The organism is Euzebya sp., assembly GCF_964222135.1.
GTDB lineage: Bacteria > Actinomycetota > Nitriliruptoria > Euzebyales > Euzebyaceae > Euzebya.
In genome coordinates this window covers 1-55,296 of the sequence record NZ_CAXQBR010000021.1, presented here as the reverse complement: position 1 = coordinate 55,296, position 55,296 = coordinate 1, and the positions used below count along the sequence as shown (strand labels likewise).

At 73.4% G+C, this 55,296-nt stretch carries 55 protein-coding genes, 1 tRNA gene and 2 pseudogenes (1 of these 58 only partly in view); 34 read left to right on the top strand and 24 right to left on the bottom strand.

Translation table 11 applies throughout. The annotated features are described in order from the left end of the window. Both ACEQ2X_RS05490 and ACEQ2X_RS05485 read right to left on the bottom strand, forming a co-directional pair. Window positions 1-661 carry the 5' portion of a LuxR C-terminal-related transcriptional regulator gene (locus ACEQ2X_RS05490; RefSeq protein ID WP_370324780.1) on the bottom strand. It extends 620 nt beyond the left edge of the window, so only the first 661 of its 1,281 coding nucleotides appear in the window; the start codon lies at window positions 659-661; its stop codon lies beyond the left edge, outside the window. Continuing rightward, window positions 549-2,294 (bottom strand): AAA family ATPase, encoded by a 1,746-nt coding sequence (locus ACEQ2X_RS05485; protein WP_370324779.1) that lies wholly within the window; start codon window positions 2,292-2,294, stop codon window positions 549-551. Before ACEQ2X_RS05485 ends, ACEQ2X_RS05490 begins: the two co-directional genes overlap by 113 nt. Before the next feature lie 62 nt (window positions 2,295-2,356). Between ACEQ2X_RS05485 and dop the strand changes: the two genes are divergently transcribed. Genes dop through ACEQ2X_RS05470 form a run of 3 tightly spaced genes read left to right on the top strand, consistent with a single transcriptional unit; the run spans window position 2,357 to window position 4,532 of the window. Next, window positions 2,357-3,856, top strand: coding sequence for a depupylase/deamidase Dop (gene dop, locus ACEQ2X_RS05480; RefSeq protein ID WP_370324778.1), 1,500 nt, complete (start codon window positions 2,357-2,359; stop codon window positions 3,854-3,856). Continuing rightward, on the top strand, window positions 3,853-4,308 hold the full coding sequence (locus ACEQ2X_RS05475) for a septal ring lytic transglycosylase RlpA family protein (RefSeq protein WP_370324777.1): 456 nt from the start codon (window positions 3,853-3,855) through the stop codon (window positions 4,306-4,308). Before dop ends, ACEQ2X_RS05475 begins: the two co-directional genes overlap by 4 nt. 35 nt (window positions 4,309-4,343) lie before the next feature. Beyond that, window positions 4,344-4,532 (top strand): ubiquitin-like protein Pup, encoded by a 189-nt coding sequence (locus tag ACEQ2X_RS05470; protein WP_370324776.1) that lies wholly within the window; start codon window positions 4,344-4,346, stop codon window positions 4,530-4,532. Window positions 4,533-4,739: 207 nt separating this feature from the next. Here ACEQ2X_RS05470 and ACEQ2X_RS05465 read toward each other — a convergent pair whose 3' ends face one another. Both ACEQ2X_RS05465 and ACEQ2X_RS05460 read right to left on the bottom strand, forming a co-directional pair. Then, window positions 4,740-5,366: a response regulator gene (locus tag ACEQ2X_RS05465; protein WP_370324775.1), complete on the bottom strand. Its 627-nt coding sequence runs from the start codon at window positions 5,364-5,366 to the stop codon at window positions 4,740-4,742. After that, window positions 5,363-5,689, bottom strand: coding sequence for a sensor histidine kinase (locus ACEQ2X_RS05460; RefSeq protein WP_370324774.1), 327 nt, complete (start codon window positions 5,687-5,689; stop codon window positions 5,363-5,365). The genes ACEQ2X_RS05465 and ACEQ2X_RS05460 overlap by 4 nt, the downstream gene beginning before the upstream one ends. Window positions 5,690-5,830: 141 nt before the next feature. Between ACEQ2X_RS05460 and ACEQ2X_RS05455 the strand changes: the two genes are divergently transcribed. From ACEQ2X_RS05455 to ACEQ2X_RS05445, 3 genes are all read left to right on the top strand, one after another. After that, on the top strand, window positions 5,831-6,886 hold the full coding sequence (locus ACEQ2X_RS05455) for an ABC transporter permease (RefSeq protein WP_370324773.1): 1,056 nt from the start codon (window positions 5,831-5,833) through the stop codon (window positions 6,884-6,886). Further along, window positions 6,883-7,569 (top strand): ABC transporter ATP-binding protein, encoded by a 687-nt coding sequence (locus tag ACEQ2X_RS05450; RefSeq protein ID WP_370324772.1) that lies wholly within the window; start codon window positions 6,883-6,885, stop codon window positions 7,567-7,569. Before ACEQ2X_RS05455 ends, ACEQ2X_RS05450 begins: the two co-directional genes overlap by 4 nt. A 248-nt stretch (window positions 7,570-7,817) precedes the next feature. After that, window positions 7,818-9,317, top strand: coding sequence for a catalase (locus tag ACEQ2X_RS05445; RefSeq protein WP_370324771.1), 1,500 nt, complete (start codon window positions 7,818-7,820; stop codon window positions 9,315-9,317). Between the two features lie 36 nt (window positions 9,318-9,353). Here the strand turns inward: ACEQ2X_RS05445 and ACEQ2X_RS05440 are convergent. The 6 genes and pseudogenes from ACEQ2X_RS05440 to ACEQ2X_RS05415 all read right to left on the bottom strand — a co-directional run. Next, window positions 9,354-10,478 (bottom strand): annotated as a pseudogene (locus ACEQ2X_RS05440) (amidohydrolase family protein); the annotation flags it as partial. Further along, window positions 10,475-10,903, bottom strand: coding sequence for an MFS transporter (locus tag ACEQ2X_RS05435; protein ID WP_370324770.1), 429 nt, complete (start codon window positions 10,901-10,903; stop codon window positions 10,475-10,477). The gene ACEQ2X_RS05435 and the pseudogene ACEQ2X_RS05440, both read right to left, overlap by 4 nt. Continuing rightward, window positions 10,900-11,061 (bottom strand): hypothetical protein, encoded by a 162-nt coding sequence (locus ACEQ2X_RS05430; protein ID WP_370324769.1) that lies wholly within the window; start codon window positions 11,059-11,061, stop codon window positions 10,900-10,902. The genes ACEQ2X_RS05435 and ACEQ2X_RS05430 overlap by 4 nt, the downstream gene beginning before the upstream one ends. Before the next feature lie 150 nt (window positions 11,062-11,211). After that, complete coding sequence (locus tag ACEQ2X_RS05425) at window positions 11,212-11,691, bottom strand: MFS transporter (RefSeq protein ID WP_370324768.1); 480 nt, start codon at window positions 11,689-11,691, stop codon at window positions 11,212-11,214. Window positions 11,692-11,781: 90 nt separating this feature from the next. Continuing rightward, window positions 11,782-12,279 (bottom strand): DUF488 family protein, encoded by a 498-nt coding sequence (locus tag ACEQ2X_RS05420; RefSeq protein ID WP_370324823.1) that lies wholly within the window; start codon window positions 12,277-12,279, stop codon window positions 11,782-11,784. A gap of 136 nt (window positions 12,280-12,415) precedes the next feature. After that, window positions 12,416-13,260: pseudogene (locus ACEQ2X_RS05415) on the bottom strand (SMP-30/gluconolactonase/LRE family protein). A 152-nt stretch (window positions 13,261-13,412) separates the two neighbouring features. Here ACEQ2X_RS05415 and ACEQ2X_RS05410 point away from each other — a divergent pair. From ACEQ2X_RS05410 to ACEQ2X_RS05385, 6 genes are read left to right on the top strand one after another with little or no spacing between them, the layout of a single operon-like run. Next, window positions 13,413-13,538 (top strand): hypothetical protein, encoded by a 126-nt coding sequence (locus tag ACEQ2X_RS05410; RefSeq protein ID WP_370324766.1) that lies wholly within the window; start codon window positions 13,413-13,415, stop codon window positions 13,536-13,538. Then, entirely contained in the window at window positions 13,538-15,028 is a 1,491-nt protein-coding gene (locus ACEQ2X_RS05405; RefSeq protein ID WP_370324765.1) for a gluconokinase, read from the top strand. The genes ACEQ2X_RS05410 and ACEQ2X_RS05405 overlap by 1 nt, the downstream gene beginning before the upstream one ends. 31 nt (window positions 15,029-15,059) lie before the next feature. Next, entirely contained in the window at window positions 15,060-15,464 is a 405-nt protein-coding gene (locus ACEQ2X_RS05400) for a molybdopterin-binding protein (RefSeq protein ID WP_370324764.1), read from the top strand. A gap of 26 nt (window positions 15,465-15,490) precedes the next feature. Further along, complete coding sequence (gene modA / locus ACEQ2X_RS05395) at window positions 15,491-16,291, top strand: molybdate ABC transporter substrate-binding protein (RefSeq protein ID WP_370324763.1); 801 nt, start codon at window positions 15,491-15,493, stop codon at window positions 16,289-16,291. Further along, on the top strand, window positions 16,288-17,088 hold the full coding sequence (modB, locus tag ACEQ2X_RS05390) for a molybdate ABC transporter permease subunit (RefSeq protein WP_370324762.1): 801 nt from the start codon (window positions 16,288-16,290) through the stop codon (window positions 17,086-17,088). Before modA ends, modB begins: the two co-directional genes overlap by 4 nt. After that, window positions 17,085-18,143, top strand: a complete 1,059-nt coding sequence (locus ACEQ2X_RS05385) for an ABC transporter ATP-binding protein (protein WP_370324761.1) — start codon at window positions 17,085-17,087, stop codon at window positions 18,141-18,143. The genes modB and ACEQ2X_RS05385 overlap by 4 nt, the downstream gene beginning before the upstream one ends. Here ACEQ2X_RS05385 and ACEQ2X_RS05380 read toward each other — a convergent pair. After that, a complete protein-coding gene (locus ACEQ2X_RS05380; protein ID WP_370324760.1) occupies window positions 18,131-18,700 on the bottom strand; it encodes a DUF421 domain-containing protein in 570 nt (189 codons plus the stop codon). The two genes, ACEQ2X_RS05385 and ACEQ2X_RS05380, sit on opposite strands and share 13 nt — an antisense overlap. A gap of 80 nt (window positions 18,701-18,780) precedes the next feature. Between ACEQ2X_RS05380 and prcB the strand changes: the two genes are divergently transcribed. The 4 genes from prcB (at window position 18,781) to pafA (ending at window position 23,739) form a co-directional block, all read left to right on the top strand. Next, window positions 18,781-19,641 (top strand): proteasome subunit beta, encoded by an 861-nt coding sequence (gene prcB / locus ACEQ2X_RS05375; protein ID WP_370324759.1) that lies wholly within the window; start codon window positions 18,781-18,783, stop codon window positions 19,639-19,641. Window positions 19,642-19,680: 39 nt separating this feature from the next. Next, entirely contained in the window at window positions 19,681-20,361 is a 681-nt protein-coding gene (gene prcA / locus ACEQ2X_RS05370; RefSeq protein WP_370324758.1) for a proteasome subunit alpha, read from the top strand. A 75-nt stretch (window positions 20,362-20,436) separates the two neighbouring features. Continuing rightward, window positions 20,437-22,293 (top strand): serine/threonine-protein kinase, encoded by a 1,857-nt coding sequence (locus tag ACEQ2X_RS05365; RefSeq protein ID WP_370324757.1) that lies wholly within the window; start codon window positions 20,437-20,439, stop codon window positions 22,291-22,293. 90 nt (window positions 22,294-22,383) lie between these two features. Next, complete coding sequence (pafA, locus tag ACEQ2X_RS05360) at window positions 22,384-23,739, top strand: Pup--protein ligase (protein ID WP_370324755.1); 1,356 nt, start codon at window positions 22,384-22,386, stop codon at window positions 23,737-23,739. Here pafA and ACEQ2X_RS05355 read toward each other — a convergent pair. From ACEQ2X_RS05355 to ACEQ2X_RS05345, 3 genes are read right to left on the bottom strand one after another with little or no spacing between them, the layout of a single operon-like run. Continuing rightward, window positions 23,723-24,190: an SRPBCC domain-containing protein gene (locus ACEQ2X_RS05355; protein ID WP_370324754.1), complete on the bottom strand. Its 468-nt coding sequence runs from the start codon at window positions 24,188-24,190 to the stop codon at window positions 23,723-23,725. The genes pafA and ACEQ2X_RS05355 overlap by 17 nt on opposite strands. Next, window positions 24,187-24,630 (bottom strand): VOC family protein, encoded by a 444-nt coding sequence (locus tag ACEQ2X_RS05350; protein WP_370324753.1) that lies wholly within the window; start codon window positions 24,628-24,630, stop codon window positions 24,187-24,189. Before ACEQ2X_RS05350 ends, ACEQ2X_RS05355 begins: the two co-directional genes overlap by 4 nt. A 7-nt stretch (window positions 24,631-24,637) precedes the next feature. Further along, a complete protein-coding gene (locus ACEQ2X_RS05345; RefSeq protein ID WP_370324752.1) occupies window positions 24,638-25,492 on the bottom strand; it encodes a helix-turn-helix domain-containing protein in 855 nt (284 codons plus the stop codon). A gap of 272 nt (window positions 25,493-25,764) precedes the next feature. On the opposite strand from ACEQ2X_RS05345, the gene ACEQ2X_RS05340 reads away from it, so the two are divergent. After that, window positions 25,765-26,619, top strand: coding sequence for a hypothetical protein (locus ACEQ2X_RS05340; RefSeq protein ID WP_370324751.1), 855 nt, complete (start codon window positions 25,765-25,767; stop codon window positions 26,617-26,619). Window positions 26,620-26,648: 29 nt separating this feature from the next. Here ACEQ2X_RS05340 and ACEQ2X_RS05335 read toward each other — a convergent pair whose 3' ends face one another. Continuing rightward, on the bottom strand, window positions 26,649-27,380 hold the full coding sequence (locus tag ACEQ2X_RS05335; protein WP_370324750.1) for a polyprenol monophosphomannose synthase: 732 nt from the start codon (window positions 27,378-27,380) through the stop codon (window positions 26,649-26,651). A gap of 3 nt (window positions 27,381-27,383) precedes the next feature. Continuing rightward, window positions 27,384-29,879: a penicillin-binding protein gene (locus ACEQ2X_RS05330; RefSeq protein WP_370324749.1), complete on the bottom strand. Its 2,496-nt coding sequence runs from the start codon at window positions 29,877-29,879 to the stop codon at window positions 27,384-27,386. A gap of 157 nt (window positions 29,880-30,036) precedes the next feature. Here ACEQ2X_RS05330 and ACEQ2X_RS05325 point away from each other — a divergent pair, with 157 nt between their 5' ends. The 8 genes from ACEQ2X_RS05325 to ACEQ2X_RS05290 all read left to right on the top strand — a co-directional run bounded on the left by ACEQ2X_RS05325 (window position 30,037) and on the right by ACEQ2X_RS05290 (window position 38,516). Then, window positions 30,037-31,014 carry a helix-turn-helix transcriptional regulator gene (locus ACEQ2X_RS05325; protein ID WP_370324748.1) on the top strand — a complete coding sequence of 326 codons (978 nt, stop codon included), beginning with the start codon at window positions 30,037-30,039 and terminating at the stop codon, window positions 31,012-31,014. Beyond that, complete coding sequence (locus tag ACEQ2X_RS05320; RefSeq protein ID WP_370324747.1) at window positions 31,011-31,964, top strand: helix-turn-helix transcriptional regulator; 954 nt, start codon at window positions 31,011-31,013, stop codon at window positions 31,962-31,964. The genes ACEQ2X_RS05325 and ACEQ2X_RS05320 overlap by 4 nt, the downstream gene beginning before the upstream one ends. A 155-nt stretch (window positions 31,965-32,119) precedes the next feature. Continuing rightward, window positions 32,120-32,458, top strand: a complete 339-nt coding sequence (locus ACEQ2X_RS05315; RefSeq protein WP_370324746.1) for a hypothetical protein — start codon at window positions 32,120-32,122, stop codon at window positions 32,456-32,458. Between the two features lie 174 nt (window positions 32,459-32,632). After that, on the top strand, window positions 32,633-32,860 hold the full coding sequence (locus tag ACEQ2X_RS05310; RefSeq protein ID WP_370324745.1) for a twin-arginine translocase TatA/TatE family subunit: 228 nt from the start codon (window positions 32,633-32,635) through the stop codon (window positions 32,858-32,860). 72 nt (window positions 32,861-32,932) lie between these two features. Beyond that, on the top strand, window positions 32,933-33,748 hold the full coding sequence (tatC, locus tag ACEQ2X_RS05305) for a twin-arginine translocase subunit TatC (protein ID WP_370324744.1): 816 nt from the start codon (window positions 32,933-32,935) through the stop codon (window positions 33,746-33,748). Beyond that, the gene (locus ACEQ2X_RS05300; protein ID WP_370324743.1) at window positions 33,745-36,546 is read left to right on the top strand and encodes a DEAD/DEAH box helicase; all 2,802 of its coding nucleotides are present in this window, start codon (window positions 33,745-33,747) and stop codon (window positions 36,544-36,546) included. Before tatC ends, ACEQ2X_RS05300 begins: the two co-directional genes overlap by 4 nt. A 60-nt stretch (window positions 36,547-36,606) precedes the next feature. After that, complete coding sequence (locus ACEQ2X_RS05295; protein WP_370324742.1) at window positions 36,607-37,533, top strand: diacylglycerol kinase family protein; 927 nt, start codon at window positions 36,607-36,609, stop codon at window positions 37,531-37,533. Further along, window positions 37,533-38,516, top strand: a complete 984-nt coding sequence (locus ACEQ2X_RS05290) for a cobalamin biosynthesis protein (protein WP_370324741.1) — start codon at window positions 37,533-37,535, stop codon at window positions 38,514-38,516. Before ACEQ2X_RS05295 ends, ACEQ2X_RS05290 begins: the two co-directional genes overlap by 1 nt. Here the strand turns inward: ACEQ2X_RS05290 and ACEQ2X_RS05285 are convergent. After that, the gene (locus ACEQ2X_RS05285) at window positions 38,513-40,009 is read right to left on the bottom strand and encodes a PLP-dependent aminotransferase family protein (protein ID WP_370324740.1); all 1,497 of its coding nucleotides are present in this window, start codon (window positions 40,007-40,009) and stop codon (window positions 38,513-38,515) included. The genes ACEQ2X_RS05290 and ACEQ2X_RS05285 overlap by 4 nt on opposite strands. A 119-nt stretch (window positions 40,010-40,128) precedes the next feature. Between ACEQ2X_RS05285 and ACEQ2X_RS05280 the strand changes: the two genes are divergently transcribed. Further along, on the top strand, window positions 40,129-41,694 hold the full coding sequence (locus ACEQ2X_RS05280) for a bifunctional adenosylcobinamide kinase/adenosylcobinamide-phosphate guanylyltransferase (protein ID WP_370324739.1): 1,566 nt from the start codon (window positions 40,129-40,131) through the stop codon (window positions 41,692-41,694). Window positions 41,695-41,742: 48 nt separating this feature from the next. Here ACEQ2X_RS05280 and ACEQ2X_RS05275 read toward each other — a convergent pair whose 3' ends face one another. From ACEQ2X_RS05275 to rpsN, 3 genes are all read right to left on the bottom strand, one after another. Further along, window positions 41,743-45,084, bottom strand: a complete 3,342-nt coding sequence (locus ACEQ2X_RS05275) for a S41 family peptidase (RefSeq protein WP_370324738.1) — start codon at window positions 45,082-45,084, stop codon at window positions 41,743-41,745. A 59-nt stretch (window positions 45,085-45,143) separates the two neighbouring features. Beyond that, window positions 45,144-45,986, bottom strand: a complete 843-nt coding sequence (locus ACEQ2X_RS05270; protein WP_370324737.1) for an SDR family NAD(P)-dependent oxidoreductase — start codon at window positions 45,984-45,986, stop codon at window positions 45,144-45,146. Window positions 45,987-46,137: 151 nt separating this feature from the next. Next, window positions 46,138-46,443 (bottom strand): 30S ribosomal protein S14, encoded by a 306-nt coding sequence (rpsN, locus tag ACEQ2X_RS05265; RefSeq protein ID WP_370324736.1) that lies wholly within the window; start codon window positions 46,441-46,443, stop codon window positions 46,138-46,140. Window positions 46,444-46,608: 165 nt separating this feature from the next. Between rpsN and ACEQ2X_RS05260 the strand changes: the two genes are divergently transcribed. The 7 genes from ACEQ2X_RS05260 (at window position 46,609) to lnt (ending at window position 53,402) form a co-directional block, all read left to right on the top strand. Beyond that, on the top strand, window positions 46,609-47,706 hold the full coding sequence (locus ACEQ2X_RS05260; protein WP_370324735.1) for a M24 family metallopeptidase: 1,098 nt from the start codon (window positions 46,609-46,611) through the stop codon (window positions 47,704-47,706). After that, entirely contained in the window at window positions 47,703-48,077 is a 375-nt protein-coding gene (locus ACEQ2X_RS05255; protein WP_370324734.1) for a hypothetical protein, read from the top strand. Before ACEQ2X_RS05260 ends, ACEQ2X_RS05255 begins: the two co-directional genes overlap by 4 nt. Continuing rightward, window positions 48,074-48,712, top strand: coding sequence for a ribonuclease H (locus tag ACEQ2X_RS05250; protein WP_370324733.1), 639 nt, complete (start codon window positions 48,074-48,076; stop codon window positions 48,710-48,712). Before ACEQ2X_RS05255 ends, ACEQ2X_RS05250 begins: the two co-directional genes overlap by 4 nt. Before the next feature lie 83 nt (window positions 48,713-48,795). Continuing rightward, window positions 48,796-50,334, top strand: a complete 1,539-nt coding sequence (locus ACEQ2X_RS05245) for an amidohydrolase (RefSeq protein ID WP_370324732.1) — start codon at window positions 48,796-48,798, stop codon at window positions 50,332-50,334. Between the two features lie 3 nt (window positions 50,335-50,337). Continuing rightward, window positions 50,338-50,778, top strand: a complete 441-nt coding sequence (locus ACEQ2X_RS05240) for a hypothetical protein (protein ID WP_370324731.1) — start codon at window positions 50,338-50,340, stop codon at window positions 50,776-50,778. 570 nt (window positions 50,779-51,348) lie between these two features. Beyond that, window positions 51,349-51,822, top strand: coding sequence for a hypothetical protein (locus ACEQ2X_RS05235; protein ID WP_370324730.1), 474 nt, complete (start codon window positions 51,349-51,351; stop codon window positions 51,820-51,822). A 20-nt stretch (window positions 51,823-51,842) separates the two neighbouring features. Then, window positions 51,843-53,402 (top strand): apolipoprotein N-acyltransferase, encoded by a 1,560-nt coding sequence (gene lnt, locus ACEQ2X_RS05230; protein WP_370324729.1) that lies wholly within the window; start codon window positions 51,843-51,845, stop codon window positions 53,400-53,402. Here lnt and ACEQ2X_RS05225 read toward each other — a convergent pair. The 4 genes from ACEQ2X_RS05225 to ACEQ2X_RS05210 all read right to left on the bottom strand — a co-directional run bounded on the left by ACEQ2X_RS05225 (window position 53,399) and on the right by ACEQ2X_RS05210 (window position 54,713). After that, window positions 53,399-53,653 (bottom strand): type B 50S ribosomal protein L31, encoded by a 255-nt coding sequence (locus ACEQ2X_RS05225; protein WP_370324728.1) that lies wholly within the window; start codon window positions 53,651-53,653, stop codon window positions 53,399-53,401. The genes lnt and ACEQ2X_RS05225 overlap by 4 nt on opposite strands. Before the next feature lie 4 nt (window positions 53,654-53,657). Continuing rightward, window positions 53,658-53,822 carry a 50S ribosomal protein L33 gene (gene rpmG, locus ACEQ2X_RS05220; protein ID WP_370324727.1) on the bottom strand — a complete coding sequence of 55 codons (165 nt, stop codon included), beginning with the start codon at window positions 53,820-53,822 and terminating at the stop codon, window positions 53,658-53,660. Next, window positions 53,822-54,058 (bottom strand): 50S ribosomal protein L28, encoded by a 237-nt coding sequence (rpmB, locus tag ACEQ2X_RS05215; protein ID WP_370324726.1) that lies wholly within the window; start codon window positions 54,056-54,058, stop codon window positions 53,822-53,824. Before rpmB ends, rpmG begins: the two co-directional genes overlap by 1 nt. Window positions 54,059-54,221: 163 nt before the next feature. Then, a complete protein-coding gene (locus tag ACEQ2X_RS05210; protein ID WP_370324725.1) occupies window positions 54,222-54,713 on the bottom strand; it encodes a DUF4112 domain-containing protein in 492 nt (163 codons plus the stop codon). A gap of 94 nt (window positions 54,714-54,807) precedes the next feature. Here ACEQ2X_RS05210 and ACEQ2X_RS05205 point away from each other — a divergent pair. After that, a tRNA-Glu gene (locus ACEQ2X_RS05205) sits at window positions 54,808-54,881 on the top strand. The last annotated feature ends 415 nt before the right edge of the window (window positions 54,882-55,296 follow it).

Sequence of the window (55,296 nt, the reverse complement as noted above, 5' to 3'; positions counted from 1 at the left end):
TGTGGACGGCGGCGGCGGCGGTGTAGGCCTCGACGGCCTCGTCGACCCGCCCACCGGCGAGGGCCAGCCGGCCCACGGATTCGAGGTAGGAGCCGAGGAACGGGGTCCGCACGTCGGTCACGGCGGGGTCGGGCAGGCTGGTCGCCGCCGCGGCCGCAGCCAGGTCCCCCCGCTCGAGCGCCGCCTCCGCCAGCACGTGGTGGGCCGCGACGAGCGCCGGTCGCGGCACGGACGGGAGCTCGTCCGCGAGCTCGACGGCCCAGGCCGCATCAGCCACCGCGTCCGCGATGCGCCCGGCGAAGAGCAGCAGGAAGCCGCGGAGGGGGAGCAGCCCGACGTGGGCGGCGAGGGCACCCCGCACCCGCACCTCTGCCATGGCGTGGTCCAGGAGCTCGAGCGCGTCGACGTAGCGGTCGCCGCACAGCAGGGCCCCGACCAGCGGTTGCAGCACGACCATCCCGAGCGCCCGGAGGTCGTCGTCGCCGCCCCGTGCCGCCGTCGCGAGCGCGAGGATGCGTTCGACGTGGAGGTCCCCCGCGAGCGCGCGATCACCCGCCGCGATGGCGAGGAGCATGCGGTCCGCGAGGTCCGGCGCGGGTGGCGGTGAGCCGACCAGCCCCGCCAGCCGCGCCTCGGCGTGCGCCGCGGGCTCGCCGGCCATGCGCGCCGCGATCAGGTGCCCGGCCACGAGCCTCGCCTCGACCTCCGGCACGGCAGGGGCGTCCGCCACCAGGCGTGCCACCCCTGCGGCGTACGCGCGCGTCGCGCGCCGGTACCACCCGGCGGCGTAGAGGACCTCGCCCAGGGAGACGGCGTCTGGGAGATCCCCGACCCCGTCCACGGCGGCGGCCAGGCGGGCGGTCGGCGACGAGGAGGTCGACGGCGGCGTCGGCCGTCGCCTCCACCCGGGGGTCGCCCACCGCCGCCTCGGCAGCGGCGAGGGTCGTCAGGAGCGCGCCGCGGGTGGTCCGGTCGGAGGCGGCGGCGAGGGCGCACCGGAGCAGCTCGACCGCCCGGTCGGGTGCGCTGCGCAGCAGGTCGCGGTCGGCGGCCCTGCGGAGGGCCTCGACCGCCCACGGCTCGGTGACCGGGTCGGCGGCGAGCAGGTGGGAGGCGACGTCCTCGTCCGGTGCGCCGGCAGCCTGGGCCCAGGCCGCTGCCCGCCCGTGGAGCCAGCGGCGCCGGGCCGTCCCGACGTCGTCGAGCACGACCTCGCGGATGATCGGGTGGGCGAAGCCGAGGGCGGGTCCGGCGTCGAGCAGGTCGGCGCTGGCCAGGTCGTCGATGAGCTCGGTCACCCGCTCCGACGACAGGCCGGTGAGCGCCGCGACCGAGGGGACCGAGGCCTGCGGACCCAGCACCGCGACGGCGGCGGCGACGTCCGCGGCGCCTGGACCGCTCTGGCCGAGCCGGACCAGCATCGACGTGCGGATCCCGTCCGGGCGCAGGTCGCCGATCCGTGACGCGGCTGCCTCGTCGGGCACGATGTGGGCGGTGCGGACCGCCGTGGTCACCTCGTGGCACAGGAAGGGGTTGCCCGCGACCGCCCCCGCGACGGCGCTGCAGAACCTGTCGTGCGCGTCGGGCAGGACGTGGCGCACCACCGCCCGGATCGCCCCGTCGCTCAGCGCCGGGACGTCGACCCGCGCGATCGAGGGGTGCACGTGCAGGTGGTGGAGCAGCTGCTGGTGCTCGGTCGGCACCGGTTGGCCGGTGCGGGCGGCCAGCGCCATCCCGACCCGGTGGCCCTCCAGGCGGGAGGCGAGGAAGGCCAGCAGCCGCAGGCTCGCCGCGTCAGCCCAGTGGACGTCGTCGACGACCAGCAGGAGGGGCGTGCGCTCCGCCGCGTTCGCGACCGCCCAGTGGAGGGCGTGGAGCAGGGCGAGGGGATCAGCCGCACCGCCCGGCGTGCCGTCGGGCACCTCCGGCGTGGCGTGGAGCAGGAGGGGGCCGGCCAGCGTCGCGGCGCCGTGGAACGTCGCCGCCGCGTCCACCCGGCGGGCGAGCGGCCCGAGCAGCTGGATCGCGACGCCCCACGGGTGGGCCTGCTCGAGGGCGTCACCGCGCGCGGACAGCACGGCCAGGCCCTCGCCGGCGTGCGCGGTCGCGTGCTGGAGCAGCGTCGTCTTCCCCACCCCCGCGGGGCCGACCAGGAGGACCGTGGCCCCGCGGCCGAGGTCGGCACCGTCCACCGCCTCTCCCAGCGCCGCCAGCTGGTCGGCGCGCTCGAGCAGCGGGGTGCGGGGGTCTCCGCCGGCCCCCGACCCGCTCGGCGCGTGACCGCTGGCGCCCATGCCCGCGGAGGCTACTCCACGCGGGTTCGAGGGGGTGTGGCCGCGGTTAGGCTGGGACGGTCATGGCCATCACCAAGTACATGGGCACCGAGACCGAGTTCGGGATCGCCGTCATCGGCCGCCCTGACTTCAACCCGGTGCTGGCGTCCTCCCTGGTCGTGAACGCCTACGCGTCCGATGGCCGGAACCGCGCCCGCTGGGACTACGAGGACGAGGACCCCCTGCGGGACGCCCGCGGGTACACCCAGCCGGGCGCCCACGAACCGGCCCCGGAGGACGACATCGGGCTGGCGAACTCGATCCTCACCAACGGGGCCCGGTTCTACGTCGACCACGCCCACCCCGAGTACTCCTCCCCGGAGGTGTCGAACCCGCTCGACGCGGTGGTGTGGGACAAGGCGGGGGAGCGGATCCTCGAGGTCGCCGCGCGGAAGGCGGCGCCGCTGGTCCCGGGCCACGAGGACGGCAACCCCGGCCGGATCCTGATCACCAAGAACAACACCGACGGCAAGGGCGCCGCCTACGGGATGCACGAGAACTACATCGTCGACCGGGCGACCCCCTTCGGCGAGATCGTGCGGCAGCTGACCCCGTTCTTCATCACCCGCCAGTCGATGGTGGGTGCCGGACGGGTCGGCACGGAGTTCCCGTCCGCCGAGGTCGACTACCAGGTCAGCCAGCGGGCGGACTTCTTCGAGGTCGAGGTCGGGCTCGAGACCACGCTCAAGCGCCCGATCATCAACACACGCGACGAACCGCACGCGGACCCCGACCGGTTCCGCCGCCTCCACGTCATAATCGGCGACGCGAACATGAGCGAGGTCTGCACGTACCTCAAGCTGGGCTCGACGGCGTTGGTGCTGTCGATGGTGGAGGACGGGTTCCTGCCGGCGGCGCCCACGGTCGCGAACCCCGTGAAGACCCTCCACCGGGTCAGCCACGACCTGACCTGCGCACGCCCCATCGAGCTGAGGGACGGTCGGCGCGTGCGACCGACCGAGCTCCAGTGGCACTACCTCGAGTGGGCCCAGAAGTGGGTCGAGACCCGGGATGCCCCGGACTGGGCTCCGGCCCTGCTGCGGACCTGGGAGCGGATCCTGACCACGCTCGAGGACGACCCGATGTCCCTCGACGGCGTGGTCGACTGGGTCACCAAGTACCGGATCATGCAGCGCTACGTCGAGCGGGACGGCCTGTCCTGGGACGACGGGAAGCTGAAGCTGATCGACATCCAGTACCACGACGTGCGGCGGGACAAGGGGCTGTACAACCGCCTCGTCGCGACCGGCCGCTGCGAGACCCTGGTCGCCGAGGACGAGGTGCGCGCGGCGGTCACCACCCCGCCGGAGGACACCCGGGCCTGGTTCCGCGGCCGCTGCCTCGAGAAGTTCCGGGACGCGGTGACCGCCGCCGGATGGGACTCGATGATCTTCGACGTGGGCGGGGAGACCCTCCAGCGGGTGCCGATGATGGATCCCGGCCGGGGGACCAGGGCGATGACCGGTGCGCTGATCGACGGCGCCGACACCGCCCGCCAGCTGCTCGACCAGCTGCAGGGGTGACCCGGACCCGGCTGACGGCGCGCGGGCGGTTCGTGGTCGCGTTGCTCGCCGCGTTCCTGCTGGTCGGGGCCGCCCGCGTGGTGGGCGGTGGCGATCCAGCGCGGACCCTGGTGCGGGCCGGGGTGGGGGAGAAGGCTGTCGTCGTCCAGACGCTCCAGGGCGAGGCCACCTGGTACGGGCCGGGCCTGCCCGCGGACGCGGTGACCGCGTCGGGGTCGCCGTTCGACCCGACCGCGCTGTCCGCGGCGCACGGCAGCCTCGAGTTCGGGACCCAGGTGCGGGTCACCCGCCCGGAGACCGGCGCGTCGGTCGTGGTGACGGTCGACGACCGCCTCCCCGACGGCGGGCCGGGGAGGATCGACCTGACCCGCGCGGCGGGGGAGCGGCTGGGCATCATCGAGGCCGGCCGCGCCCCGGTGACCCTGGAGGTGCTGGCACCGGCGGGCCAGTAGACTCCCGGTGACGTCAGACCCCCCAGGAGGCTGCGATGAGCGACGGCGGACAGGTCCGCAAGCAGAAGGGCAAGCAGACCGAGGAGCAGGAGTCCACGGTCGAGCAGGACGCCCCCGAGGTCGACACCTCCGACGTGGACGACCTGCTGGACGAGATCGACGGCGTCCTCGAGGAGAACGCCGAGGAGTTCGTCAAGAACTACGTCCAGAAGGGCGGCCAGTAGCGCAACCGGCCGGCCCGGAGATGTCGCCGGGTCGCCGTCGCGGGATCGACGTACCGTCGAAGACCGGGCTTATCGAGGCCCCAGGTGAGGGCAGAGGACCCACCAGGCTCCGTGTGCTCCTCGTGGACCCGTAGACGTGCCACGTGGTGGGGTTCATCCATGACGCGACCGCGGCGTCCGCGGCCTGTCGTCACGGTGGTGCGGTGGTCAGCGCAGTCTGATCAGCCCTCGGTCGACCGCGGCTGCGACGGCGGCGGTGCGGGTGTCGACGTCGAGCTTGGCGAAGATGTGGACCAGGTGGGTCTTGACGGTGGCTTCGCTGATGTGCAGCCGGCGGGCGATCGCCCGGTTGCCGAGCCCCTCGGCGACCGCGTCGAGCACCTCGAGCTCCCGGGTGCTCAACGCGTCGCGTGGGGGCTGGCGGACGCGGTCCACCAGCCGCGACGCGACGGTCGATGCCAGCACGGTCTCTCCCGCCGCCGCCGAGCGGATCGCGTCGAACAGCTCCTCGGGCGGGGCGTCCTTCAGCCGGTAGCCGACGGCGCCTGCCTCTAGCCCGGACAGGATGTCAGCGTCGGTGTCGTAGGTCGTGAGGATGATGACCCGTGGCGACGCGTCGAGCTCGGTGAGCCGTCGGGTGGCGGCTGCGCCGCCGATGCCCGGCATCTGCAGATCCATCAGCACCACGTCGGGCAAGTCGAGCACCGCCCGTCCGACGGCCTGCTCGCCCGTGGCGGCCTCACCGACCACCGCGAGGTCGGGCTGGCTGTCGATCACGGCCCGCAGTCCGCTGCGGACGACGGGATGGTCATCGACGATCAGGATCCGGATCACTCGGGCCTCCGGGGGATCGCAGCCATCACCGCCGTGCCCTCGCCGCGGGCGCTCTCCACGACGAGCGTTCCCCCGACGTCGCGGAGCCGCTCGCGCATGACCTGCAAGCCGAACCCCGACCCGTCGGCGCGGGCCCGGACGGCGTCGGGGTCGAACCCGACGCCGTCGTCGACCACGTCGAGCGCGGTGCAGTCGTCGAGGTAGGACAACGTCACCCGCACGTCGTGGGGGCGCCCGTGGGTCGTCGCGTTCGCCAACGCCGACTGCGCGACACGGAGCAGCGCGAGCTCGTGGGCGACCGGCAGGCGCTGGGGCTGGCCCACCACACGGAAGTCGACGTCGACGCCGCGGGCGGCCGCGGTCCTCCGGTCGAACCATCGTTGCCGACGACCCCATCCGACGATGGATGGCGCCGCTCACGACGGCGTCGAGCATCGGTGCGGAAGCGTCGGAGGAGGCAGATGATGTTCGTCGGCTTGCGCGATCTGTGGTTCGCCCGAGGTCGGTTCGCGTTGATGACCACGGTCGTGGCGCTGGTCGCCCTGCTCGTCGTCATGCTGTCGGGCCTGACCGCCGGGCTCGGTGCGGAGAACACCTCCGCCATCGCGGGCCTTGACGCCACCCACATCGTGTTGCAGGACACCAGCGACGGGCCCTCGTTCGAGCAGAGCCGATTCGGCGCTGCAGCGGTGGACGCCTGGGCATCGCGACCACGGGTGGCCGCGGCTGCACCGCTCGGCATCAGCCGCGCCAACCTGACGACTGGCGACACCGACATCGGCGTGGTCCTGTTCGGCGTCGATCCGGCCGACGCCGCGGCACCCGCGAGCTTGGACCACGACACCACGGTCGTGGTGCCACGCAGCCTCGCCGACGACCACGACCTCGCCGTCGGCGACCACGTCGCGATCGGTGACACGGCCCTGACCGTGGCGGGCACGACCGACGACGCGTCGTTCTCCCACTCGCCCGTGGTGTGGGTCGACCTGTCGGACTGGAACCGGCTCGCCGGCGCCCACGGTGCCGTCACCGCGATCGCCCTCGACGCACCCGACGGCCTGGACGGGGTCGCCCCGGTCGCCGGGACCACGGTCCAGTCCGTGGGCGACAGCTTCTCCGCGATCGGCAGCTACGCGGAGGAGAACGGGTCGCTGCAGATGATCCGCGGGTTCCTCCTGGTCATCTCGGCTCTCGTGATCGGTGCCTTCTTCACCGTGTGGACGATGCAGCGACGCCACGACATCGCGATCCTCAAGGCGATGGGCGCCTCGACGCGGTACCTGCTCGGCGACGCCCTCGGCCAGGCCGTCATCGTGCTGACCACCGCTGCCGTGGTCGGGGGTGGCATCGGGTACGGCATCGGCCGTCTGGTCTCGAGCACCGTCCCGTTCGTCTCCACGGCCACCACCACCGTGGCACCGCTGCTCGCCCTCGTGGTGATCGGCCTGCTCGGCGCGGTCGTGGCCGTGCGCTCCATCACCACCGTCGACCCGCTGACCGCCCTGGGGGCCAACCGATGACGCTGACGATGACCGACATCACCCTCACCTACGAGGACGGCGACGCCACCCTGACCGCTCTCGACGGCATCGACCTCTCGGTGGACGCCGGCGAGTTCGCCGCCGTGGCCGGCCCGTCCGGTTCGGGCAAGTCGAGCCTGCTGGCCGTCGCCGGCACCTTGCTGCGCCCGCAGTCCGGCACCGTCACGATCGCCGGGACCGACGTGACCGCTCTCGACGACGCGACGCGCACCGCGGTCCGCGCGGACCGCATCGGGTTCGTGTTCCAGGGCGTCAACCTGTTGGTCTCGCTGACCGCCGTCGATCAGCTGCTCGTCGGCGTCCACCTGCGCGGAGGGAACCCCCGCGCTCGACGCGCCGACGCGGTCGAGCTGCTCACCGAACTCGGTCTGGCCTCCAAGATCGACCGGAGACCCCACCAGCTGTCCGGCGGCGAACGCCAACGCGTCGGCATCGCCCGCGCGCTGATCAACCGCCCCCACGTGCTGCTGGTCGACGAACCCACCTCGGCGCTCGACCACGACCGCGGCAGCCAGATCGTGAACCTGCTCTCCCGGCTGACCCACCGCCACGGCGTCGCCACCCTCATGGTCACCCACGACCGCAGCCAGCTCGATCACGTCGACACCGTCCACCACCTCGTCGACGGCCACCTGCAGGCCGTCGCATCGGCTGTTCCGTGACCGACGCCGTGGCGTCCGCACCCGACGCGTGGCGTCGCGGGTCGCGACGGGCACGCGGCACGTCGAGATGTGATCGACCGGTGGCGGCGGGCGGTCATCGCGGTGGCGCGCACGGGAGTGGCGCCGCTTGCTACTGTCGGGTCGGGTACAGGACACCGCGGCCAGACCGTTGCGAGCCACCCCGGTCAGGGGCCATGACCCGTGTGCGGGCGATGTGAGGGTGGCCGGTCACCCACAGGAGGAGAGCGATGTCCGGCTCTGAGGTTCGTCCCGATGGTCGGTCCACCACTGGTTCGGGGGCGCCGGCCCCCAGCGACCGCAACTCGCTGACGGTCGGCACCGACGGCCCACTGCTCCTGCACGACGTGCACTTCCTCGAGCAGATGGCGCACTTCAACCGCGAGAAGGTGCCCGAGCGCCAGCCCCACGCCAAGGGTGCCGGCGCCTTCGGCACGTTCGAGGTCACCGAGGACGTCTCGCAGTTCACGCGGGCCGCCCTGTTCCAGCCGGGCGCCTCCACCGACATGCTGATCCGCTTCTCCACCGTGGCGGGCGAGATGGGGAGCCCCGACACCTGGCGCGACGTGCGCGGCTTCTCGATCAAGTTCTACACCTCCGAGGGCAACTACGACCTGGTCGGCAACAACACGCCGATCTTCTTCGTCCGCGACCCGATGAAGTTCCCCCACTTCATCCGCAGCCAGAAGCGCCTCCCCGACTCCGGCCTGCGCGACAACCACATGCAGTGGGACTTCTGGACCCTCAACCCCGAGTCGGCGCACCAGGTCACCTACCTGATGGGTGACCGCGGCCTGCCGCGCACCTGGCGGCACATGGACGGCTTCGGCTCCCACACCTTCATGTGGGTGAACGCCGGCGGCGAGCGGTTCTGGGTGAAGTACCACTTCAAGACCGACCAGGGCTGGCAGACCCTCACCAACCAGGAGGCCGCCGACCTGGCCGGGTCCGACGCCGACTTCCACCGGCGCGACCTGTTCGAGTCGATCGCGCGGGGCGACCTGCCCTCGTGGACGCTCAAGGTCCAGGTGATGCCGTACGAGGACGCCAAGGACTACCGGTTCAACCCCTTCGACCTCACCAAGATCTGGCCCCAGGGCGACTACCCCCTCATCCCGGTCGGGACGATGCGGTTGAACCGGAACCCGGAGAACTTCTTCGCCGAGATCGAGCAGGCGGCGTTCTCACCGGGGAACGTGGTCCCGGGCATCGGCCTGTCGCCGGACAAGATGCTCCTCGGCCGGGCGTTCGCCTACAACGACGCCCAGCGCAACCGGATCGGCACGAACTTCCACCAGCTGCCGGTCAACCGCCCCCGCGTCGAGGTCAACTCCTACCTCTTCGACGGGCAGATGGCATACGAGCACTCGGGCAGCCAGCCCGTCTACGCCCCGAACTCCGCAGGCCGTGCGTGGGCCGACGGCGACGCCACGCCCGAGGAGTCGTGGGCGGTCGACGGCGACATGGTGCGCGCCGCCTACACCCTGCGTCGCGACGACGACGACTTCTCCCAGCCGGGGACGTTGGTGCGCGAGGTGTTCGACGACGGCGCCCGGGACCGGCTCGTCGAGCAGGTGAGCGGTTCCCTGCTGGGTGGCGTGCGCGGCGAGGTGCTGGATCGCGCCGTCGGCTACTGGACGAGCATCGACAGCGAGGTCGGCAAGCGCATCGAGGAGGTCGTGCGCCGCGACGCCGCCCCCGAGCCCGTCCCCGGCATGGGCGAGGGCTGATCCGGGAGCGGCCCGTCGCTCTGTCGTCGCCCTGAAGAGGTCGAGCTCGATCTCGTAGGACGGCTCGGGACGCTTGAACAGGTACTCGCCGTTGCGGATCGACGCCAGCACGCTCGCGCGCTGGCGGACGGCTTCGAACGGCGAGTCCGCGTCCAGCACCAGGAAGTTGGCGGGCTTGCCCTCCTCGATGCCGTACTGGTCCTCGACGTTCAGCGTCTTCGCGCCGTTGTAGGTGATCAGGTCCAAGCACCGGTCCAGCTCGTCGAAACGACATGGTCTGGGCCAGGTGGATGCCGTTGTCGAGGATGTTCATCATGTTGCCGTTGCCCGCCGGGTACCACGCATCGTTGATCGAGTCCTGCCCGAAGCAGACGTTGATGCCGCTCGCCCACATCTCCTTCACCCGCGTGAGACCCCGCCGCCTCGGATAGGTGTCCTGGCGTCCCTGCAGGTAGGCGTTCTCGGTGGGGTTGGCGATGAAGTTCAACCCGGACCTCTGGAACAGGCCCCTCATGCGGAATGCGTAGGCGTCGTCGGCCGAGCCGAAGGAGCAGGTGTGGCTGGCGGTCGAGCGGGTGCCGATCCCCGCGGTCATCACCAGGGCGTTGAGCAGCTCGACGAAGCGGCTCATCGGGTCGTCGGTCTCGTCGCATCCGCAGGCCCTCCTCCACGAGCTCGTCGCCGCGGTCGAAGGCGTCATGCCCTCCTGCGGGAAGGCGACGATCTGGATGGTGACGTTGTCCTCCAGCTGCTCGCGGATCTCGAGCATCGCCGTCAACCCGGTCAGCTCGGAATCCGTCACACGTCGATGTGGGTGCGGATGAACTGGACGCCGTGGGACACCTCCTCGCGGATGCCCTTCAGCGCCCGCTCCTTGGCGTCCTCCAGTGTCTGGGTCTTCTTCACGTGGTGCCAGCGCTCGATGCCCTCGAACAGCGTGCCGCTCGTGTTCGCGGCGCCCTCGCTCTGGGCGGTGTAGACGTAGTCGAGGTGGAGGTGGGGGTCGACGTAGGGGGGCACCACCAGCCGGCCGCCCAGATCGATCTCCTCCTCGGCTCCTGGGAGATCCGTGCCGATCCGGGAGATGACGCCGCCGTCGACCAGGATCTCGCTGGTCGCGTCGTGCTGCCGGTAGATCCGGGCGTTGGTGAACTTCTTCACGGCGTCTCCTTGTCGTGGGCGGGTGGTGGGGACGAGCGCAGGGTGGTCTCGACGAAGTAGGCGATGACGGCGGCGGCGACGAAGCACCCGAGGGACACGTAGACGATGGACCGGACGCCGGATCGCTCGGTGATGGCGGCCAGCAGCAGCCCGCCGACCCCGGTGACGATCATGATCGAGAAGTTGAAGACGCTCGACTGCACCGACGTGGCGACGTCCTCGGCCTCCTCGACCTGCGTGCTGACGGCGGTCTGGTACATCGTCACGAGCGGTCCGACGGACAGGCCACAGAGCAGGAACGCGATGTGGGAGATCCCGGGCGTCCCCCGGAAGAGCAGCAGCAATGCCATCGCGATGGCACCGACGGCCAAGGTGATGACGATCAAGGGGCGCAGGTGGACGTCGATGTACCGGGCGGAGATCACCAGCGACAGGACCGAGCCGACCCGAAGATCAGCAACGCCATCCCCATGCCGCCCGTGAAGTCGATCAGCTCCACCAGCAACGTGATGTAGGTGTACGCACCGTAGTGCGCGGCGACCGACAGGAACGTCAGCAACAGGACCATGAGGATCGTGGGCATCCTCGCCACGGTCACCGGTGAGTTGCTCCTGGTGCGCTGCTCACCCCCGACCGCGGGCAGGGACACGTACGACAGGGCGGCGATCACGATGGCCCAGCACGCCCAGGACGACGAAGACGGTCCGCCAGCCGAACTGCAGGCCAACGGTGGTCATGGCGGGCAGGCCGACGCAGATCCCCAGGGTGTTGCCCGAATGATCACGGTGATGGCCTTGCCGTGCACGTGCTCGGGGACCAACCGCGTGCCGTAGGCGGCGATCATCGGCCACATCACGCCGGCGCAGACGCCCCCGACGACCCGGGCGCCGACGATGAGGCCGTAGGACGACGTGGCGGCGACGACGGAGTTCGAGGCAGCGTACCCGACGAGGAGCACCATCAGCAGCGCCTTGCGGTTGACCGCCAGGGTGGCGCTGACGAGGGGGATGGCGGCGATGGCGGAGGCGAGCGCGTAGGCACCCACCAAGAAGCCCACCTGGCCCTCCTCGACCCCGAGGCCCTCGGTCATCTGCGGCAGGATGCCGGACACCACGAGTTCCGACAGGATCCCGAGGACGGTGACGCTGGCCATCAGGCCGAAGACGAACCACGAGACGGTCTGCTGCACGCCGGAGGGGGTGCTGACGGACATCGTCGCTCACATCTCCTCTCCTCCGCGGCCGGCTACCCGTTTCGGGTGCTCGACAAACCCAGCGCCCAGCAGTGCGGCGGCCAGCAGCCTCTAGGCGTCCCCGAGGTCCAGGGTCGGCTCCCCACCGTCGTACACCAGCGCGTCGCCCTCGACGCGGGTGACGTCGGTCATCCGGTGGTGTGCCAGCCGGCCGTCGTGGAACAGGTGGCGCACGTCCACCCCGTGGACTGCGGTGACGTGGTCGGCGATGAGCCGGCGGTGGCAGCGCCACCACAGCGACTCCGAGCAGAGGATGACCGATCGCTGCTCGGTGAGCTGCTCCAGGAGCTCGCCGACCGCCGTGGCGAACTCGGCGGTGTCCATGTGATCGGCGTAGGCCCTGAACGACGGGTGGCGCAGCCCCGTGTGCGGCGATCCCTCCGCGGGTCGTCTGCGCCCGCCGAGGCGCTCGTCCCAGCGGTAGCCCACGCCGGCCTCGGGCAGCCAGCGCGCCATCGCGTCGCGCGCCGCGTGGGGATGGCGGCGGCTGCCGGGGAACCGCCTGACGTCGACGACCGCCTCGACGTCGGCGTCGGTGAGCAGGCGCACCAGCTCCTCCTGGCTCGCCGTGCCGTGGCCGACGGTCAGCAGCACGTCACGGCCGGCGTGATCCGACGGGGTGCTCCTGCAGCGGGACCAGGCCGTCGCCCCGTGCCCCGTGGCGCCAGGACCGGCAGTCGGGCGATCACCCGGCGAACTCCCTGACCGGCCGGCCGGTGACCCCCGGCGTCGCCCGGAACAGCGCGCCGGCGAGGGGGTCCTCGTCTCGGTCAGCCCCTCCCGGGAGGTCGTGATGAACAGCTGGTCGAGGTGCTCGCCGCCGAACGTGCAGGCGGTGACCATCCGCGCGGGCACCTCGATGACCTCGTCGAGGACGCCGTCGGGCCTGTACCGCTGGACGGCGCCGCCGTTGGCGATGGCGGTCCACACCCCTCCCTCGACGTCGACCGTCAGCCCGTCCGGCCAGCCGCCATCGGGGACCTCGGCGAACGTCCGACGGTTGCTGAGCCCTGCACGGCTGTCGTAGTCGAAGACGTCGATGCGATGGGTGGCGGTGTCGTTGGAGTAGGCACGCGACCCGTCAGGGCTCCACTCCAGGCCGTTGGAGATGGTGACGTCGGAGAGGACGACGGTGACCGTGAGGTCGGGATCGAGCCGGTAGACGGAGGCCGCGCCAGGTCGCTGGTCGTAGGCCATGGACCCGCAGTAGAAGCGACCGTCGGGGTCGCAGCCGCCCTCGTTCATCCGGATCTGCGTGCTGGACCAGATCTCCGGCAGTGCCGCGACCGACCCGTCCAGGTCCTCGAGGGCGAAGCCACGTTCGACCGCGATCACCGCGCCACCCCCGCGACGCGGCCGGACCGCGGCGGCCACCGATCCGACGTGCCGGCGACCGACCGTGCCCGCCTCGTCCAGGGAGAGGATGTCGCCGGCCAGCATGTCGACCCAGCGGAGCCCGCCCCAGCGGGAGGACCACACCGGGCCCTCACCGTGGTAGGCCACCGGATCCGTCACCTGGTCGACGTCCATCGAGTCCTCCGCATCTGTCGATCCTCCGGCAGGGCGCCGCGCGGTCGGGCGTCGCGGTGCAGAGGTGCAGGATCAACCATCTCCATGCACCCCGCACACCGCCACCATCACCCCCACCGCCCGGATGAACACCCCGGTGGTATGGTGCTGGGATGCCGGTCGCGACGTCACCGAACGCGATCGCGTTCGGCTCGGGCCGCATCACCATCGGCATCGTCCTCATCGCGGCCGGCGGGTACCTCCTCGCCGTCCCCATACTCGGGATGACGTCCTCCTGATGGCACGTGACGGTGCGGTCATCGGCGTCGACGTCGGGACCACGGCGGTCAAGGTCGGCCTGTACGACGCCGACGCGACCGAGCACGTCGTGGCCAGCCGCGAGTACGCCCTGGACGACCCCGAGCCCGGCTGGGCGGAGCAGGACCCCGACGCGATCGTCGAGGCCACCCTCGACGCGATCGAGGAGGTCGCCGGCCACGCCAGCGCCTACGGGATCGCCGTCTCGGCGGTGTCGATCAGCACGGTGATGCACAGCCTCCTCGGTCTCGACGCCGACGGCCGGCCGGTGACGCCGCTGATCATCTACGCCGACACCAGGGCGGCGCCGGAGGCGGCGGTCCTGCGCGCCGACCACGTCGACGTCTACCGCCGCACCGGCACGCCGCTGCACCCGATGGCACCCCTGGCGAAGCTCCGCTGGCTGGCCGCCCACCAGCCCGACGTGGCCGCGTCGGTGCGGACCTGGGGGACGATCAAGGAGCAGCTGCTGGCTGCCCTGACCGGCGAGGCGGTGCTCGACCACGCCGGCGCGTCGGCCACCGGGCTGTTCAACCTGTCGGACCTCGACTGGGATGACGAGGCGCTGAGCCTGGCCGGCATCGACCGCGACCAGCTCGCCCCGCTCGTGCCGACCGACCACGTCCTCGACGGCCTGACCGCCGCGGCCGCCGGCCGGACCGGCCTGCCCCGAGACACCCCTGTGGTCGCGGGCGCGACCGACGGGATCATGGCCAACCTCGGCGTCGGCGCCATCGGGGACGGCATCGGCGCGCTGACGGTCGGCACCAGCGGGGCGATCCGGGTCATCGTCGACGAGCCCGTCACCGACCCCGCCATGCGCACCTTCTGCTACGCCCTCACCCCCGGACGGTGGTGCGTCGGTGGGGCCATCAGCACCGGCGGGCTGTGGCTGACCTGGCTGCGCGACCACGTCCTCGACGGGCGGGTCGAGGTCGCCGACCTGACGGCGTCGGCCGGCGACGTGCCCCCCGGCGCCGAGGGCGTGCTGGTCCTGCCGTACCTGACCGGCGAGCGGGCGCCGCAGTGGTCCGGCGCGCCGTCCGGCGTGGTCTTCGGGCTGCGCTACGCCCACCGGCGCGGGCACCTCGTGCGCGCCGGGCTGGAGGGCGTCGCCCACCAGCTGCGGCTGGTCGCCGACGCGCTCGACGACACCGGCCACGGGCTGCGCCGCCTGCGGGCCACGGGCGGGTTCCTCAACTCGCCGCTGTGGGTCCAGCTCGTCGCCGACGTGCTGCGCGTCCCCCTCGAGGTGCCGGAGGTCGCCGAGGCGGCCGCGTTCGGCGCGGCGGTGCTCGGCATGACCGCGGTCGGCCTGCTCGACGACCTCGACGCCGTCGAGGACCTGATCACCATCACCGACCACATCGACCCCGACGACACCGACCGCGCGGTGCACGAGCAGGTGCACCGCCGCTACGCCCAGCTGATCGACCTGCTGTCCGGGTCGTCCCTGTACCTAGGGTTGTGACCACACCTGCATAGGTTCATGATCGGACGCCATGGCAGATGACGAGCTCCTGCGCGTGGGGCAGGCCGCGGCGGTGATCGGCGTGAGCGTCGACACCATCCGCCGGTGGGACGAGGACGGCACGGTCCGGGTCGAGCGCTCCGAGGGCGGCCAGCGGCTGGTGCCGGTGGCCGAGGTGCAACGGATCATCGCCGAGCGGGGCGGCACGGGCACCCAGGGCCCGATCGTCGCCTCGTCCGCCCGGAACCAGATGCCGGGCATCGTCACCGGGGTCACCGCCGACCTCGCCGCGGCGGTCGTCGAGGTGCAGGCGGGGCCGTTCCGGCTGGTGTCCTTGATGACCGCGGAGAGCGTGCAGGCCCTCGACCTCGCACCCGGCCGGGAGGTCGTGGCGTCGGTGAAGTCGACCAACGTCGTGATCGGGCTGCCCGGGTGAGCCGGCCGCGTGGCACCCACGTGCGCTTGTCCGCGGTGCTGGCGGGAGTGGTCCTGGTCGCCGCGGCCTGCGGACCGGGCGGTGGGGGAGGGGTGGCGGATGGTCCCTCGCAGAGCGCGGCCGCGTCCGCGGCCCCGACGGTGACCGGCGACGTGGTCGTGCAGGCCGCCGCCTCGTCGACAGACGCCTTCGTCGAGATCGGCGACGCGTTCGAGGCGGCCCACCCCGGCGCGTCGGTCGTGCTGAACGTCGCCGGCAGCCAGTCACTGGCGACCCAGATCCTCGACGGCGCGCCCGCCGACGTGTTCGCGAGCGCCGACGACGCGCAGATGGCCCGGGTGGCTGCCGAGGGCCTGGTCGGTTCGACCCCGCGGGTCTTCGCCACCAACGAGCTCGCCATCGCGGTCGCGGCCGGCAACCCCCTCGGCATCACCGCGCTGGAGGACCTGGCGGATCCCGACGTGGTCCTGGTCCTGGCGGCGCCGGAGGTGCCGGCGGGCGCCTACGCCGCCCGGGCGCTCGACGTCGCCGGGGTGGCCGTGACGCCGGCCTCCCTCGAGCTCGACGTGCGCGCCGCGCTGTCCAAGGTCGAGCTGGGCGAGGCCGACGCGGCGATCGTGTACGCCTCGGACCTCGTGACCGCCGGCGACGCCGTGGAGGGCATCCCCGTCCCGGCCGACGTCGACGTCGTCGCCGAGCACCTCATCGCGGTGCTGGCCGAGGCGCCCAACCCCGACGGCGCGGCCGCCTTCGTCGACCACGTCCTCGACCCGGCGTCCCAGGCCACCCTCGAGCGGCACGGCTTCACCGGCGGCGCGGGTCGATGAGCGGCCGGGGGGTCCCGGGCGCCCACCGCGTCCTGACCGGTCTGGCCGTCGCCGGCCTGGCCCTGGTGGTCGTCCCGCTCGTCGGGCTGGTGGGCCGCGCGCCGCTGGCGCGCGTGCCGGCGCTGGTGACCAGCGCCGCGGTCCTCGACGCGATCCGGTTGTCCCTCGTCACGTCGGGGGCCGCGCTGGTCGTCTCCACCGTGCTCGGCGTCCCCCTCGCGTGGCTGTTCGCCCGGACCCGCGTGCGCGGCCTCTCGCTCCTGCGCGCGGTCGCCGTCCTGCCGATGGTGCTGCCCCCGGTCGTGGGCGGCGTCGCGCTGCTGCTCGCCTTCGGCCGGCGCGGGTTGCTCGGCGGCCCCCTCGAGGCCCTGACCGGCGTGCGGCTGCCCTTCACCACCGCCGGCGCGGTCCTCGCGGCGACGTTCGTCGCGATGCCGGTCCTCGTCGTCACCGTCGAGGCCGGCCTCCGGCAGGCCGACCAGCGGCTGGAGGACGCCGCCGCGACGCTCGGCGCCAGCCGCTGGACGATCTACCGCCGGATCACGCTGCCCCAGATCGGCCCGTCGCTGGCGGCGGGGATGGCCCTGTGCTGGGCCCGGGCGCTGGGCGAGTTCGGGGCCACGATCACCTTCGCCGGGAACTTCCCCGGCCGGACCCAGACGATGCCTCTCGGGGTGTACCTGCTGCTCGAGAGCGACCCCGAGGCGGCCTACGTGCTCAGCCTGCTGCTCCTGGCCATCTCCGTCGCGGTGCTCGTCGTGCTGCGCGGGCGCTACCTCGGCACGAGCGCGTCGTGAGCGGGCTCCACCTGGACGTCGGGGTCCACCTCGGGACGCTCGAGCTGACCGTCGACCTGGCCGTCGCGGCCGGCGAGGTCGTCGCCGTCGTCGGGCCGAACGGGGCGGGCAAGTCCACGTTGCTGCGCGTCGTCGCGGGGCTGCTCGCCCCCGACCGCGGCCGGGTCCGCCTGGCCGGCCGCGACGTCGTCGACGTGGCGGCCGGCGTGGACGTGCCGAGCGCTGACCGCCACGTCGGCGTGGTCTTCCAGGACCTCCTGCTGTTCGACCACCTGAGCGCGCTCGAGAACGTCGCCTTCGGCCCGCGCAGCCGCGGTCTGGACCGCGCTGCTGCGGCCACCCGGGCGGCGGCGTGGCTGGAGCGCGTCGGCCTCCAGGGGTTGGGCGGTGCTCCGCCCGCGACCCTCTCCGGCGGGCAGCGCCAGCGCGTCGCGCTCGCCCGGGCGCTGGCCGCCGACCCGGACTGCCTGCTGCTCGACGAGCCCCTGTCGGCGCTGGACGCGGACGCCCGCGGGGCGGTCCGACGCGAGCTGCGCACCCACCTGGCGGCCTTCGACGGGCCGGTGCTGGTGGTGACCCACGAGCCGCTCGAGGCCCTCGCCCTGGCCGACCGCCTCGTCGTCCTCGAAGGGGGCCGGGTCACCCAGAGCGGGTCGCCGGCGGAGGTCGCCCGGCGCCCGCGGTCGGACTGGGTCGCGCGGCTGGTCGGCATCAACCTCTTTCCCGGCACCGCGGGGGCGGGCCACGTCGTGGTGGACGGGGGCGGGCGGCTGGTCGTGCCGGGCCCGCTGCCCACCGGGCCGTTGCTGGTCACGGTCCACCCCCGCAGCGTGTCGCTGCACCGCGAGCCCCCGAGCGGTTCCCCGCGGAACGTCTGGGCGGGCGAGGTGGGAGATGTCGAGATCGCCGGCGACCGCGTCCGCGTGCAGGTCCGCAGCCGACCGCCGGTCGTCGCCGCGGTGACCGCCGCCGCGCTGGCCGATCTGGACCTGGCCGCCGGCGGTGCGGTGTGGGCGTCGTTCAAGGCCGCTGACGTGGAGGTCTACCCCCGCTGACGGCCACCCCCGGCGTCGAGGAGCCGGTCAGCGCCGTACACCTCGTGGAGCACCACGTCCTCGACGATCGCGTCGGCGGGGAGCACGCTCATCGCGCCGCTGCGCTCCATGATGACCGCGCCGACGTCGGCCAGGCGCCCCACGCCGGCCAGTCGCACCTGCTGGAACAGCTCCGCACGGCTGGTGCGAGCCCGCCGCAGGTTCTCGTCCAGCACCTCGCCGTCGACGACCAGGAGGATCGGGCGGTTCTGGATCAGCCGGTGGACGGTCGGGACGCGGTGGTGCAGCCACCGCGACGTCGCGTGCAGCCCGAACAGGGTGACCAGGCCCAGGACGGCGGTCGCCAGGGAGGTCCGGACCAGCACCACCCGTCCGACGATCGAGCCGAGGGCGAAGGTGAAGGCCATGTCGTAGCTGGTGGCCGTCGCGAACTGGCGCTGCCCGAAGACCCTGCTGAGGACGATCACCACCAGGTACATCGCGGTGGCGATCAGGACGGTGAGGCCGGCCTCGGCAGGGGTGATGCCGAGCTTCGACAGCGCGCTCGCAGACGACATGTCGCAGCCCTACCACGTGCGCGGCGGCGCGCACCGTCGACGGCTGAAAGCCCGGCCGCGGGTGATAGCGTTCGGCGCCTATGACGGACCGCTGGGCCCTCGGCTCTCACATCGTTGACCCGTTCGACTACCAGGGATCCTCGTTCAGCGAACTGCTTCGGCGCGCACTGCCCTCGGACCCGCTGGCGCACGGCCACCACCCCCAGGTGCCGGGCCACGTGGAGGGGACCACGATCGTCGCGCTCACGTTCGACGGCGGCGTGATCATCGCCGGCGACCGCCGGGCGACGGCCGGGAACCTGATCTCCAAGCGGGACATGCGCAAGATCTTCCAGACCGACCGCCTGTCCGCGGTCGGGATCTCGGGCGCGGCCGGTCCGGCGATGGAGCTGGCCAAGGTCTTCGCCACCGAGCTCGAGCACTACGAGAAGGTCGAGGGCGTCGAGCTGTCCCTCGAGGGCAAGGCCAACAAGCTGGCCAGCATGGTGCGCGGCAACCTGCCCCTCGCGATGCAGGGGCTCGTCGTGGTCCCCCTCTTCGCCGGGTACGACCAGCGCGCCGCCACGGGCCGCATCTTCGACTTCGACGTGGCCGGCGGCCGCTACGAGGAGCGGCGGTACTCTGCCACCGGGTCGGGCAGCCTGCACGCCCGCGCGTCGCTGAAGGCCCGCTGGGAGCCGGACCTGACCGCGGACGCCGCGGTGGACCTCGCCGTGGCGGCGCTGTGGGACGCCGCGGACGAGGACTCCGCCACCGGCGGCCCCGACACCGTCCGCGGCCACTACCCGATCGTCGCCGAGATCGACGCCGATGGCTACGTCGAGCGCCCCGAGGAGGAGGTGGCGGCGCGCGCCGCCGAGGTCGCCGGTCGGCGCGGATCCCGCCTCGGCCTGGCCGGGACGGCGATCGACGACAACCCCCGCCCCGACGCCGGGGCCTGACCCCGGGCCCGACCGACCCCGCCCCCACGGAGCACGACCATGCCGATGATGCCCTACGTGTCGCCCGAGCAGGCGATGAAGGACAAGGCCGACTTCGCCCGCAAGGGCATCAGCCGGGGCCGGTCCGCGGTCGCCGTCGTCACCGCCGACGGCGTGCTGTTCGTCGCGGAGAACCCCTCCACGACCCTCCACAAGGTGTCGGAGATCTACGACCGGATCGCCTTCGCGGCGGTCGGCAAGTACAACGAGTTCGAGCAGCTGCGCGTCGCCGGCATCCGCTTGGCCGACGTCCGGGGGTACCAGTACAGCCGGGAGGACGTGACCGGCCGCGCGCTGGCGACGGCCTACTCGAACGCCCTCGGGTCGGTCTTCACCGACTCGCCCAAGCCCCTCGAGGTCGAGCTGCTGGTCGCTGAGGTCATCGGCGACGCCGTCGAGCTGTACCACATCCTCTACGACGGCTCGATCACCGACGAGGAGGGGTTCGTGGCGATCGGCGGCAGCGCCGAGGCGATCAACGAGGCCCTGTCGGCGAGCTTCGAGCCGGGCATGGACCGGGGCACCGCCCTGCGCACCACCGTCCGCGCGCTGGGCCAGGTGGAGGAGCGTGACATGGCCCCGTCGCGCCTCGAGGTCGCCGGCCTCGACCGGAGCCTCGGCCGCCGCAAGTTCTTCCGCCTGACCGAGGACGAGGTGACGGCCCTGCTCGAGGCCGGCTAGGGCCGGCGGCCGAGCGGGTGTTGCCGGACCGTTCGATCTTCGACCTCCTAGCCCGGTAGCATCCCACGTCGGCACATGGACGACGACGACGTGGTTGAGCTGGGGATCGAGGACCTCACCGATGCGGTGGAGGTCGGCGCGGGCGGCTTCGGCACCGTCTACAAGGCCCGGCAGGAGTCCCTCCGCCGCGACGTCGCGGTGAAGATGGTGGCCAACACCGTCAAGGACCGGAAGGTCCGCATCCGCTTCGAGCGCGAGATCCAGGCGATGGGGATGCTCAGCGGGCACCCGAACATCGTCACGGTCTACGACTCCGGGTTCACCGCGGGCGGCCAGCCCTACATCCTGATGGACTTCATGGAGCGCGGGTCCCTCGGGGACCGGCTCGAGGAGGAGGGGGCGCTGCCATGGCCTGACGTCCTCCAGATCATGGTCCAGGTCTGTGGGGCGCTCGAGACCGCCCACCAGGCGGGCATCCTGCACCGCGACCTCAAGCCGGAGAACGTCCTGGTCAGCGGGTACGGCGAGCCGAAGCTCGGCGACTTCGGCATCGCCCGGCTGAAGGGCGGACCCGAGACCGGCACAGCGAGCCTGACCGCGTCGATCGAGCACGTCGCCCCGGAGCTGCTCGAGGCCCAGCCCCCCGGGGTGGGCAGTGACCTGTACGCGCTCGGGTCGACGATGTTCAAGCTGCTGACCGGGGAGGCCGCGTTCGTCCGCAAGGGCGACGAGTCGATCGTGCCGGCGCTGACGCGCATCAAGGACGAGCCGGTCCCGGACCTCCGCCAGCGCGGCATCCCCGACGCGGTCGCCCGCGTCGTCGAGCGCGCCATGGCGAAGGACCCCGCCCAGCGGTTCGCGTCGGCGGCGGAGATGGGCCGTGCCCTGCAGCAGACCCAGCAGGCCCTGGGCCAGCTGCCGACCAGCCTGCCGATCCGCGAGGAGGAGGCCGCCCGGGCGCGCGAGAGCACCCGCACGCTGAACTCCGACGACATCGCCCAGTCCATCGAGGACATCCGAGCCTCACAGGGCTTCGCCGGCTCGACGGGAGGGGTGCCCGGTCCGGTCACCGGCCCAGTCACCGGACCCGGGCCGATCCCGCCGACCGGCCCCACCCCGTACGCCGGCCAGACCGGTCCGCAGTACGCCCCGCCGCAGCAGCCCCAGCCCCAGTACGCCGGGTACGGGGGCGCGCCGCCGAAGAAGTCGGCGCCGTGGGGGATCATCGCCGCCGTCGTGGGGGTCGTCGTCGTGCTCGGCGGCATCGGGGGGGCGATCGCCCTGTCCGGCGGCGACGACCCGACCGAGGAGCCGACACCGCCGCCGGACGAGGAGACGACCCCACCGGAGGAGCCCACCGACCCCCCGACGACCGAGCCGGACGACGGTCCCACCACCGAGCCGGGGCCTGAGCCGTACGCCGCGTTCGAGCCGGTGTTCGATGACTCGAACTCCATCACCGTGACCGTCCCGCGGCCGTGGGCCGACGTCGATCGGGGCCCCTGGGTGATCGACGGCCAGGAGGTCGGCCAGCAGATCACCGCCGCGCCGGACCTGGACGCCTTCCGCTCCACCTGGACGACGCCGGGGCTGATCTTCGGCGCGAGCGAGCAGCTCGCGACGTCCTTCACGCCGGAGACGCTGGCGGACGCGATCAGCTTCAGCGACCAGTGCACCTACGAGGGCCGGGAGATCTACACCGACCCGGCCTACACCGGGGTGCGCGATGAGTACACCGACTGCGGGGGCACCGGCACGAGCTACACCATCATCGCCGGCCAGCCACCCGCCGGCGGCCGCCTGGTGCTGCTGCAGTTCCAGGCCGTCGACGACCGCGACGACGAGGCGCTCGAGCAGGCGATCAACACCTTCGTCCACACCGGAGACGGCGGTGGCGGGGCGGGGGCGGCGCCGCCGACGGAGGGCGGCTGACGCTCGTGCGGTTCTCGGTGGCGGCCTCGGCCCCGGCCTAGACTTCGGTCTGCAGGCGCCGGTCGGCGACACCGAGCCAGAGGAGCACACATGCACCGCCGGATCTTCGGCATCGAGTGCGAGTACGGCGTGACCTGCACCTTCCGCGGGCAGCGCCGGCTCTCACCGGACGAGGTGGCGCGGTACCTGTTCCGGCGGGTGGTCAGCTGGGGGCGCAGCTCCAACGTGTTCCTCGAGAACGGCGCGCGCCTGTACCTCGACGTCGGCAGCCACCCGGAGTACGCGACCGCCGAGTGCGACTCCGTCCGCCAGGTCGTCGCGCACGACAAGGCCGGGGAGCGGATCCTCGAGGGACTCGTCGAGCAGGCCGAGGAGCGCCTCCACGAGGAGGGGATCGCCGGGACGATCTACCTGTTCAAGAACAACACCGACTCGGCGGGCAACTCCTACGGCAGCCACGAGAACTACCTCGTGGCCCGCTTCGGGGAGTTCCAGAAGCTCGCGGACACCCTCATCCCGTTCCTCGTCAGCCGCCAGATCTTCGCCGGCGCCGGCAAGGTGCTGCAGACGCCCCGCGGGGCGGTGTACTCGATCAGCCAGCGGGCCGAGCACATCTGGGAGGGCCTCAGCTCGGCGACGACCCGGTCCCGGCCGATCATCAACTCCCGCGACGAGCCGCACGCGGACGCCGAGCGGTTCCGCCGCCTCCACGTCATCGTCGGCGACTCGAACATGGGCGAGTACACGACCTGGCTGAAGGTCGCCACCTGCGACCTGGTGCTGCGGATGATCGAGTCCGGAGCGGTCATGCGCGACCTGTCCCTTGACAACCCGATCCGGGCGATCCGCGAGATCAGCCACGACATGACCTGCAGCCGGCGGGTCAAGCTGGTCGGCGGCCGCGAGCTGTCCGCCCTCGAGATCCAGCGGGAGTACTACGCCCGGGTCGCCCAGTACGTCCAGTCGACCGGGTCGGACCCGGAGACCGACCACGTGCTGGCGGAGTGGGGGAGGGTGCTGGACACGCTGGCCGACGACCCGTTGAAGCTGTCGCGGGAGGTCGACTGGGTCACGAAGTACCAGCTGATCGAGGACTACCGCCGACGTCGGGACCTGCCCCTCAGCCACCCCCGCGTGGCCATGCTGGACCTGCAGTACCACGACGTGAACCGCACCCGCGGGCTGTACTACGTCATGCAGCGCAACGACAAGGTCGACCGGGTCACCGACGACCACGCCATCTCGACGGCGATGTCGACCCCTCCCCAGACGACCCGGGCGAAGCTGCGCGGCGACTTCATCCGGGAGGCGAAGCGCAAGCGCCGGGACTTCACCGTCGACTGGGTGCACCTCAAGCTGAACGACCAGGCCCAGCGGACGGTGCTGTGCAAGGACCCGTTCCAGGCCGACGACGACCGGGTCACCAAGCTCATCGCGTCGATGTAGCGGCGTAGGCCTCCAGCGCCATCGGCCAGGCAGGGGCGAACTGCTCGCGGTACGCGGCGGCCCCGTCGCCGTGGGCCGCCCAGCGGTGGTGGCGGACCGCGACCTGCGTGCCGCGGTCGGACGGTCGGAACGTCACCTCGACGAGGCTGGCCCGGTCGGGGTCGGGCACCGGCACGCGGTCGGGTCCGATCTGCCAGGTGAAGCCGACCGCCTCCGGGGGATCCCACCGGGTGATGCGGCCCCAGTCGAGTCTGAACCCGTGCGGCCCGATCTCGTTGAGCAGATCGCCCTCCGCGGTGCCGAACCGCATCTGCACCAGGTTCGCGGGCTGGGACCAGGTGAACGACGGCGGCCACCAGTCGTCGAACCCCGCGGTGAACGCGGTGAAGGCCCGGTCCGGGGGGATCGGGACGGTGACGTCGGCGAGCAGCGGCGGGATCTCGTCGCTCACCGCTGGTCGTCCCCGCCGGTCTCCGCAGCCGCGTCGGGATCGGTGCCGCGGTACGTGCCGAAGGACCAGAGGTTGCCCTCGGGGTCGGCGACGGCGAACTCCCGCGAGCCGTAGTCCTGCTCGGTCAGGCCGCGGACGATCCGGGCGCCGGCGGCCTCGCAGCGGGCGTGGACGGCATCGGGGTCGTCGGTGACGACGTAGATGCCGGCCAGGCCGGTGGGGCGCTGGCTGAACTCGCTGTCGGGCCGGTCCGCGGTGCCGCACATGAACCCACCCCCCTCGGGCCAGTGCAGCTCGGCGTGGTGGACGATCGCGCCGTCAGACCCGTCGGCGTAGCAGGCGACCAGCCGGAAGCCGAGGACGTCGGTGCAGAAGGCGATGCCCGCGCGGGCGTCGGCGAAGTTGACGGTGGGCCAGACCATGGGGGGAGGTGCGCTCATGGCCTGATCATCGGTCGGCGGCGACGGTCCCGGCTTGGACGGATGGGAAGTCCTCGCGGGTCAGCCACCCGGTGGGGGACAGGCCGGTGAAGCGCCGCCACTCCCGGACCATGTGGGACTGGTCGGCGTAGCCCGCGCAGGCGGCCACCGCCGCGAGGGGCCCGGTCGTCGAGGCGACGAGCGCGCGAGCGCGGTCGAAGCGGGCCATCGCGCGGGCGACGACCGGGCTGACGCCGAACTCCCTGGTCACGCGGTCGGTCAGGTTCCGCCTGCTCCAGCCGACCTGGGCGGCGACGTCGGCGACGGGGTGCAGCGCCGGGCCGGTCAGCATGGCCCACGAGGCGTCGAGGGTCGCGTCGGACCGGTGGGCGTCGTCAGCCAGGGGGTTGAGGGCCAGGCGACGGCGGAACGTGGTGGCGATCGCCGCGGTCCGCGTGGGCCAGTCCGGTGCCTCACCCACCTGCTCCACGAGCGCCCGGGCGGCCACCGGACCCCACAGGTCAGCCAGCTCCACGACCTCGCCGGCCACCGCCGCCGCGGGGACGCCGAGCAGCGCGCGGGTCGCGCCCGCGGACAGGCCGAGCTGGATCCCCGCCTGCGCGCCGTCGTGCCCGATCACCACCGGGCCGTCGTGCAACCCACCGACCAGGGCGCGGAACCGGCCGGGGGCGCGGTCCGCCCGCGGCATGCGCCGCATCTCGACCCCGTCGTCCAGGGCGATGATGAACGTCACGGCGGGGGAGGGGAGCCCGAGGTGCTCACCCGGCGCGAACCCCGACAGGTCATAGCAGTGGACGCTGTCGACCAGGCCGCGGAGGTCCGGCCCGACCTCGGCGGTCACGTACTCCGCGCGCTGCCCCATCCGCGCACAGGATAGGGCCGACCGCACACCGTCGGGCGCCGCGGCCGGCTCAGCTGCACGCCGTCCCGTGGCTCCACCGGCTCGACTGCTCATCCTCCCGTGCCGGCGTCGGTCCAGCTGCCCGTTCTCCGGCTCCCTCGTTCGCCCAGCTGCACATCGTCCAGGACTGTCCCGTGCAACGTGCAGTCGGACCCGCGCGTGGACCCGACGACGTGCAGGTGCCGCCACCCTGGGGCCTAGACTCCGGCGGCCCACGATCCCGGAGGCCCCCCGTGACCAGCCCCGCGACGCTCGCCCGCGCCCTGCACGGGGTGATCGAGCCGTTCCACGCGATCCTGTACCTGTCGCCGACCGCGCACGCGGCCTGGGAGCAGCTCGGGCTCGAGCCCCGCGGGCAGGGGTACGTCGCGGGGCGCATCGCCCCCTTCGGCCCCGTCGGTCCGGACGTCGCGAACGCCGTGTCCTTCAACTTCAACCCGGCGCTGTTCGACCACGCCCTGCCGGCGGCGTGGGACATCGCCTCCCCCGCGGAGGTGCTGGCCACCCGCGCCCGGATCGTCGAGACGATCTTCACCGACGTCGGCGCGCCGACCGACCGGCTCGCCGAGGCGACCGCCATAGCCGTCACCGCCGCGGAGGCCACCCCGCTCCCCGGCCGCCCGCTCGCGGCGGCGAACCGGCGGGTCCCCCCTCCCGGCACGCCCTGGGCAGCGCTGTGGCAGGCCCTCGCCGTGGTCCGCGAGCACCGGGGCGACGGCCACGTCGCCCTGCTGGTCGCCGAGGACCTCGCTCCGGTCGACGCCCTGGTGCTCTACAGCGCCTGGCAGTCGAACGTCTCGCGCCGGTTCCTCCAGCGGTCCCGGCTGTGGGACGACGAGGCGTGGGCGGCCGGGGAGGCACGCCTGCGGTCCCGCGGCCTCCTCGACGACGACGGGTTGACCGCCGACGGCGAGGTGTTCCGGGGTCACCTCGAGCAGCGCACCGACGAGCTCGCCGCCGCCCCGTGGGTCGCCATCGGTGCCGACGCCAGCCTCCTCCTGTTCGACCTCATGGTCCCCGTCGTCCGGGCCATGGCCGCCGGCGGGCTGTGGAAGCGGGAGGTCACCATCCCCGACCGACCTGCCTGAGCCGGCGCGGGACCCTCAGCGACCCGACTTCAGCGGCGGCGTGCCGGCCGGGCGCGCCGCCGGCGCAGCGCCCCCAGCGGCACGCGCCACAGCGCCTCGGCCACGATCGCGCGGCTCATCTTCGAGGCCCCCTCCCGCCGCTCGGTGAAGGTGATCGGGACCTCGAGGATGTCGAAGCCGGCCCACCAGGTCCGCAGCGCCATCTCGATCTGGAAGGCGTAGCCGTCGGAGCGGACGGTGTCGAGCTCGATCGCCTCGAGCACCTCCCGGCGGTACAGCCGGAACCCGGCGGTCGCGTCCCGCACCCCGACGCCGGTCCAGATGCGGACGTAGGCGTTCCCGCCGCGTGACAGGACCCGCCGTGACAGCGGCCAGTCCTCGACGCCGCCGCCGACGACGTAGCGCGACCCGATCGCGAGGTCCGCCATCCGGATGCCGGCCATCAGGTGGGGGACGTCGGCGGGGTTGTGCGACAGGTCGCCGTCCATCTCGCCGAGCGCGTCGTAGCCCCGCTCGAGCCCCCAGGCGAACCCGTCCCGGTACGCGGTGCCGAGCCCCATCTTCCGCCCGCGCTCCAGCAGGTGGACGCCCGGCCGCGCCGCGGCGATCCGGCGCACGATGTCGCGGGTGTCATCCGTCGAGCCGTCGTCCACGACGAGGACGTCCGCACCCGCGTCCAGCACCCCGGACACGGCCTTCTCGATGGTCGGGCCCTCATCGAGGGTCGGGATGACGAAGAGGGACCGGGGGTCGTCGACCACCGGCTAGTCGGGCCGGCTGGCCGGCGTCGGGGGCGCAGCCGGCCCGGGCTCCGGCGGCGGGGGCGGCGGTGGAGGCGGAGCCGGCGGGGGTTCGGGATCCGGCCGCGGCTGGGAGGGCGGCGGCTCGGGCGCCGGCTCCGGGTCCGGGTTCGGCAGCGGAGCCTGCGGGTCCGGGTTCTCCGTCGGACCGGCAGGGGCTGTGGGATCGGGGGCTGCCGTCGGCTCGGTGGTCGGGGGCGCCTCCGGCTCCTCGGTCTCGGGCGCCGCCTCGGTCGGCTCCGGCGGCGCCGACCCGGTCGAGATGCCCAGCGTGATCACGTCACCGCCCGGCACGACGCTGCCGCCCCGTGGGGACTGCCACACGACGCTGCCCGCCGGCCGCTCGCTCGCGACCTCGGTCGTGGTCGCCCCGAGGCCGACGTCCGCGAGCTCGCGGTACGCGTCGAACTCCTGCATGCCGCGGACGTCGGGGACCTGGACCTCGCCCTCCTCGACGTCGTCGGTCGATGGCAGACCGCCCGGCGGCTCGGTCGGGAAGTCGATCGGCTCGACCCCCTCGAGGGCCGCGGACATGAAGTCGTGCCAGATCTGGGACGGTTGGCGACCCGACGAGACCCCGCTCATCGGGATGCGGCCCTCGGGGTGGCCGACCCACACCGATGTCGACAGCACCGGCGTGTACCCGGTGAACCAGGCGTCGGCGTTGATCTGCGAGGTCCCCGTCTTCCCGCCTGCCCGCCACCCCATGTCGGCGATGCTCGCCCGGCTTGCGGTGCCGCAGCAGACGACCTGCTGCATCGTGTCGACCATGATCTCGTTCACGGTCGGGTCGAGGATCTGGGTGGCGGTCGTGTCCCGCTCGTAGAGGACGTTGCCCTGCTGGTCGGTGACCCGGTCGATCAGGCTGGGCTCCACCCAGGCGCCGGCGTTCGCGAAGACGGTGTAGGCACCGGCCATCTCGAGGGGCGTCACGCCGACGGTCAAGCCGCCGAGGGCGATGGAGGGGTTGATGATCGGCTCGCCGCTCGGACCCGCGAGGGCCGCGTTCGTGTTGATCCCCAGCGACTCCGCCAGGCTGACGACGTTCTCCGGGCCGACGATCAGCATGAGCTGGGCGAACGCGGTGTTGACCGACGAGACCAGCGCCTGGCGCATCGTCAGCGAGCCGTAGTTGGCGCCGCCGAAGTTGTCGACGCCGCGGTCCTCCCACTCGTCTCCGGTCTCGAACCGGGTCGGGGAGTTGCCGGGCAGGCGCAGCGACGGCGAGAACCCGATCTCGAGCGCCGTGGCCATGACGAAGGGCTTCCAGCCCGACCCCGGCTGCCGGCGTCCCTGGGTGGCGAAGTTGAACTGCTCGGTGTCGAAGTCCGTCCCGCCGAAGATCGCCCGGATCTGCCCGGTGCGGGGGTCGACGCTCGCGAGGGCCGCCGTGGGGGTGGGCTCGGGGAAGTAGCTGAGGACGACGTCCTCGGCGATCTGCTGCAGCCGGGGGTCGAAGGACGTGAAGATCTCGAGCCCGCCGTTCAGCAGCGCCTCGTTCCGCTCCAGCCGGTCCGCCCCGAAGGCCTCCAGGGTGTAGAACTCCTGCTTCACCGCCTCGGCGATGTAGGGGTCCGACGGCTGCTCCACGACCTTCGGGACGACCGTGAGCGGGGCCTGCATCTCCGACTGCGCCTCCTCGACGGTCAGCCACCCCTCCTCGGCCATCGCGGCCAGGGTCTGGTTGCGTCGGCGGAGGCTGATCTCGGGGAAGTCCCGCGGGTTGGTCGTGCCCGGCTGGCGGATCTGACCGGCCAGGGTGGCCGCCTCGGCCGCGGACAGCTGGTCGACGGGCTTGCCGAAGAACTCCTCGGCGGCCGCGGCGATCCCGTAGGCACCCTCCCCGAAGTAGACCTGGTTCAGGTAGCGCTCGAGGATCTGCTCCTTCGTGAGCTCCCGCTCGAGCGCCATCGCGAAGGCGATCTCGGTCAGCTTGCGCTGCAGCGTGACCTCGTCGCCGACCTCGCTCTTCGCGAGCTGCTGGGTGATCGTCGACCCGCCCTGGCTGACGCCGCGGGACTCGATGTTCTCGAGCAGGGCGCGACCGAGCCCCTCGACGTCGTACCCGTCGTGCTCCCAGAACCGGCGGTCCTCGGCGGCGATGACCGCGTTCTGCACGTGCGGGGGGATCTGGTCGAGGCTGATGACGGTCCGGTCGACCTCGTCGTGCAGCACCGCGATGACGCTGCCGTCGGCCGCGTACACCGTCGAGGTCTGGTCGAGCCCGGCCAGCTCCACGTCCTCGGGCACCGCGACGCCGAACCCGACGCTGTTCGACACCCCGGCGGTGGCCGGGGCCAGCAGCAGCGTGGCGACCCAGCCGATGACGAGGAACCCGACGAGCAGCCCGAGGAACAGCCCACCGGTCCGGAGGAGGATCAGGACCCCGCCCTTCGCGAGGTCCATCGCGCGACCCGACACGTCGCCGAGCTCGTCGTGGGTTGCGGTGGGGGAGGCCATCGTCGCCGATCGGGTGGTGGGGAGGGCGTGCGGGGTGGGGTGCGGGCGCGATCGGACCCCACGGCCCGTGCATCCACACGCGACAGTCTCGCACGGTTGCCCCCCGATCTCCGCGGGCTGCGACATCCCCGTCCCGGCGGCGTCTACCCTTCTCGCGGTGGTGGACCGACTCGAGCGCCTGGTGAACCTCGTCATCGCGCTGCGCGAGACCCGCCGACCCCTCACCGTCGAGCAGATCAACAGCCGCGTGGCCGGCTACGGGGGCGAGCGGGACGAGGCCTGGCGACGCATGTTCGAACGCGACAAGGCCGACCTCCGGGACCTCGGCGTTCCCGTGCGGACCGAGAAGGTCGACCGGTTCGACGAGACGCTCGGCTACCGGATCGAACCTGACGACTACGACCTGCCGTCGGTGTCGCTCACCCCGTCCGAGCTGACGGCCCTCGCGCTGTCGGTCCAGCTCACCGGGTTGGCCGACGATGCCGCGCCCGCGCTCGACAAGCTGGCGGTCGACGCCGGCGTGCCGGGGGAGCAGCGGGCGGTCCGGCGCCTCCCCCTCGAGCTCGGCCTGGACGCCCCCCACCGCGCCGCCCTGACCGAGGCGCTGGTCGAACGGCGGCCGGTGACGTTCGGCTACCGCAAGGCGGCCGGCGCGGACGACAGCGAGGAGCGGCGGCGCGTGGAGCCCCACGCCCTGCTGCACTGGCGGGGCCGCTGGTACCTGCGCGGCCACGACGTCGACCGCGGGGCGGACCGCACCTTCCGGCTGGACCGGATCACCGACCGGGTGCGACCGGCGGGGGAACCGGGCACCGTCGTCATCCCGGACCAGCCGCCGGACCCCGTGGAGGTGGTGCCCGGCGCCTCCCGCGACGCGGTCGAGGCGGTCGTGCGGGCAGACGAGGAGACCGCCTGGGCCGTGGCGCGGCGGGCGCGCGGATCGTCCCAGCCGGCGGGGGAGGAGGCCGACGGCTGGCGGGAGTTCGTCGTCCGCACCGCCGACCCCGACGAGCTGATCGGCTGGCTGGTCGAGCTGGGCCCCGGCGTCGAGCTGGTGGGGCCCCCAGCGCTGCGCGCGCGGCTCGTCGCCCACCTGCGCGCGGTGCTGGACCCCGCCGCGGGGACGACGACGTGAACCGGACCCTCGCCCGCCTGCGGCGGATCCTCGTGATGGTGCCCTGGCTGCTCGAGCACCCCGGCATCAGCGTCGAAGAGGTCGCGGACCGCTTCGACGTCACCGCCGGCGACGTCCTGGACGACCTCGACGTCCTCGGCTACTGCGGCCTGCCGGGCTACGGCGGCGGCGACCTGATCGAGGCGTCGGTCAACGGCGGCCAGGTCGTGGTCCGCATGGCGGAGTTCTTCAGCCGCCCGCTGGCCCTGTCGGTCCGCGAGGGCCTGAGCCTGCTGCTGGCGGCCCGGGCGACCCGCGAGAGCGGCGTCCTCGGCGACGATGTCAACGACGGGCCCCTGTCCACGGCGATCGCGAAGCTGGAGACCCACCTCGGCGCGGAGGCGGGGGTGCCCGTCGCCATGGACGTGTCCGCCGGCGGGGCCGACCACCTGTCGCGGCTGTGGCCCGCGGTGCAGGAGCGGCGGGTCGTGCGGCTGACGTACCGGTCGGCGTCGAAGGACGAGACGACCGTCCGCGAGGTGGAGCCCTGGACCCTGCGGTCCCTCGGCGGGGCCTGGTACCTCCAGGGCTGGTGCCGCCTGGCGACCGACCACCGGTCCTTCCGCCTCGACCGGATCGTCAACGCGGAGGTGACCGACGAGCCGGCCCCACCGCCACCGGAGGAGGAGGTGCGCCCGCCGGTGTACCGCCCGGGTCCCGACGACCCGGTGGTCGTCGTCGACGTGAGCCCCGACGCCGTGTGGATCTCCGACCACGTCGTCCTGAGCGATCGCCAGCCGGCCGCCGCGGGCTGGACGCGGCTGGTGTTCCAGGCGGCGACGCTCGACTGGGCCGCCCGCCTCGTCGTGCGACTGGGGGGCCAGGCGAGGGTCGTCGAGCCGCCGGCCCTGCAGGAGCTGGTCCACCGGCGGGCCCGGGGGGTACTAGCCCGGTATGGGGATGTCGACTGACCCGATCGAGGGGTTTCGCGGGTCCACCCTTGACGCCAGCTCAAGAACGGTCGGGGCCCGGCCGATCGAAGGGGCACAGACGGCCGGAGACACGGAGAGCCCGGCCCACCGGGGTCGCCCGGTGAACCCGAACGCGAAGGATGGCGAGGTCCCCGATGACGACGATCAAGGCCACGTGCCCCACCTGCGGTGAGGTGGCGCTCACCCCGGCGGACATCGAGCTGCGCGTCGATGAGCAGGACACCGAGTCCTCCTACTACGGGTTCGACTGCCCCCGTTGCGACGCCGAGGTCCGCAAGCCCGCCGACGAGCGCGTCGTCCGGCTGCTGGTCAGCGGTGGCGTCCCGGCCCTCCCCATGCACCCCGTCGAGGAGCGGGTCCGACTGCGGGACCGCTTCGACTTCCCACGCCTGACCCACGACGACCTGCTCGACTTCCACCAGGCGCTGCAGGACGACAGCTGGTTCGCCCGCCTCCTCGACCAGGTGGTCTGACGGGCCGCCCCCCTGGCCTCCGGGCGGTCGGTCGTCGCCCGGCGACCGGCTGCCCCCAACCCCCGACGCCCGCCGGCACCCGGCGGGCGTCGCCGCGTGCGGCGGTCCACGTACACTCGGCAGCGGCGGCGGACCGCCGCCGCCACACCCGCCAGGCGAGGAAGAGGACCCGACATGAACCTCGGCGCACCGGAGATCATCGGCATCGTGGTGCTGGCGCTCCTGCTGTTCGGCAGCAGGAAGCTGCCCGAGCTGGGCAGCTCGGTCGGCCAGACGATCACCAACTTCCGCAAGGGCATGGCCGAGGCGAAGGACGGTGACGAGGACGGTGACGACGCCGACGCGACGTCCGGCGCCCCCGCCGACGCCACCGCCGAACCCGTCGACCAGCCGCGCAGCTAGCCGCGCGCACCCCAGCGCCCGGTCGGGGCCGTCCCCGCGCCGCGCGCCCGATCGCGCCACGGCACCCCCCTCATGACCGCGACCGCTGACCCGCCCACCCCCTCCGGCGACGACTACGCCGGCGAGGAGATGACGCTCTTCGAGCACCTCGCCGAGCTCCGGACGCGGCTGATCCGCGCCACCCTCGGCTTCGCGGTCGCGTTCGTCGTCGGGTTCGCGCTGAACGAGGTCGTCAGCGACATCCTCACCAGCCCCTACTGCTCACTTCCGGCGGAGATCCGCACCAACGTCTCCTCGGGGTCGGACTGCGAGCTGATCTTCACGTCGGTCATGGGGGCGTTCGTCGTCCGGATCAAGGCGGCGATGGTCGTCGCGGTCACCTTCGGCGGACCGATCGTCTTCTACCAGCTGTGGGCGTTCATCGTCCCCGGCCTGAAGGCGAAGGAGAAGCGGTACGCCGCCCCGTTCGTGATCCTCAGCCAGCTGCTGTTCCTCGCCGGCGCCGTGTTCAGCCTGTTCATCCTGCCGAAGGGCCTCGAGTTCCTCCTGCAGTTCGGCGGTGACGACTTCGTGCCGCTCCTCGACGCCGACAGCTACCTGACGTTCCTGCTGCGGACCATGGTCGCGTTCGGGATCAGCTTCGAGTACCCGCTGGTCATCGCCATCCTGGTACTGATGGGGGTGGTCACCCACGCGACGCTGAAGACCTACCGGCGTCACGCGTTCTTCGCCGCGTTCGTGGCCGCCGCCGTCATCACCCCCTCCCAGGACCCCTTCACCATGGTCGTCATGGCCCTGCCGCTGGCAGGCTTCTACGAGATCTGCATCGTCTTCGCCCGCCTGATCGAGCGGGGTCGCCGTCGAGCCGGAGACGGTGCGACGGCGTGAGCACCGCTCCCATCCCCGACGGCCCCACCCCGGAGGAGGCCGGTGCGGACGTCGACGTCGCGCAGGCGTTCGCGTCGACCGTCGACTTCGGGCTCGACCCCTTCCAGCGGGCCGGCATCGACGCGCTGGTCGAGGGCCGCAGCGTCCTCGTCGCCGCCCCGACCGGGGCGGGGAAGACGCTGGTCGGCGAGTTCGCGCTGTGGCTCGCCCTCCGCCGCGGCCAGAAGGCCTTCTACACCACGCCGATCAAGGCGCTGAGCAACCAGAAGTTCAACGACCTCCGCCGGGTGCACGGCGACCGCAACGTCGGCCTGCTGACCGGCGACAACGTCATCAACGGCGAAGCGCCGCTGGTGGTCATGACCACCGAGGTGCTGCGCAACATGCTCTACGAGCAGTCGCCGACCCTCCGCGGCCTCGGGTTCGTCGTGCTCGACGAGGTGCACTACCTCGCCGACCGGGCCCGCGGGGCTGTGTGGGAGGAGGTCATCATCCAGCTGCCCGCCTCGGTGCAGCTCGCGTCGCTGTCGGCGACGGTCAGCAACGCCGAGGAGTTCGGCGCCTGGCTGGCCGAGGTCCGCGGCGGCTGCGACGTGGTCATCTCCGAGCTGCGGCCCGTCCCCCTCGAGCACCACTACGCGGTCAACGAGAAGCTGTACCCGGTGTTCCGCAGCGGCGCCGGCGGGGCGGGGGGCAAGAAGGCCGAGACCGCCGACCGGACCGCGGCTCGCCAGGCCCGCGGCGGGAAGCCGAACCCCGAGCTGCTGATGATGGAGCGGCGGGCCCAGACGCGGAACCGCGTCACGCGGAAGGGTCGGCGGGTCTCGTCGGGCCAGAAGCTGCGGGCGCCCCGGCGGAGCGACCTGACCGAGATGCTCGCCGACCGCGGCTGGCTGCCGGCCATCACGTTCATCTTCAGCCGGCAGGCCTGCGACGACGCGGTCGGCCACGTCCTCGGGGCCGGCATCACCCTCACCAGCGCCGAGGAGCGCCGGACGATCCGCCAGGTGATCGACGAGCGCACCGCCGACCTGGCGCCGGAGGACCTCGAGGTCCTCGGCTACGGGCCGTGGGCCCACGGGCTCGAACGGGGGGTGGCCGCCCACCACGCCGGCATGGTCCCGGCGTTCAAGGAGGCCGTCGAGGAGCTGTTCGCCGCCGGCCTGGTGAAGATGGTCTTCGCCACCGAGACCCTCGCCCTCGGCATCAACATGCCCGCGCGCACGGTGGTGATCGAGCGGCTCGAGAAGTGGAACGGCCAGCGCCACGAGCTGCTGACCCCCGGCCAGTTCACCCAGCTGACCGGCCGCGCCGGTCGGCGTGGCCTCGACGCGATCGGCCACGCCGTGGTCGCCTACCAGCGCGACATCGACTTCCCGACCGTCGCGAGCCTGGTCGGCCGGCGCACCGAGCCGCTGGTCAGCCAGTTCGCGCCCTCCTACAACATGGCCGTCAACCTGCTCCGCCACCCCCACGGCGAGGGGGAGGCGTCCGAGGCCGGCGCGGACGGGGGACGGTCCCGCGTCGAGCAGGCCGTCGCCATGCTGGAGCGGTCCTTCGCCCAGTTCCAGGCCGACCAGCAGGCCGGCGGGCGCGCCGCCGAGATCGAGAAGAACCACGCGGCGCTCGAGGGGTACGCCGCCCACCTGCGCTCGGACCGCGGCGACTTCGCGGAGTACTGGGGGTTGCGTCGCGAGCTGTCCCGGCTCGAGTCGGACTCGGCCAAGGACCGCCGGGCGCGTCGCACCCAGGCGATCGAGACCGCGATCGAGAGCCTCCGCCCGGGGGACGTCATCGCCCTCGACGGGGGCCGGCGGGGCAGCACGCGGTTGGCCGCGGTCATCGCGATGACCTCCTCGAAGAGCGGCACGCCACTCGCCACCGTCGTGACCGACGACCGGCGGTCGAGCCGGGTGGGGCCGCGGGAGTTCGACCGGCCACCGGTGCCCGTCGGGTTCGTGCGGCTCCCCTCCGCCGGCAGCCACCGCCAGCCGGCGTACCGCAAGGAGGTGCAGCGGTCGCTGTTGGACGTCACCCCGTCGGGGGAGGCCCGTGGCGACGACGCGCCGGTCGACGCGGCCACGACCGCCCGCATCGCCGAGGTCCGCGCGGCCATGAAGGCCCACCCGGTCCACGGCGACCCCCAGCTCGGCGAGATCGAGGTGTGGGCCCGGCGACACGACGAGCTGGCGGAGAAGACCGACCGCCTCGAGGGGTCGCTGCGCCGTCGCACCCGGTCGCTCGCGACGCGCTTCACCCGCATCGTCGAGCTGCTCCAGCGGCTGGGCTACCTCGACGACGAGCCCGCGCCCACCACCGAGGGGCTGCGGCTGTCCCAGCTGTACGCCGAGACCGATCTCGTGCTGGCCGAGTGCCTGCGGTGGGGGACCTTCGAGGGGCTCAACGCTCCCGAGCTCGCCGCGCTCGTCAGCCTCTTCACCTACGAGTCGCGGTCGGCGGAGGAGGAGCAGGTGTTCGTGCCGACGCAGCGCCTCGAGGACGCCGTCGACGACGTCGAGCGGCACCTGAAGCGGGTCGTCGAGCTCGAGTCCGAGCTGGGGCTGCCGGCGACCCGCGACCTCGACGCCGGGCTGGTGCAGGTCGTCTACCGCTGGACCCAGGGCGTCGACCTCGACCGCGCCCTCGGGCGCAGCGACCTCACCCCCGGCGACTTCGTGCGGTCCGTCAAGATGGTCGCCGACCTGGTCCGCCAGATCCGGGATGCGAGCGACGGCGAGCTCCAACGCGTCGCGCGCGAGGCCAACCACATGCTGGTCCGCGGGGTCGTCGCCTACTGACCTGATGCCACAGCGGCCCGTGCCCGGGCGTCGCCGGGTGGTCGCTATCCTCTGGCGGCCATGGCCCACCCGTTCGGAACCCTGCACCTGATCGTGAACCCCCGTGCGGGGAACGCCGCGGCCCGCAAGGCGCTCCCGGAGCTGCGCACCCTGCTGCAGGCCGAGGGCATCGACCACGAGGTGCACCACACCGACCGGCGCCACCACGCCGCCGACCTCGCGGGGGAGCTGGCGGCCGGCGGAGCGCGCTACATCGGCGCGGTCGGCGGGGACGGGACGGTCCACGAGGTCGTCAACGGGCTTCTCGCCCCCGACGGCACGGCGGTGGGGGAGGACCTCGTCCTGGCCGTCATCAGCGCCGGTTCGGGCGGGGACCTGGCGCGGACCTACGGGCTGGACCGCCCCGTGGACCGGTTGGTCCGGCGGCACCTGAGCACCACCGACACCCTCGCGATGGACGTCGGGCGGGTCACGTTCCACCGCGACGGCGTCGAGCAGCAGGCCTTCTTCGCCAACATCGCCGAGGTCGGGTGGGGTGCAGAGGTCGTCCGCAAGGCCGAGCGGTTGCCCCGCGCCACCGGTCGGCTCCGCTACCTGCTGGCGGCCTACGCCGCGATCCGCTCGGTGAACCGCCAGGACGCCCGACTGGTCCTCGACCGCGCTGACGTGACCGTCCCCCTCGTCGAGCTCGTCGTGGCCAACGGCCAGTTCTTCGGCGGCGGGATGAAGGTCGCCCCCCGCGCCCTGCCCGACGACGGGCTGTTCAACGTCCTCGCCTTCACCGGGGGGCGCAGCCAGGTGTTCACCCTGACGCCGAAGCTGTACCAGGGGGAGCACCTCCCGAACCCCCAGATCGCCGAGTGGCAGTCCGCGACCGTGGAGCTGGCCCCGGACGACCCGATGGCGGTCGAGGCCGACGGCGAGCTGCTCGGCACCACCCCCGCCCGCTTCTCCATCGTGCCCACCCCGCTGCGGATCAAGGTGTAGTGGCCGGTCGGGGCGGACGCCCGGCTGCGGGCAGCGCCGTCGCCGGCGGGTTGGTGGGCGGCTGGGTCGCCGACCGCGTGCTCGGCGACCCCCAGCGCGGGCACCCCGTCGCGGGGCTCGGGGCGGTGGCGGCCACCCTCGAGCGGCGCCTGCACCGCGACCACCCCGCAGCAGGCGCCCTCCACTGGCTGGTGGTGGTGGCCCCGCCCGTGGCCAGCACGTGGTGGCTCCAGCGCCGCCTCGCGGCGCACCCCCTCGGGGTGGCGGCGCTGACAGCCGCCACCGGCTGGGCCGCCACCGGGGGCCACCAGCTCACCGAGGTGGCCGCCGCCATCGCGGCCGCCGTCGAATCGGGCGACCTCGCAGCCGCCCGCGAACGGCTGCCCTGGCTGGTCGGCCGTGACCCGGCGTCCCTCGACGGGGACGGGATCGTCCGCGCCGTCGTCGAGTCCGTGGCGGAGAACACCGCCGACGCGGTCGTCGGGCCGCTGTGGTGGGGTGCGGTGGCCGGACCCGCCGGGATCGTCGCCCACCGGGCGGTGAAAACCCTGGACGCGATGGTCGGCCACCGCTCCCCGCGGTACGCGCGCTTCGGCGTGGTCGCCGCGCGGGCTGACGACCTCGCCAACCTGGTGCCCGCGCGCCTGACCGCCGCGCTGGTGTGCGTCCTCGCACCGCTCGTCGACGGGTCACCGCGCCGGGCGTGGCGGACCTGGCGCCGCGATGCACCTCGCCACCCCTCCCCGAACGCCGGACCGGTCGAGGCCGCCACCGCCGGCGCCCTGGGGGTGCAGCTCGGCGGACCGCTCGACTACGGCCACGGCGTCGAGCGGCGCGGGCCGTTCGGGGACGGGCCGACCCCCGCGGCCGGCGACATCCGCCGGGCGGTCCGGTTGACCACCGCCGTCGGGGCGGCGGCCGTCGGCCTGGCCGCGGCGCTGGCCCTCGTCCGGTCGCCGGTGGGACGCGTCAGGCGGGGCTAGACGACGACGCGGAGGTCGTCGAGGACGGTGGTCGGTCCGGCCGGGTGCCGGGCCTGCCAGGCCGCGGTGAGCCGGCGGACCGCCTGGTCGAGGATCGGCTCCGGGTGGCCCGTCGGCAGCCGGATGTGGTCGGCGTAGGCGCCCGACGGGGACTGGATCGACCCCGGCGCGAGCGCCACGCCGTGCCGCGCCGCGGAGATGGCCAGCTCGCGAGCGCTGTTGCCGTCGGGCAGACGGACCCAGAGGCACAACCCGCCCTCGGGCACGTCGAAGGTCCACGTCGGGAGCTGCGCGGCCAGCGCCTCGGCGAGGTGGTGGCCCCGGCGGGCCAGCAGCTCCCGGCGGTCGTCCTCGAACGCCGGGTCCTGACGCAGCAGCCGCAGGGCGATCAGCTGGCTCGGGACGCTGGTGCCCAGGTCGGCCATGGCCTTCAGGCGGGCCAGACGGCGGATCTCCGGTGCCGGGCCGCGCACCCAGCCGATCCGCAGCCCCGGCCACATCAGCTTCGACATCGACCCGAGGTGCAGGACGTGGTCCGCGCCGGGGTAGCTGGCGAGCGGGGGAGGGGGCCGGCGAGCCCACCAGGTGTCGGCCAGGGTGTCGTCGCTGATCGCGATGACGTCGGGGTGCTCGGCCAGCGCGGCGGCCAGGCGCCGCCGGTTGCGGGCCGGCATGACCGACCCGGTCGGGTTGTGGATCGACGGGATCAGGTAGACGAGGCGTGGGCGGTCGGCCAGGCGGCCGATCACCGCGTCGACGTCCACGCCCTCCGGCCCCACGTCGACGTCGGTGATGTGGGCCCCCGCGGCGGTGAACAGGTCGATGGCACCGGTGTGGGTCAGCGTCTCGGTCACCACGGTGTCGTCGGCGCGGAGGTGCAGCATGGTGATCAGCCCGATCGCCTGCTGCGCGCCGCTGGTGATGAGGACCTCCTCCGGACCGGTGGGCAGGCCGAGGGTGGCGTAGCGCGCCGCGACCTCGGCGCGGAGGTCGTGCAGGCCGGCCGGCACGTACCCGTGGCCGGCGCCGGCCGCGCGGAGGTCGGCCACCGCTGCGGCGAGGACGTCCTCGGGCAGGGGATCGGAGTGGTGCAGCGCCGCTGCGCGGAGGTCGAGCAGCTCCCGCGGCGGGTCGAGCAGCCCGTCGAAGATCTCGTTGCGCTCCAGGCTGCGGAGCAGGACCGACTCGCGGGGCGGTGCCGGTGGCGGGGGGGCCACGCCCTCGACGTAGGTGCCGCTGCCGTGGCGCCGGGCGACCAACCGCCGGTCCTCGAGCACCTCGTAGGCCGCGGCGACGGTCGTGCGGGAGACGCGCAGCGCACCGGCCAGCTGCCGCTCCGCGGGCAGGCGCGCACCGTCGGCCACCTCCCCGGCGTGCAGGAGCCGCTCCAGCGCACCGGCCAGGCGGAGGTACATCGGTCCGGTCCCGTCAGGCCAGTCGTGCAGCCGGTCTGCCAGCCACTGGTGGCCGATGTGGTCGTGCGTCGTGGACATCGCCACACGTTCGCCCAAGTGGTCCGGTCCAGTCAAGAGCCACCTGGTGTCACCCGGTGGTGGCGAGGCGGTATGGTCTGCCGGATGACCGTCCACCGCTCCCGCTCGCGTCGTCCGTCGTGACCCGCACGCTCGTGACCGGCGGGACGCGGTCGGGCAAGAGCGGCGTGGCCCAGTCGCTGCTGCCGGCGGACGCCGCCGTCACCTACGTCGCGACGGGCCGGGCGTCGGATCCCGAGATGGCCGAGCGGATCGCCCGGCACCGCGCCAGTCGCCCCCGGGGCTGGCAGACCGTCGAGACCACCGACGTCGTCGCCGCGATCGCCGCGGCGGCGGGTCCGGTGCTGGTCGACTCCGTCGGGCTGTGGGTGGCGGCCCGGATGGACGACGACGACCTGTGGGAGGCCGGCGACCTCGACGACCTCGCGGCCGAGGCCGCCACCTGGTTCGCCGAGGTGGACCGCGATGTGGTGGTGGTGGCCGAGCAGGTCGGCGGCGGCCTGGTGCCGACGGATGCCGGGTCGCGCCGCTGGGTGGACGCCGTCGGGTTGGTGACCGAGGCCCTGTCGGCCCAGGCCGATCGGGTCGTCCTCGTGGTGGCGGGCCGTGCCGTGGACCTCCCCGCGCCGTGGGGGCAGCCCGCAGCCGACCTCCCGGTCCAGGAGTCGGCGGACGGGGATGAGCAGGCCGACCTGGCGGCCCACGGCGACCGCATGGTCCCCGACGGCGCCCTCGACATGGCCGTCAACGTCGTGGAGGGCGGACCGCCCGCCCACGTGCGGCGCGCCCTCGACGCGGTCGACGTGACCCGCTACCCCGATCCGGGACCGGCCCGACTGGCCGTCGCCGCGCTGACCGGCCTGAGCATCGACCACGTCGTCCTGCTGGCCGGCGCCGCCGAGGCGTTCTGGTTGGTCCCCCTGGCGCTGCGCCCGCGGCACGCGGCGGTCGTCCACCCCACGTTCACCGCCGCCGAGGCCGGGCTGACGGCCTGCGGCGTCCCGGTCACCCGCGTCGCGCGCGACGCAGACGACGGGTGGCGCCTGCACCCGTCCCGCGTGCCGGACGTCGCGGACCTGGTGCTCGTCGGCAACCCGAACAACCCCACCGGCACGCTCGACGACCCGGCTGACATCGCCGCGCTCTGCAGACCGGGGCGCACCACCGTCGTCGACGAGGCCTTCATGGACTTCGTCACCGACGGCCGCTCGAGCCTGGCCGGGCGGGTCGACCTCCCCGGCCTGGTCGTGGTCCGCTCGGTCACGAAGATGTGGTCGGTGCCCGGCGTGCGGGCCGGCTACCTCGTCGCAGACCCGGCCATCGCGGCGCGGATCCGTCGCCGCCAGCAGCCCTGGCCGCTCTCCGCCCACGCCCTGGCCGCGCTGACCGCCGCCGCGGACGGTGAGGCGTGGCGGCTCGAGGCCGCGGAGGGGGTCGCGCGACGGCGTGCGGCCATGACGACGCGGCTGGGCCGGGTGCCCGGCGTGACCGTGCACGACGGCGCCGCCAACTTCGTGCTGGTGGAGGTGCCCGGCGGTCCCGCCGTCCACCGCGCGCTCCTGGCCCGCGGCATCGCCGTCCGGCCCTCGACCTTCCCGCTGCTCCCACCCCGGTTCCTGCGCGTCGCCGTCCGCGACGCCGATGCCGTCGAGCAGCTCGCCCAGGCGCTCAGCGAGGTCCTCTGAGGCGGACGGAGGTGGCGGGGCGGCCGGTGCAGGCGCACCCCGGCGGGCTCATCCGGGTCGGGTGCCCAGGTCCGGCGCGGTCGCGATGTCCGGCGTCTGCGGGGCGCCGACCGCCTCCAGGCGCTCGAGGGCCAGGCGCACGGCGGTGTCCAGCTGGGGATCGTGCCCGGCGGCGGCGTCGTGCGGGGCGATCTCCACCGGGTGGGTCGGATCCGTGCCGTAGTTCTCGACCCCCCAGCCGACGTCGTCGAACCAGAACGCGAAGCCCGGCTGGGTGGTGACGGTCCCGTCCACGCTCGAGTGGCGCGGTTGGATGCCGATGACCCCGCCCCAGGTCCGCGTGCCGACGACCGGTCCGAGGCCCAGGCGCTTCCAGGCGTGCGCGAAGATGTCCCCGTCGGACCCGCACCGCTCGTTGGCGATGGCGACCAGCGGACCGCCGGGCGCGTGGTGGGGGAACGGCTCGAGCGCGCCGGTGCGGCGCATCTGGTAGCCGATCCGCTCGGCCGCGAGCTTCTCGAGGATCAGGCTGGACACGTTGCCGCCGGCGTTGAAGCGCACGTCGACCACGACCGCGTCGGCGTACACCGCGGCGAGGTACTGGCGGTGGAACTCCCCGTAGCCGGTCGCGCCCATGTCCGGCACGTGCACGTAGGCGACGCGCCCGCCGGACCGCTCGTGGACGGCGCGGCGGTTCCGCTCGACCCAGTCGGCGTACCGCAGCGGCGTCTCGTCGTCGAGTGCGCGGACCACCACCTCGCGCGGGTCCGGGTCCGCGACGCGGAGGCGTACCTCCCGCCCGGCGGCGTTGACCAGGAGCGTCGCCGGGGCGACGTCCGGTCCGAGCGGCACGCCGTCGACCGCGAGCACCCGCGCACCGGCGTCCACGCGGACGCCGGGGGCGGCGAGCGGACGTCGGCGGAGCGGATCGGTCGGGTCCGCCTCGAGCAGCCTGGTGAGCGTCCAGGCGTCGCCATCCCACGCGACGTCGGCGCCGAGGTGCCCCACCGGCATCCTCGGCGGCGAGGGGTGGTCGCCGCCCCGCTCGTAGGCGTGGCCGGTGCCGAGCTCGCCGAACATCTCCCAGATCAGGTCCGACAGCTCGCCACGCGTGGCGATCCGGTCGATCAGGCCGGCGTAGCGGTCGTGGACCGCGGCCCAGTCCACCCCGGACATCTCCGAGTGCCAGAACAGGTCGCGCTGCAACCGCCAGGCCTCGTCGAAGATCTGGCGCCACTCCGCCGGGGGATCGACGGGCACCGACACCCGTGACAGGTCGAGCCACCCGCTGACCCGCGGACCGCCCTCAGCCGCCGGACCGTCAGGCGGCTTCACGCCGGCCTTGACCGCCCGCAGCCGCCGCTTGACCGCGTAGACGGTCGTCCGGCGGTCCGCTGACACCGCCAACGACGAGATCGCGGGCAGGACCACCTCGTGGCGGGCGGTGTCGAGGTCGAGGACCTCGGCCTGCCCCCCGGGGCGCCGCTCACCGGGTGGCGCGCCCGGTGGCGGCGGCGGGCGCAGCGGCGTTGCGAACGCGAGGACCTTCCCGTGCAGCCCGATCACGCCGCGGTACCGACCGGTCGGGAACGGCAGGGCGACGACGCGGTCGGCAAGCCCGTCGACGTCGACGACCACCGGTGGGGGGCGCCGACCGGGCGCGGAGGGGTCGCCGGGCGACGGCGGGTCGCCATCGCCCTCGGGGGCGGCGTCCCGGTCCGCGTCGGGGGTCGACGTGGCGGTCTCGGGGGCCGGGGCCGACGGGGGCCGCGGCGGGGGCGTGCCCGGCGCCCGGGGCTCGCGGTCGAGCGGTGCGGTGCCGTCCGCCGCCAGCACGGCCGCCATGATGACGTCGGGGTGGGGGAAGCCGTGGTCGAAGAACAACCCGTCGCGGACCGGGGCGAAGCGGGTGCTGGCGACCCAGTAGAGGTAGTGGCCCGCCGGATCGAAGTCCGGGGCCCGGTGGGCGGCCCGCGCCTCCGCCACCACCGCGGTGGACCCCGGCGGATCGCCGCGGTGCCACAGCCGGATGCTCGCCGTGTACCAGTTGGACTCCCGCTGGCTGTAGGCGAGCCAGCGGCCGTCGGGGGACCAGGCCGGCTCGTCGATCCCGTAGGGGGACGTCGCGACCTCCTCGACAGTCCCGCTGGAGAGGTCGACGACCCGCAGCCGTCCCTGCTGGTCGGTGACGGCCACCACGTCGTCGACGGGGGACACGACCAGCTCGAGGGGGACGCCGAGGTCGACGTCGAGGCGGTGCGGCTCCTCGTCCGACAGCGCCCCCGGGCTGGTCGCGAGGACCTCCAGGCGCTCCTCGCCGGAGCTGTCGGAGACCGCGACCAGCCGCTGGCCGTCGGGCAGCCAGCGGACCAGCCGGTGGTTGGCGCCCTGACGGGTCCCGACCTGGGTGACCGGCCCGTCGTGGAGACCCATCGCGAACGCCCGGCCACGGATCCGCAGGGCGACGTGGGTGCCCGCCGGGTGGACGGCGTAGGACTGCAGCCAGCGGCTCGGGTCGGCGAACGTGGCGGTGCGCTGGACGCGGGGTGAGGCGACGGACAGCGCGACCCGCTCCGGTGACGGGTCCGCCGGGTCGAGGCGCCACAGGTCACCGCCGCAGGTGTAGACGATCGTGCGGCCGTCCGTGGCGGCGAAGCGCGCGTAGAAGTCGCGGTGGTCGGTGTGGACGACCAGGTCCTGGCCGTGGATGTCGCACGAGCAGACGTTGCCGACCCCGTCGTGGTCGCTGATGAACCACACCCGGTCGCCGAGCAGCATCGGCGCGCCGATGTCGCCGGGGAGGTCGCCGAGGAGCCGCTGGAACGCGCCACCACCCGTGTCGTCGAGCCACAGCTGGCCCGCGGTGCCGCCGCGGTAGCGCTTCCACCGACCCTGGTTGGTCGTGTGCCGGCCGATCAGCACGCGGACGCCGCCGTCCACAGCGGGAGGGCCGGCGCGCATGGCGACCTCGTGGGCCGATCCCCAGCCGAGCGGTTCGTGGTGGCCCGGCGTCGGGCCGGCCGCGACCAGGTGGCTGTCGCGGGCGAACGGCAACCCCTGGTTGGTCGCGACGACGACGCGACCGTCGGGGTGCCAGGCCCGGGTGGTGGTCGTGGTGGCCCCGAGGTAGGTCAGCCGCTCGGCCGCCCCGCCCGACAGCGGCATGACGTAGGCCTCCGGGTGCTGGGCGTCCCGGCCGGTGAAGGCGACCTGCTGGGCGTCGGGGCTGATGACCGGGTGGCTCGCGCCGCTGCGCCCGTCCGTCAGGCGGTGGGCGCGGCCGCCGTCGAGGTCGACCACCCAGAGGTCGTCGTCGGCGACGAAGACGACGGTGTCACCGACGACGGCGGGGTGGCGGACGTAGGCGTGGTCGGCGGTCGCGGCTGGCATGGGGGTGCGGGAGGATACCGCGGCGTCGACGGGCCCCCGGCTGGGTGGGGGTCCGCCTGCTAGGGCAGCCGGCTGCGCTGGGCGGCGACGGCCTCGCGCTGGTAGGCCTCGCGGGCGGCGTCGTCGGCCTGCACCATGATGTCGTAGGCCCCGAGCAGCCGGGCCACGGCGGCGCGTGCGGCGGTCGGGAGCCAGGCCGTCATGTCGGCGACGACCGCGAGGTACCCGGGGACGAACGCCTCGTCGCGACGTCGGCGGAGGACCCTGACGACGGCGCGGGCCACGTCGTCGGGCTCGACCGGCGGCACCACCGAGCGACCCAGCCCCGAGCCGAGCCGCGTGTTGACCGGCACGGGCATGATGGCCGACACGTCGATGCCGGTGCCGCGGAGCTCGGCGCGCAGGGAGTCGGTCGCGCCGACCACCGCGTGCTTCGAGGTCGTGTAGGTCACGAGCCGCGGCACCGCGACCTTCCCGGCGGTCGAGGCGATGTTGACGATGTGGCCGCGCCCTCGGTCCGCCATGACCTGCACCGCGGCCTTGCAGCCGTTCAGGACGCCGCGGACGTTGACGTCGAGCTGCAGGTCGGTGCCGCGGTCGTCCTCCTTCGCGAACTCCCCGACCAGCATGATCCCCGCGTTGTTGACCATCACGTCGAGAGGGCCGAGCGCCTCCTCCGCGGCGGTGACGAAGGCACGGACCGACGCGGGGGACGTGACGTCGAGGTCCAGTGCGACCGCCCGGTCACCCAGCTCGGCTGCGGTGATGCGGGCGAGGGGGAGGTCGAGGTCGCCGATCGCGACCGACATGCCCTCGGCGACGAGCGCCCGGGCGATCGACTTGCCGATCCCCTGCGCGCCGCCGGTGATCGCGGCGACCTTGCCGTGCAGCTGGACTGCCATCGGTGTGCTCCTCGTCGTGGCTCGCCCGGCAACCTAGCGGCGTTAACCTACGGGCGGCAACCGGCCCGGACGCACGACGACCGCCGACGTGATCGGCGGTCGTGGAGGCGGTGGTGGCCCCGCGCGGGGGCGGGTGCCCACCAGCGGTGCCCTACCAGGAGGACTTGGTGATGCCCGGCAGCTCGCCGTTGTGCGCCAGCTCGCGGAAGCTGACGCGGGACAGGCCGGCGAAGCCGACGTGGCCCCGGGGCCGGCCGTTGAGCCGGTCGCGGTTGCGCAGGCGGACGGGGCTGCCGTTCACCTTCATCTTGTTCAGCGCGTCGCGGGCCTCGAGCTTCGCGTCGAAGTCCACGTCGGGGTCCTTGACGATGGCCTTCAGCTCGGCGCGGCGTGCGGCCTGGCGGGCCACCATCTCGGCGCGCTTCTGGTTCTGGACGATCTTGCTCTTCTTGGCCACGTGGGGCCCTCCAGGGGTGTCGGAGGAGTTGGGGGAGGTCTGGCCGCGGGCAGCACGACACGTGCCCGTCCGGCGGGACGACGAGTCTACACCGCCCCCGCGCGGGCGCAGTGGCTGCCGGGGGCCGGCGGCGGTCGGCCACCACCTGCCCACTAGCATGGCCGCGTGGGACACCAGCGCACCATCGACCACGCCGTCGCCGCGATGCGGACCGCCGGGGTGGATGCCCTCCTGATCGGACCCGGCGCCGACCTGCGCCACCTGACCGGCTACGCCGCGCACGCGCTCGAGCGGATGACGCTGCTCGTGCTGCGCGCCGACGGCCGCCACGCCCTGGTCGTCCCAGAGCTCGAGCGCGCGGCCGCGGTCGCCGGCACCGACGCGGTGCCGGTGCGGACGTACGCGGAGACCGCCGATCCCGCGGACACCGTGGCGGAGGTGCTCGACGGCGTCCCCGCAGACGCCCGCCTCGGTGTCGGCGACCAGCTGTGGGCCCGGTTCCTGCTGGCGCTGCAGCAGGTCCGTCCGGGCGCCCGCTGGCAGCTCGCGTCCCACGTGACCCGCGACGTGCGGATGGTGAAGGACGCCGCGGGACTCGACGGGCTCCGCCGCGCCGGCGCGGCCATCGACGCGGTCCACCGCCGGATGGGGGAGTTCCTCGTACCGGGGCGGACCGAGCAGGAGGCCGGTCGGGCCATCGCCGCGGCCATGCGGGAGGAAGGTCACGACGACGTGGACTTCGTCATCGTCGGGAGCGGCCCGAACGGCGCGTCGCCGCACCACGAGACCTCGGACCGGGTCCTGTCCGCCGGCGACGCGGTGGTCGTCGACACCGGCGGACCCGTCGCGGGGTGGTTCAGCGACTGCACCCGCAACTACGTCCTCGGCTCCGCGCCGGACGGCTACGAGGCCGCCCACCAGGTCCTCTGGGACGCCCAGCGGGCCGCGGTCGCCCACGTCCGTCCGGGCGTGACCGCGGCGTCGGTGGACGCGGCCGCCCGACAGGTCATCGCCGACGCGGGCTACGGCGACGCGTTCATCCACCGCACGGGCCACGGCATCGGCCTCGAGGTCCACGAGGAGCCCTACATCACCGCCGGCAACGACCTGCGCCTGCAACCCGGCATGACGTTCTCCGTCGAGCCGGGGATCTACCTCGAGGGCCGCTACGGCATGCGGATCGAGGACATCGTCGCGGTCACCGAGGACGGCGTCGAGCGCCTGAACACGACCGACACCGCGCTGGTGGTGCTGCCGGCGTGACCCCCGAGCGGACGTCGACCGCCGACCCGGTCGCCGCTGACGGCCCCGGCCCGGTGGACCGGGACCGCCGGGTGCTCCGCCGAGCGGTGAGGGCGGGCGCGCTGACCGCGGTGGCGCTGGCCGTCCTGACCGGCGCGGCGAACATCGCGTTCGGCGGTGACGGCGTCAGCGCCGCGATCTGGGTGTCCACCTCGGCCGTGGTCGGCACCCTCGTCACGAGCGGCTGGATGGTCCTCACCCTGGTGCTCGACCTGATCGCCGGGGAGGTCCCCAGCCGCCGCCGTGCGGTGTGGACCGCCGCGCTGTTCGCGGTGGCCTTCCTCGCCCCGATCGTCCCGGCGGCCATGCTGCAGGTCGCGGCCGGCCGATGAGCGGCACCTGCGCGACCTGCGGCCGGACCTTCGAGGTCGCTGCCGACCTCGCCGCCCGCTACCCCGGGTGGACGCCCAAGGAGTGCCCGTCCTGCTTCCGCAGCGGCGCCGGGGGAGGGGGCGGGGGGTCCCGCCGGAGGACGACGCTGGTCGAGGAGAACCTGACCACCGCGGAGGTGCTGGAGCGCTACAGCGCCGGCCCCGCCGACGGGGTCTTCACCGACGGCAGCGCCCAGCCGAACCCCGGCCCCGGAGGGTGGGGGGCGGTCTACGTCGTCGACGGCGAGATCGTCGACCAGCGCCACGGCCACGATCCCGACACGACGAACAACCGCATGGAGCTCACCGCGATCGCGTCGGCGGTCGAGCTGGTGCCGGTGGGCACCCCGGCGACGATCTGGACCGACTCGAAGCTCGCCGTCGACACCCTCACCTCCTGGGCGCACGGCTGGGCTCGCCGCGGCTGGCGACGCAAGGGCGGCGAGATCAAGAACCTCGACCTCATCAAGCCCCTCCACGCGGCGCTCGCCGACCGCCCGGAGCTGCGGCTCGAGTGGATCGCCGCACACTCCGGGAACCGCTGGAACGAGTACGCCGACTCCCTCTCCACGGCGTACCTGCGCGACACGGTCTGAGCCGAGCGCGTCCACGTGCGGGCTCCGGCCGGCGGGGGCGCCTACGACCACGACCGTTGACGGGAAGTACGCTGGGCGTCCATATGGGAGTGGACGCGTCCGATCGCGACGAACCGCTGCTGCTCGTGGGCGCCGACGTCGTCACGCTGGATGACGCCGCGCCGTCGGCCCGGGCGGTGCTGATCCGTCGGCGCCGGATCGCGTGGGTGGGTGACGACCCGAGCGACGTGACCCCTCCGGGGTGCCGGGTCCTCGACCTGACCGGGACGACGCTGCAGCCGGCGTTCGTCAACGCCCACACGCACCTGACCAACCTGGGGCTGATGCTCAGCGCCCTCGACCTCGGGGTCGCAGAGTCGGTCGAGGACTGCCTCGCCGCGGTCCGCGCCAACGTCGACGTCACCCCCGACCCGGTGCTGTGGGGGATCGGGTGGGACGAGACCCGGTGGCCCGAGCACCGCGCGCCGACCGCTGACGAGCTCACCGTCGCGGCCGAGGGGCGACCGGCGATGCTGTCGCGCTCGGACGGCCACTGCGTCGTGGTCGACCGCACGTCGCTGACCGCGCTGCCGCTGGGCCGGGCCCGCGGCGTGGACCGGGGCAGCGACGGCCGGCCGACGGGCCTCCTCCGCCAGGAGGCCGCGCAGGTCGCGCAGCGGTGGTTCGTGGCGCAGCTGCCGAGCGCCACCCTGCGGCACGCCCGGCGCCTCGCCGTCCGCGAGCTCGCCGCCTCCGGGGTGGCGTCCGCCCACGAGATGGGCGGCCCGCACCGCATGGGACCCGACGACTTCGACGCCTGGCTGGCCGGCGACTGGCCGATCGAGGTCGTGGCGTACTGGGGCGACGTCGACCTCGACTTCGTCGCCGAGCGCGGACTGCGCCGCATCGGCGGCTCGCTGCTGCTCGACGGCAGCATCGGGAGCCACAGCGCCGCGCTCGCCAGCCCGTATGCGGACAAGTCCGGCGCGGGGCAGCTGTACCACGACACCGAGGAGCTGAGCGAGTTCGCGCTGCAGGCGACCCGCAAGGGCATCCAGGTGGCCCTGCACGCCATGGGTGACCGCGCGATCGGCCAGGCCATCGACGTGTTCGAGTCGGTCGCGGCGGCGATCGGCCCCGAGCAGCTGCGGCGGACCTGCCCCCGACTGGAGTACGCCGCCCTGGTCGACGCCGCCGACGTCCGCCGCCTCGCCGCGCTCGGCGTGGTCGTGACGGCCCAACCGGCCAACGACCTCGACCTGGCGACGGTCGGCGGGACCTACGAGCGGCGTCTCGGAGCCGACCGGGCGCGTGCCGCCAACCCCCTGGGGGTGCTCCAGCGCGCAGGGGTGCCGCTCGCGTTCGGCTCCGACGACGTGCAGGCGCTCGACCCGTGGGCGACGGTCCGGTCGGCCGCGAGCCACCCGGAGGAGGGCATGCGGATGGACGCCACGGCCGCCCTCCGCGCTGCGACGCTGGGGGGCCGCCTGGCTGCCCGCCAACCCATGGTCGGCGCGATCAGGGCCGGCAACCGCGCTGACCTCGCTGCCTTCGAGGGAACCCCGGCGGCACCGGGCCAGTGCGTGCTCACGACCGTCGCCGGCCGGGTCGTCCACGGACTCGGCCTGCTGTCCTACGCTTGAGGGGTGCCCGTGCGAACCGTCCGCGCAGTCGAGGAGGTCGAGGTCGCCGTCGTCCTCGGCGCGACGCGCGCACAAGCCGTCGCCGTCACACGGGCCCTCGTCGGCGAGGGGCTGCTCGAGCACGGGGTGGCGGTCATCGCAGGGGCGGTCGCGTCCCGCTGGGGCATCGACATCCCCGACGCGCTGCGCGCGATCGCGGACGGCCGTGAGGTCGGCCGTGCCTTCAGCGACTACGAGCTCCGTGTCGGCCGCGAGGAGGCCGAGTCCGACCTCGAGGACGCCTGGGCGAGCCGCGACCCAGGTGACCCAGCGTGGTCGCGGCTGCGCGGAGGCGCCGAGTTCGTCGCAGAGAGTGACGTCACGGTCGATGAGGCCCTGGTCGAGGCCGCCGTGCCCGCGTCGGTGCACCACCTGTCCGCACGGGACGTGGCCGGCACGGCCTGACCGGCGAAGAGGCGGTGAACGGACGGAAAATCGCCGGGGCGGGTTTTCCCAGGTCAGGGCCACGATCGAACGCGAAACCGCAGGTCAGCGCCCTGTGGGACATGCCGCAGACAGCTTGACGAGTCCCCGGTCACGCCGTACCTTCTCCGACGTCAAGCCACGGCGGCAAAGGACCGGAGCACGACTGGAAGTGGCGCAGATCGAACGAAGGCAGGGCCCAGCGCGGCCCTGCGGGGGATCTTCTCCAGACATGCGTATGACGCTGTGTGACCTGCTCCCGCCTTCGCGGGTGTCAGGCCGTGGCAGGTGTGGGGGCCAGCAGGCGTAGTAGAGAACGGAGGTCGCGGACACGCCACCCGCGACCTGTCGGTGCCAACTGCCCGCTGCCCACGACGGACCCGGCCCCGAGGACCTGCTCCTCGGGGCCGGGCCGGTTTTCGGACGGGTTCGGCCCGTCGGGCGATTTCGTTGCGGCCCCGTCCCCGAGCGGCTACACATGCGCCCGCGCACGCCACCGACGACCCGGGCTGGGCGCGATCTGAGCCCACGGAAGCCGCGGAGGAAACCCCTTTGGCAGACCCAGACCTCGAGGCCACGAGCGCCGACGACGAGTTCGCTGACGACCTCGACGACGGCGAGGACCTCGACGACGACCTCGAGTTCGAGGGCGACGACCTCGATGACGACATCGAGTCCGACGACGACGACCTCTTCGACGACGACGACGAGGACGACGACCTCGACGGCGACGAGGTCAGCGAGGACGACGACGAGACCGAGGGCGACGACGAGGACGAGGAGCTCGAGGAGGACGACGAGGACGACGAGGACGACCTCGAGGACGAGCTCGACGAGCTGCTCGAGGAGGACGAGGAGGTCCAGCCCCTCGACGAGGAGGAGGGCGGCGCGAAGAAGGGCGCCAAGCCCCGTCGCAAGCCCGAGCTGATCAGCGACGACGAGTTCACCTGCCGATCCTGCTTCCTCGTGAAGAAGCCCTCCCAGCTGGCCGACGCGGAGCAGATGCTCTGCTTCGACTGCGTCTGACCACGGGCGTCCGGCAGGCGGTGACGCGGCCCGGGGCCCGGCGGGCCGGCCTCGCCCTGCTCGCCGGGGTCCTGCTCTACGGCGGCCACCCCCCGATCGGCCTGGCCGCCGCCGGGTTCGTCGCCCTGGTCCCACTCGTCGCGCTGTCCAGGGAGCTGGCGCGCGACGGCGTCCGCGCGCGCGTCGCCTTCGGGTACGGGTTCCTCGCGGGCGCGACGTTCTTCGGTCCGCTGCTGTACTGGCTGATCCCCTTCGGCTACGCCGCGTTCGGGCTGCTGACGCTGGTGCAGTCGGCCTACCTCGGCGTCGTGACCGCGCTCCTGACCGCCTACGGGGAGCGTCGTGGCCGGGCCGCGGTCACCGTCGCGATCTGGGTCGGCCTGGAGGCGCTCCGAGGGGTGTGGCCGTTCGGCGGGCTCGCGTGGGGTGGCCTCGCCTACACCCAAGCGGACGGCGGGCTCGCGCTGGGGGTCGCCAGGACGCTCGGGGCGGCCGGCATCAGCGCGGTCCTCGCCACCGTGGCCGTCGCGGTCGAGGAGGCGATCCGCGGCGCCGCGACCGGCTGGGCGGCCGCGAGGGAGGAGGCCGTGCCGGCCGACGCGGTGTTCCGCCGCATCCGGACCCCGCTCCTCACCGTCCTCGGCGTGCTCGCCGTCGCGGTGCTGCTGGCGGGCTCACCCCCCGCCCCCACCGGGCGCACGACCTCGTTCGGGATCGTGCAGGCCGGCGACACCCGGGCGACGTCGGCGGCGGGGGTCACGAGGATCGACACCGGCCGGATCGTCCGCGTGGCCGAGCTGATGGTGGAGGCGACCGCGGCACTCGCCGACGATCCGCCCGACGTGGTGATCTGGCCGGAGAACGCCCTCGACGGCGACATCCGCCAACCCCGCTGGGCGGAGGTCGAGGCGATGCTCGAGGCCGGCGTCGACCTGGTCGACCCGGCCCCGATCCTGGCCGGTGAGTCGATCGACGGGACCGAGCCCGCCACGCGCTTCAACGCGATGACCGTGTTCACCGCCGACGGGATCGGCGAGTCCTACCGCAAGCGCCGGCCGGTGCCGTTCGGCGAGTACGTCCCGCTGCGGTCGTGGCTCGACTGGTTCCCGCCGCTCGAGCAGATCCCGAGCGACGTGGTCCCCGGCGACGGCCCGCAGGTCGTGCACGTGGGCGGGGCGGCGGTCGGCAACGTCATCTGCTTCGAGAACACCTTCGGCCACCTGGTGCGCGACCAGGTCCACGCGGGCGCCGACGTGCTCGTGGTGTCGACCAACAACTCGAGCTTCGGCGACACGCCCATGTCGTCCCAGCACATCGCCTTCAGCCAGGTCCGCGCGGTGGAGACCGGGCGCTGGGTCGTCCACGCCGGGATCTCCGGCATCTCGGGGTTCGTCGACCCCGAGGGCGTGGTCCACCAGCGCACCGAACTGTTCGAACGCGCCACGCCGGTGATGGACGTCCCCCTGGTGGAGGGGAGGACGCCGGCGATGCGGATCGGCGACGCGGTCGCCTGGCTCGCCGGGGCGGTGGCGGTGCTGGGCCTCGCGGCGGTCGTGGTCGACCGCCGGCGGGCTGGCTAGCCCTTCTTGCCCTGCTGGTAGCGCCGCTTGTAGCGGTCGACGCGACCGGCCGTGTCGACGATCTTCATCTGCCCCGTGAAGTACGGGTGGCTGGCCGCGGAGATCTCGATCCGCTTCAGCGGGTAGGTGTTCCCGTCGGACCACTCGATGGTGTCGCTGGTCTCGATGGTGGAGCGGGTGATGAACGCGAAGTCCGCGCCCGGGTCCTGGAAGACCACAGGGCGGTACTCGGGGTGGATGCCCTTGCGCATGGGACTACTTCTCTTCCTTGAACTCGACGTGCTTGCGGACGACCGGGTCGTACTTCTTGATCGTGATCCGCTCGCGCTGCGTCTGCTTGTTCTTGGTGGTCATGTAGGTGAAGCCGGTGCCGGCGGTGGACCGCAGCTTGACCTTGATCCGGTTCTCGCTCTTCGCCATCAGACCTTCACCCCTCGACGGCGCATGTCCGCCAGGACGGACTCGATCCCGCGCTTGGAGATGGTCTTCATCCCCTTCGTCGACAGCGTCAACGTCACCCACCGGTTCTCGGAGGGGACGAAGTAGCGCTTCGTCTGCAGGTTCGGTTCGAACCGCCGCTTGGTCTTGCGGTGGGAGAACGACACGTTGTTACCGGTGGTCGGGCGCTTGCCCGTGACCTGGCACACCTTGCTCACGGCAGGGCTCCTGGGATCGGGAGGTCTGGTGGAGGGGAGGCCGGACGCCGGTGGGCGGCGGCGAACCCCGAGGCACGGACGCAGCGAGACAACGCGCATCGCGCGGGTCCGCAAGTGTAGACCGCACCCCCCTGATCCGACAACCGGCGGGGGAGGGGATGGGTCAGAACAGCCAGGCGAGCAGCGCGACGAGCGCCCACACCGCCGCGGCGATCGCCACGAGCACGACCACCACGAGGACGACCACGGTGATCACCAGGATCCGCCGGCTGTCGGCCCGGGTCCGGTCGGGGTCGAGGGAGTGGGTGCGGAGGAGCCGCACGTTCCGCTCGTTCGCCTTGAAGAACACGTCGCTGATCCACCCCACGAACGGGATCGCGTTGAGGGCGGCGTCCGCCGCCGCGTTGAGCAGCATGCGGGCCACGGTCGCCCCCCGCGCGCCGAGCAGGATGCCCTGGGCGATGATGCCGGCCGACAGCGCCAGGCCGGCCGCGCCGCCCACCCAAGGGATGAAGCCGATGATCGCGTCGACGCCGACGGTCCGGTCGGTGCCCGGGATCGTGAAGAGGCTGTCGAGGACGCGGGCCATCTCCTCGACCCGTCGGTAGCGGGCCCGCCCCTCGGCATCGAGCTCCGGTGGGGGAGAGGTCGACATGGTGAGCACCACGCTACCCAGGTCGAACGGCTCGAGGAGGGCGGCGTCGAGCGCTCGCGAGCGAACCCGGACCGGTCGGGTACGGTAGCGCCGCGCTCCCGTCATCTAGCTGGCCCAGGATACCGGCCTTTCAAGCCGGCGGCGCGGGTTCGAATCCCGTCGGGAGCACTACCGAAACCGCAGATCAGGGGCGGTTCGGGGATTGGCCCTCGAGGTGCGGGAGGCTCCCCGCTCACCCACGATGTGCACCTGTGCCACCCACGTGACCGACGTGCACATCCTCGGCCGTGAGCGCTCCGGTCGGGTCCTGCCATCGACCCGTGGGCGCACCGCGGGGCGTGTGGTCTGGTGTGGCATGACCGCTGTCGTCGACGAACTCCCCCAACCTCGGTGAGAGGCGGGCATCGATGAGGAACCTCACCCGGTGTGACGCACGGGGAGTTCGCGCTCGCGAACGGTGTCACCTGCCACCACGATGGGACCAGGGTGTTGCCAGTTGCTAGGGACCACCTCGGCCGGGGTGAGGGTCGTAGTAGCAGGGTCATGAACGCGATGACGGCTGTCAACGATCTGCCTCCTTGGT

Coding starts and splice junctions, on each gene's coding strand:
- ACEQ2X_RS05380 (WP_370324760.1), bottom strand. CDS start 18,700: ATGTCGTCTGCGAGCGCGCTGTCGAAGCTCGGCATCACCCCTGCCGAG.
- ACEQ2X_RS05315 (WP_370324746.1), top strand. CDS start 32,120: ATGACGACGATCAAGGCCACGTGCCCCACCTGCGGTGAGGTGGCGCTC.
- rpmG (WP_370324727.1), bottom strand. CDS start 53,822: ATGGCGAAGAGCGAGAACCGGATCAAGGTCAAGCTGCGGTCCACCGCC.
- ACEQ2X_RS05350 (WP_370324753.1), bottom strand. CDS start 24,630: ATGAGCGCACCTCCCCCCATGGTCTGGCCCACCGTCAACTTCGCCGAC.
- ACEQ2X_RS05445 (WP_370324771.1), top strand. CDS start 7,818: ATGTCCGGCTCTGAGGTTCGTCCCGATGGTCGGTCCACCACTGGTTCG.
- ACEQ2X_RS05330 (WP_370324749.1), bottom strand. CDS start 29,879: ATGGCCTCCCCCACCGCAACCCACGACGAGCTCGGCGACGTGTCGGGT.
- ACEQ2X_RS05470 (WP_370324776.1), top strand. CDS start 4,344: ATGAGCGACGGCGGACAGGTCCGCAAGCAGAAGGGCAAGCAGACCGAG.
- ACEQ2X_RS05250 (WP_370324733.1), top strand. CDS start 48,074: ATGAGCGGCACCTGCGCGACCTGCGGCCGGACCTTCGAGGTCGCTGCC.
- ACEQ2X_RS05405 (WP_370324765.1), top strand. CDS start 13,538: ATGGCACGTGACGGTGCGGTCATCGGCGTCGACGTCGGGACCACGGCG.
- dop (WP_370324778.1), top strand. CDS start 2,357: ATGGCCATCACCAAGTACATGGGCACCGAGACCGAGTTCGGGATCGCC.
- ACEQ2X_RS05285 (WP_370324740.1), bottom strand. CDS start 40,009: ATGTCCACGACGCACGACCACATCGGCCACCAGTGGCTGGCAGACCGG.
- ACEQ2X_RS05270 (WP_370324737.1), bottom strand. CDS start 45,986: ATGGCAGTCCAGCTGCACGGCAAGGTCGCCGCGATCACCGGCGGCGCG.
- ACEQ2X_RS05425 (WP_370324768.1), bottom strand. CDS start 11,691: ATGTCCGTCAGCACCCCCTCCGGCGTGCAGCAGACCGTCTCGTGGTTC.
- ACEQ2X_RS05245 (WP_370324732.1), top strand. CDS start 48,796: ATGGGAGTGGACGCGTCCGATCGCGACGAACCGCTGCTGCTCGTGGGC.
- ACEQ2X_RS05295 (WP_370324742.1), top strand. CDS start 36,607: ATGGCCCACCCGTTCGGAACCCTGCACCTGATCGTGAACCCCCGTGCG.
- ACEQ2X_RS05455 (WP_370324773.1), top strand. CDS start 5,831: ATGTTCGTCGGCTTGCGCGATCTGTGGTTCGCCCGAGGTCGGTTCGCG.
- ACEQ2X_RS05210 (WP_370324725.1), bottom strand. CDS start 54,713: ATGTCGACCTCTCCCCCACCGGAGCTCGATGCCGAGGGGCGGGCCCGC.
- ACEQ2X_RS05310 (WP_370324745.1), top strand. CDS start 32,633: ATGAACCTCGGCGCACCGGAGATCATCGGCATCGTGGTGCTGGCGCTC.
- ACEQ2X_RS05430 (WP_370324769.1), bottom strand. CDS start 11,061: ATGCCCACGATCCTCATGGTCCTGTTGCTGACGTTCCTGTCGGTCGCC.
- modB (WP_370324762.1), top strand. CDS start 16,288: ATGAGCGGCCGGGGGGTCCCGGGCGCCCACCGCGTCCTGACCGGTCTG.
- ACEQ2X_RS05410 (WP_370324766.1), top strand. CDS start 13,413: ATGCCGGTCGCGACGTCACCGAACGCGATCGCGTTCGGCTCGGGCCGC.
- pafA (WP_370324755.1), top strand. CDS start 22,384: ATGCACCGCCGGATCTTCGGCATCGAGTGCGAGTACGGCGTGACCTGC.
- ACEQ2X_RS05345 (WP_370324752.1), bottom strand. CDS start 25,492: ATGGGGCAGCGCGCGGAGTACGTGACCGCCGAGGTCGGGCCGGACCTC.
- ACEQ2X_RS05275 (WP_370324738.1), bottom strand. CDS start 45,084: ATGCCAGCCGCGACCGCCGACCACGCCTACGTCCGCCACCCCGCCGTC.
- ACEQ2X_RS05485 (WP_370324779.1), bottom strand. CDS start 2,294: ATGGGCGCCAGCGGTCACGCGCCGAGCGGGTCGGGGGCCGGCGGAGAC.
- ACEQ2X_RS05450 (WP_370324772.1), top strand. CDS start 6,883: ATGACGCTGACGATGACCGACATCACCCTCACCTACGAGGACGGCGAC.
- tatC (WP_370324744.1), top strand. CDS start 32,933: ATGACCGCGACCGCTGACCCGCCCACCCCCTCCGGCGACGACTACGCC.
- prcB (WP_370324759.1), top strand. CDS start 18,781: ATGACGGACCGCTGGGCCCTCGGCTCTCACATCGTTGACCCGTTCGAC.
- ACEQ2X_RS05225 (WP_370324728.1), bottom strand. CDS start 53,653: ATGCGCAAGGGCATCCACCCCGAGTACCGCCCTGTGGTCTTCCAGGAC.
- prcA (WP_370324758.1), top strand. CDS start 19,681: ATGCCGATGATGCCCTACGTGTCGCCCGAGCAGGCGATGAAGGACAAG.
- ACEQ2X_RS05400 (WP_370324764.1), top strand. CDS start 15,060: ATGGCAGATGACGAGCTCCTGCGCGTGGGGCAGGCCGCGGCGGTGATC.
- ACEQ2X_RS05365 (WP_370324757.1), top strand. CDS start 20,437: ATGGACGACGACGACGTGGTTGAGCTGGGGATCGAGGACCTCACCGAT.